This window comes from Nocardia sp. NPDC004860 (assembly GCF_040609015.1).
GTDB lineage: Bacteria > Actinomycetota > Actinomycetes > Mycobacteriales > Mycobacteriaceae > Nocardia.
Window position 1 is genome coordinate 1 of the sequence record NZ_JBEXJI010000045.1, and the last position, 57,671, is coordinate 57,671.

Here is a 57,671-nt window from a genome sequence, read left to right on the forward strand (position 1 = left end):
CGGTCGATGAACTCCGGCTTCGCCGGCATCGACAACCCGCTGTTCTACGCCGACCACACCTCCATGCTCTTCGGCGACGCCAAGAAGTCCGTCGGTGCCGTCACCGAAGAACTCAAGGCGCTGTAGGCCAACGCCTTACGAGGCACAACGGCCCGCGCCCCGGAAAGGGCACGGGCCGTTCACTATTCGCGGACTGATTGCGGTCGGCGGGCCACGCGGGCTCCTTCGCTGGCGCTACCGCCGAGTCCGGTTGCGTTTTGGTCAGTCCTTTTATACATTCATGCCGATGGATACGGATTTCCGCTGCGGCCGCTACGGCGGTCCGCGGCAGCGAGTGGAGGCGAACCGATGACGTGGGACTGGTCACCGCGGACCCTCTCGGCGCTCGAGAGCTTCCTGTTCGAGCGGGGCATCACCGACGGCCCGCTGGCCACGAAGCGCATCGGGGACGGGCACTCCAACCTCACCTTCCTGGTTTCGGACGGGCAACGGCAGGTCATCGTGCGACGACCCCCGCCCCCGCCGGTGCCGACCGGGGCGCACGACATGCTCCGCGAGGCCCGGCTGCTCGAAGCCCTGGCGAACACCGCGGTCCCGGTCCCGCGGGTGCTGGCGACCGGCCATTCGGGCGAGGTCCTCGACGTCGCGTTCTACGTGATGGATCACGTCGCCGGACCGGTGATCACTACCGCCACCCCGGCGGAACTCTCGGCTCCCACCGACCGCCGGGCACTCGGTGAAGCCCTGATCGACACACTCGTCACTCTGCACGCCGTCGACTGGCGCGCCGCGGGATTGGGCGATCTGGGCCGCCCGGAGGGCTTCAACCGCAGACATCTGAACCGGATGACTCGGCTGATCGCCGACGCCGATGGGCAGCCGCCCGCCGAATTCGCCGACATCACCGCCTGGCTGGTGGCCCATGTCCCGCCCGAATCCGGAGCGGCGATAATCCACAACGACTTCCGCATCGGCAATGTCATCGTCGCGCCGGAGCCGCCGGCCCGGATCGCGGCGGTGCTGGATTGGGAACTGGCCACCATCGGCGATCCGCTCTTCGATCTGGGCTACTTCCTGGCCTGCTATCCCGACCCCGGCGAACCGTTCACGCCCACAACGAAAATGGGCACCGCTTGCCTCGAGGACGGCTTCCCGACGCGGGCCGAACTCGCCGCGCGCTACGCGGCGGCGACGGGCCGTAGCCTGTGCGATCTGAACTGGTATGTCGCATTGGCCCAGTGGAAGCTCGCGGTCCTCTACGAGTACGGGCGCAGACGCGCGGCCGACGGTGCGGGCGACCCCTACTACCGGGATGTGACGCTGGTTCAGTCCTTCCTGGACGCCGCACGGCGAGCCGCGGCCCGCACGCCCGCGGCATGACAGTCGAACTCACCGGCCGCAGCGTCGAATTCGTTCTCGATGACCGAATTTCCCCATCCCGGTTACCCTGCTTAATATAGTATGGTCTAACCAAATGACGACGTCGTCGGACCCTCCGGTCGCCGTGCCGTCGTAGGAGCCGACGAGGGAGAATCCGATGCCGACCACCACGCTCGCATTCCATGGCAGCGATGGAACCGATCTCGCGGGTTACCGCTGGGATCCGCCGGGCGAACCGGTCGCCGCGATCATGATCGTGCACGGAATGGGCGAGCACGCCCAGCGCTACGGCGAATTCGCCCAGACGCTGACAGCGCGGGGATTCCTCGCCTACGCCTACGACCACCGCGGCCACGGCGCATCCGCGGCCGGCGACCTCGGCGACCTCGGGACAAACGGCTGGCCTCGGCTGGTCGCCGAGATCGGCATGGTCGCCGACCAGATCCGCGCCGCGCATCCCGGCCTGCCGCTGGGCCTCGTCGCGCACAGCATGGGATCGTTCGCCGCCCAGCAGTTCCTGCTGGGCGGCAGCGGGTCGGTGGACGCGGTGGCACTGACCGGCACCGCAGCGATCGACCTGCTCGAACCGATGCTCGATCTCGACGCACCGCTGGACCTGGCCATGTTCAACGCGCCGTTCCAGCCCGTGCGCACCGACGCCGATTGGATCAGCCGCGACCACGACCAGGTGAACGCCTACGTCGCCGACCCGTGGTGTGGCTTCGGCATCGACCAGGGCTCGGTACGCGCGATGTTCCTCGGCTCGCGCGCGCTGACCGACTCGGACCAGGTCGCGGCCATCCGCTCCGACCTCCCGATCTATCTCGCCGCCGGCGGCGCGGATCCGGTCAATGCCGGGCTGACCCTGCTCACCCCGCTGGCGGACCGGCTGACCACCGCCGGCGGCAAGGACATCACGGTCCGCGTCTACCCCGGCGCCCGGCACGAGATTCTCAACGAGACCAACCGCGCCGAGGTGACCGCCGATCTCGTGGCTTGGCTGAGCAACCGACTCACCTGGTCGAATGGTCCGACCAGCACAGGCACAGATAGGTGAGGACACCTTCATGACCGACCGATTCCACGACGCCCTGACCACCGGGGTCACCGTCGACATGCCGGAACGATTCTTCGACCGGTTCATGTTCAATCTGCATCCGGACACCGGCACCTCGCCCTCGGTGATCCTCGGAGCGGGCGTCTACCCGTCCAGGAATGTCGTGGACGGTTTCGTCGTCGTCACCACCGGTTCCGAACAGCGCAACCTGCGCTTCTCCACCGAACTGGACGCGACCGACGCGGCGTCGGTGGGCCCGCTCCGATGGGAAACGGTCGAGGACAACAAGCTATGGCGCATCGAGTTGGGCCCGAACCGAACCGGGCTCGAGTTGGAAGTGCACTGGCACGCCCGCGCACCCTACTGGCTGGGGTCGGTGAAAGTGGACAACACCGACGGGAACGACACCTCCTTCGATCATCTGTTCCAGCCCGGCCGTTATGAGGGCGCCCTCACCCTGGACGGAACCACCATCGATGTCGCGGGCTGGTACGGGCTGAGGGATCGTTCCCGAGGGGTTCGCACCATGGCCGGAGGACAGGGCCTGCACATCTGGTTTCAAGCACAGTTCCCGGACCGGACGATCGGATTCCTGCTCGTGGAAGACCGGCACGGCGGGCGAATCCTGTTGGAGGGCAGCGTCATGCACGACAACGGCCGGCTCGACGACATCACCGACGTCCGGCACGACCTGGTTTTCACCTCGGGCAACGACCTCGTTGGCGGGGCGGTTCAGGTCACGACTGCAGGCGGGGCGGTCTATCGCGTCGACGCGGACGCCTCGGCCGGTGGCGGCTATATGGCGGGCGGCGGGTACGGCGGGCATCATGGCAAGGCCCAGGGCGCCGACCACGAGGAGTTCGACATCTATCCGCTCGACGGGACAGTGGGACCGACCACGCTCGACTCGGCCCTGACCGATCGATGCTGCGCATTCACCTGGGACGACCGAAGCGGTTACGGGATCTTCGAGTTCGCCTTGTCTCGATCGTCTGCCTACGCCTACCGCCGAACCCTCGCGTAACAGTACGAAACCGCCATCACGCCTATGCCCGCCTGGCGCCGTCTTGCGGAACTCCTCGTGTTCTGCGCTGAACACGAGGACAGCATCACCATTTCGCCTGCTCTTCTCAGTCGTCAGCCCTTGTTCGAGAGCTGTCCGGTCACGCAATCCTCGGGGAAGCGCGCGGGCGTCAGCGCTCCGGAGGCAATGTCGTCTTGAACGCGGAATTTCTGGATCTTCCCGGAAGGGGTCATCGGCAGCGCTTCGGTGAAATACCACAGTGACGGTGTCTTGTGAGCGGCGATTCGTTCCCGGCACCAGGCTTTCAGGGCCGCGATGTCGAGTGGGGTGTCGGGGTGCCGCAATCGCAGCACGGCGCCGATCTGCTCCCCCCACTTCTCGTCCGGCACGCCGATGACGACCGCCTCGGCGACATCGGGATGTGTGAAGAGCAATTCCTCGATCTCGCGCGGGTAGATGTTGAGACCGCCCCGGATGATCATGTCCTTGAGGCGGCCGGTGATGCGCAGGAATCCCCGCTCGTCCATAGTGCCCAGATCGCCCATGTGCAGCCAGCCCTCGGCGTCGATCGCCGCCGCCGTCTCGTCCGGCATGTCGGAGTAGCCGAGCATGTTCTGGTAACCACGACAGCAGATTTCGCCTTGTTCCCCGATCGCCACGATGTCGCCGGACACCGTATCCACGATCTTGACCTCGAGCTCCGGCAGCGGCTGTCCCACCGTGGTCGCCTGATCGGCGGGGTCGTCGGTGATCCGCGTCTGGCTGATCACCCCGTGCATCTCGCTCTGCCCGAACAAGATGGTGAACCGGCAGTCGAGCTGGTCGATGACGCGCTCGACGAGAGTCTGAGGGACCGCCGCAGCCCCGGACATGATGGTGTGCACGCTCGACAGGTCACGGGATTCGCGGTCGGGATGCTCGAGCAAGGCGATGAGCATGGTGGGGACCATCAACGAGTGTGTGCCCCGGTAGGCTTCGAGCATCTCGAGCACGAGCCCGGCCTCGAAACCGGGCAGCACCACATAGGTTCCATGATGTGCGATGGTGCCCAGCTCGGTGACGGCCCCGCCGCCGATGTGATACATGGGCATGGCGTTGACACAGACCACGGAATCGGCCCGTCCGGCGCGCTCGAAAACGAATGTCGCCTCGTTGATGATCCCCTTGTGATGCAGGAGCGCCCCCTTGGGGAATCCCGTTGTCCCCGAGGTGTATTGAATCTGGACCGGATCGGTGGGCGAGACGAGCGGGAATTCCACGTCCGCGCGGCCGGTGGCCAGAAAGTCCTGCCACCGCCCGGTCGGGACGACCTTTCGAAGATCGGGCAGCGCCGATCGGATCTCGTCCAGGACACCGGTCAGGTCCGCGCCGCGATAGTTCTCCCGATAGAAGAGCCCGGCGGCCCGGGACTGGCGCAGGATGTATTCGAGTTCATGCGCCCGGTAGGCCGGATTGACGCCGACCAGCACCATTCCGGACCACGCGATCGCCTGTTGCAGGATCACCCACTCCGCACTATTGGGGGCCCAGACCGCGATCCGGTCGCCGGGCTCGAAATGTGTCAGCAGCGCTCGGGCCACCATTTCGACATCGGCGAGGAGCTCGCGGTATGTCCATTCCTTCCGGTTGGCCGGATCGAGATCTCCCTCGATGAGGGCAAGGCGGTCGGGAACCGCGGCGGCGGCGTCCCGGAGCAGTTCACCGAGGGTGATGTCCCGAACGCCCGAACCGCGGGAGGCCGGCCAGAAGGATTGGGTGAGGGTCATGGTGCGATCCGCCTTCGCTGCGCGGTGTGCTGTGCGATGAATGCCGTGAATCCGCTCGCCACCTGTGTTCCGGCCCTGATGCGAACGGAGTGTTGTGCCGGTCACATCAAATGTAGTACATATTGCGATTTTATGTCTACGATTCTGTCTAACATTTTTGGTCGAATGGTCCGACCCATGTAAGCCTCTAGCCCGCCGAGATACCGCCGTTCGGGCTCACCACTTGACCGGTGATCCGCCGGGCCTGTGGCCCGCACAGGAACAGGATGAGTTCGGCGACATCCACCGGCTCGGCCACGCCCAACGCCGCCAGGCGTGCTGCCTTCTCGAAGAGTTTGGCGCTGAAGGGTTCCGCCATGACGCGGTCGTACGCGCCGGTATCGGTGATCAGCGACGGCGTCACCGCGTTCACCCGCACACCGTCGCGTTTGGCCTCCATGGCCAGCGTCTTGGAGAACATGACGATCGCCGCCATGGCCGCGCCGATGACGCTCTCCCCCGGCGTCGGGTATTTCGCCGCGTCGGAGGCCACATTGACGATCACCCCGCCACGCTGCGAACGCATATCCGGCAGCACCGCCCGGCACATATTGATCGGTCCGAACGCCTGTTGCATCAGGATGGCCGGGACGTCCTCCGGGGGCGTGTCGTGGAACAGCCGGGGGGTGAACACGGCCGCGGTGCTGTTGACCAGGATGTCAGCACCCCCCAGGGCGGCGCGCAATTCCCCTGTCACACGCCCGGCCTCGGCCGGGTCGTTCACATCCCCGGAGACGAAGCAGGACCACACTCCCGGCGCGAGCGATCGAACGTGCGCCGCCGCCTTCTCTCCGCGCTCGGTATTGCGGCCGACCAGACCGATCCGTTGTGTTCCCGCGCGCACGAATCGACGCGCCACCTCGAGCCCGACACCGCTGGTGCCGCCCACGATGTAGACGGTCGATTCGCCGAGGCCCGGCACCCGGATCTCCCTCGTCTCACTGCTCATCCGATATTCCTCCGTAGTTCGAGTGTCACCGCACGGTTCGCCTCCCGGTGCGCGGCGATCGTTCCGTCACACCGGGCGCAGTCCGGAACTCCGGTCGATGTCGTTGTGGCCAAGTGCTTTTCAGCCGCCGCGTCCTGCGTCGCCGAGGACGCGATCGCGCCGAGGTATTCCTCGCGCGCCAGCAGACTCGCCCCGTAGGCTCCGGCGATCTGTGGCTGATCGAGCAGTTCGACCGGTCGCCCCAGCGCCTTCGAGACGAAATGCACTGCGGCAGTGTTGTTGGCCACCCCACCGGTCATCACCACCGGCGACGCCTTCCCCACCTGCGCTACCAGGCCCAACGTGCGTGCGGCAACCGCCTTGTGAACCGATGCCGCGATATCGGCTTTCCCGCATCCCTGGGCCAGTAGTGAGATGACCTCGGTCTCGGCGAAAGTGGCGCACATGCTGCTGACTTCGAGGTTGTCCGAGCCCGCGAGAGCGAGTTCCCCCACCACGCCGATGTCGACTTCCAGGGCACGGGCGAGCACATCGAAGAAGCGCCCGGTGCCGCTGGCGCAGCGGTCGTTCATGGCGAACCGGTCCACCAGACCGTCATCGTCGACAATGATGGCCTTGCTGTCCTGCCCGCCGATGTCGATCACGAGCCGCACGCCCGGGCGCAGCGCAGCCGCGCCGCGGGCATGGCAAGTGATCTCGGTGAAAGTGCGATCCGCACCCGGAACGAGTTTGCGTCCGTACCCCGTGCTGATCGTCCTGCGAATCTGGGCGGCGGTGACTGCGGCGGCATCGCGCGCACCATCCATCGCCAGGGCGACGGCGGCCCGGCTCACCGCTCCCATCTGCACGACCTTCGCCCCGCACAGTGCGCCGTCGCGGTCCACCACCACCGCTTTGGCCGTGGTCGAGCCGAGATCGACGCCCATGACGAACCAGCTACCTGCGGTCATCGCCTACACCTGCGACTTCACGCGCTGCACGTCGATGGCCTCCAGCATGGCCTCGAGACGGCTGTCGAAAAGTTCGTCGTTGTAGAACGAGGCGTCGGCCACGTCGCCCTCGAAGAAGAACGACTTGACCCCGCGCTTCTGCTCGGCGGTGCGGGCCAGCATCGTCTGCGGATTGGTCATCGCCCGGCAGGTGCGGGTCGAGTGGAACGCGATGCCGTCGATGGCGTATTCGTCCAGGCGGCGTAGCAGCAGCTCTTGCAGATTCCTCAGTCCATGATTGAGCGGACACAGCAGGTAGTGCTGCGCCATGCCGAGCAGCGGATTGTCGACATCGATGAGTTGCGGTTCCTGCCAGAAGGATTCGTGCGTGTAGCGGCCCGCGACGACGGCCACGTCGTACTCCGCGAACTTGCGGGTGAGGAATCCGAGCTTGTTCCAGTTCATGATGCCGTCGAAATACACGCGATAGCGCTCGTTCGGCAACGCGCTGACACCACTCGCGATCCGCTGCTCCAGTTCGGCCTTCACTCCGGCGAAGTAGTCGACGAGCGCCTGGTTACCGGGCAGGAAGTTGATCGGCGCGATACTGGCCACCCAGTCCCAGTAGGTGGCCGGCGTGGGCGCCTGCGTGCACAGCGCCATGCCTTCCAAGCGCAGTTCCGAGGCGCGCTTGATATAGAACATGCTCTCGCTGAGAGCATCCCAGTCGAAGGGCCGCCCGGTCTGATGTTCGAGGAAGCCGATCAACTCACGCAATTGCCCCTCGACGTACTTGCTGACCTCGATCCACTCCTCCCCCCGCATGTACCCGGCGTCGGGTTTGTTGCCCCACAGCATGGGCATCGACACGTTGAACAGCGGAAGCTTGCGATCGAAAACCCGGTAGGTCATGGCATCCCATTGCTGGCCGGTACTGCAGCCGGCATAGCCGTTGACGAAAAAATCCGGGGCCGGCAGCTTGCTGGCGAGCTCCTGCTGGTCGACCAGGCCGACCACGCCGGTCTCGCGCTCCGCAACGGTCTTGTGCGTGAGCACCGCGCAGCCGAGATGCGTTCGCGCATACGAGCAGAGCTCACCGATGTAGCCGTATTCGGCCCCGGCCGCCTGGGCGGGTGCTTCCAGATGCTGGGCGGCCAGGCGAGCGGCGAACGCCTCGCCGTGACACCATTCCAGTCCCGCCGCCTGGAACAGCGGGTTCATTGCCGCGCCGTTGTACCAGACGACATGCTTGCCGCGTTCCTTGGCGGTGAAGATGTTCTCCCAGTACTCGGCCACCATGCGCCCGCCCACACGGGTGCTGGACAGGCGGTTGGACTTGCCCTTGCTCGAATTCTCGATAGCCATATCGAATTCCTTTGTGTCCGAGAATGATTCAGGCGAGGGTAAGCACTCGCCGCCGACGGATCCGCTCCACGAACGTCTCCACCCAGGTGCGCAGCGTTTCGACCGGATTGCCTTCGTGCTCGGTTTCCAGCAGCAGCGACGGTATGCCGCGCGCGTCCAGCGCCTTGCGCAGTTCCGGGTAGTAGAGCATGTGGGGTTCACAGAATTTCGCCATCAGCACCACGACACCGTCGGCGTGGCTCTTGTCGAGCGAGTCGAGCAGGTAGGTATCCCAATCGACGCCGATGGTCACCCGGGTGGGGCACGGGGCATTGCGATTGCGATCGAGGTACCACTGCGCCAGTGCGTCCAGCGGATCGCCTGATTCCGGCACATCGGTGGAGATATATCGGAAGCCGGTGTACAGATCGTCGTCGGCGACGAGTACGCCCGATTCCTCGATCACATCCAGGATCTCCGGGCGCGGGGCGTGGCAGAAATGCCCGGACAGGTGCAGCCGCACCAGATCCGCCGGCGTCTCGGCGGCCACGTCGAGCCCGTCGAGCAGACATACCAGGGCCGCGGTGTGCTCCTCGATGTCCATCACCATGCTCGATTTCACCAGCGTCTGCATCTCACTGGCCGTGATCCGCGCCCGGCCCGACCGGCGCAGGTCGTAGAGCTCGCGCAGCAGCCGCCGGTTCCGATTGAACAGTCGAATACTGGTGGCGACCTCCTCGGCCGTCACCGCGCCGCACACCGCCTCGAGCTCGTTCTCGAGCTCGTCGATCCGGCCCGCCACCCGCGGCTTGGTCCACGCATCGTCCATGGCACTGGTGAATTGGGCGAAGTGCAGGGGCTTGTCCGGTCGCGCCCAGCGAATCACGTCCACCGCGCCGAGCAATTGCACACAGTGGTCGGCGGCGACAAAGGCGTCGAAGACATCGAGCCGACCCAGCGCCACCTGGTCGGCAACGCTCCGCGTGTAGCCGCAGTAGAACTCGGCGAGCAGGTTCCTCCCCTCGGTAATCGGGGTGCCACTGTCCTGGATGACGACCGGCAGCGCCCCGGCCGCGTGCACGAGCTCGGCGGGGAAGTTCATCGGAAAGGACCCGACCACCCGCCTGTCGTGCCTCGCTTTCCACGTCTGCGCGTAGCCCACCGGGTCGTCGGCGGCCTCTCTCAGCGCCGACATCAGGTTCGAATCCAGTTCGCTCACATTCAGCCCCTTGGCTCCAGGGATGGCCATGGCGATCGGCATCGATCTCACAGCCCGTACTCAAATGATACGTAATCTGGTAGAAAGTATCCATATTTGTCAAATAAACACGGAGGTTCGGATGGAACGCGTGCTCGAGGGACTGCGAGTGATCGAGCTTGCCGGGATAGGCCCGTCACCGCATGCCGCGATGCTGCTCGCCGATCTCGGCGCCGACGTGGTGCGGGTCGAGCGCCCCGGCGGGGTTTCGCAGTTACTTCCCGTGGACAAGGACGCCGGTCTGCGCAGCCGGCGCTCGGTGAGCGCGAACCTCAAGAACCCCGCCGACCTGGCCAAGATCCTGCGACTGGTCGACAAGGCCGACATCCTGATCGAGAGCTATCGGCCGGGTGTGGCCGAGCGCCTCGGCATTGGCCCCGAGGTATGCCACGAACGAAATCCGGGACTGGTCTACACCCGGGTCACCGGTTGGGGACAGGACGGCCCGCTGGCCTCCTACGCCGGCCACGACATCAACTACCTGGCACTCAGCGGCGCCCTCAACGCCATCGGGCGCAAAGGGGAACGGCCGCTCGCTCCGCTGAACCTGGTCGCCGACCTGGGCGGCGGGTCGATGCTTGCCGTCCTGGGCATACTCGCCGCCCTGTACTCGCGGAATCGGACCGGCGCGGGACGGGTGATCGACGCCGCCATGGTCGATGGCGTCAGCGCGCTGATGTCCATGTTCTGGACGCTGACCGAGAACAACCTCTGGAACGCCGAGCGCGGAACCAACGTCATCGACGGAGCCGCACCCTTCTACGACACCTACGAATGCGCCGACGCCCGCTATATCGCGGTCGGCGCCATCGAGCCGGCCTTCTACACGCAACTGCTCAGAGGTCTCGGTCTCGACCCCGCCGAACTGCCCGACCAGTACGACCACACCACCTGGCCCACCCTCGGCAAGCAGTTCGCGGAGATCTTCCGAACCCGCGACCGCGACGCCTGGGTACAGGCGTTCGCCCGGCTCGACGCCTGTGTGACACCGGTCCTCGCCCTCACCGAAGTCCCGGAACACCCCCATATCGCCGCTCGCGGCACCATCGTCGACGCATTCGGACAGCGCCAACCCGCCGCAGCGCCGCGCTTCACTGACACACCACCCGCGAATTACACAGCGCCCCGCACACCAGGAGCCGATACCGACGCCGTGTTCCGAGACTGGGGCGTCGGCGACGATCACTGAATCCGGTGCCGGGGATTGGCAACTCACCGGTCGAATGCGCCACGATTACGGTATGCCCGAGCCCGACCCGACAGCCGCCCCCAACAAGGATGCGTCAACCGGCAGTGCACCGTCGGTTCTCATCACAGTGCTCGGCGAACTGGTCGAGCCCTACCGGCAGCCGGTCCGGACAACGGCGTTACTTTATGTTCTGCAGGGGTTGGGCATCGGATCGCACGCCGGGCGGCAGGCGATCGCTCGCGCGGGTTCGGCGGGACTGATCTCCGGGGAGCGCGAGGGACGCGAGACCCTGTGGCGCCTCACCGACAAGGCGCACCGACTGTTCGCCGAAGGCGATATGCGAGTGTTCTCCACCGATACCACGCAGTGGAACGGCCAGTGGTTGATCGTGAACGTTCCGATCCCGGAGTCGCACCGCTCGACCCGCAAGAAGCTGTATGCGGCACTGCGTTGGGCCGGCTTCGGCAATCCCGCACCCGGTTTGTGGGTCACACCGCACATCGGCCGTGCGGCCGAGGCCGACAAGGCGATCGAGTCTCTCGGCTTGACCTCCACCACGGTCTCGTTCATCGGAACGACTGCTGCGGCAGGAATTTCCGAGGAAGAGCTCGTCCGCCGTGCATGGGACCTCGACGCAGCCGAGAATGCCTACGCCGAACTTCTCGAACGATTCGACAACCATTCGTTCGAGCCGGGCGACGAGTTGCTGTTCGCGCACCTGGAACTCGCCGACGGGCTGCGACACATGACCTACGTGGACCCACGGCTGCCCGAGGTCCTGCTCCCCGACTGGCCCGGACAACGCGCGGCGAAACGTCTGCAGGACCTGCGCGCCGAATGGACACCCGCGGCACACGCGCACTGGCGCCACATCGCCGGCATCGCGTAACCGATCCGAATCCACCGCCCCACCGTCATCGCCGGACTTATAGTCGAAACATCCTCGACGACAACATCATTCAGATATCGCGACTTCGTCGACAGCCGCACCGGACTCCGATGACACTCAGCTGTCGGGGTGGCTCTGGACAGTCCACTCCGCGGTGATGTCGGCTCGGGCCGGGTAGCCGATCCCCTGCTGTGTCCACTGCGCGCGATACTCGCCGGGGGTTACGCCCACCAGTTGTCTGAAAGCTCGATAGAGCTGCCGTTCGGTGCTGAACCCGGACGCGGCCGCAATCGAGGCGACCGGATGGCCGGTGGAACGCAACAGATGACCGGCGTGGTTGACGCGCATCCTCCGCAGGGTGCCCGCGACACCGCCGGGGGACTCGTCGAACAAGCGATACAGGGTGCTGCGGGAAACCGCGCACCCGAACGCGATCTGTTCGACGGTGAGTGCGGGATCGGTGCGCCGGCTATGCATGTAGTCCAGTACCTGCTTCCTCGCCAGAATCTGGGCAGGCCGACCATCCGGCACCCGGCCCGCCGCGAGCAGCACCGCCGACGCCAGCAAATCGATACCGTGACCGGCCAGCACACTCACCCCCGCCGCATCGGCGCGTTCGAGACCCATCAAGTCCCGGAAGAATCGACTGACCAGCCCGACCGCGCCTGCGGCGGGCATCGCCACACCGGTGGGGATCTGGTGGGCATGCAGTCCCGTCAACTCCTGGATCCGTTTCATCGGCACCTGAATGTCTACTTGTTCCCACGGCGCGTCGAAATACGCGGCCCACGGCCGCGAACAATCCAGCAGGCACATCTGCCCGGCAACCGGGGCGCTGCTGCTCTCGCCTTGTTCGAACCACCGTTGCCCGGTGACGCTGATCGTGGCGATGAGATGCGGCGACTCCGACGCCGCGATGAGCCGCGGGGAGCGGCGAACACGCTGCGCGGTCCCGCGAGTCGTGGTCAACTCCAACTCGCCGAACGCCAGATAGTCGATGCTCCCATGGAATTCCGCAGACTGCCCCTTGGTCCGCACCGGCGTGACGCACAAGGGGACATAGAGTTCGCTTGCCGCGGACTCCCACTGCTCGAACGCCTGAGCTGCGGACACCTGCGCTGAGCTCCGGACATCGATGATCTTCCGCCTGACCAGATCTTCCACGTCGCCAAGTATGGCCCGAGACCCGCGGCGAGACGATCTCCGCTGCTGCGAGTAGGCAAGCGGTTGCAGCGACCGCAGGACCACATGGCCGGCGCCGCGCTCCTGGCAACCGGTTCACTCGGCCATGCATCGCTGCCGATACGCGAGGGTCTGTCAGGGCGAAGACGCCACTGAGCATTTCGCTCGGGCACAGGCCGCGCGCAGCGGATTCAGGGTCGGGCCAGAGCGCGGAACCCGGGCGACATCGGAATGTGCGGCAGCCCCGGTCGCAAGACGACACCGGCATCGGTGGTGTCGACGTTGGCCTGCGGATAGACCACCAGAACCTGCTTGAGCCCAGCGGTGAAATCGCGGCGGAACTGGTGGCGACGGCGACGGTCGGCGGTGTCGGCGGCCGAACCGAACTGAACCATCAGCGATTCCCACGGCACGGTGGTCTCGCGTTTCACCGAGAACATGCGGTAGGTCAGCCAGGCGTAGATGTCCAGCCGCAATGCCGAACCGCCCAGGGCCTTGATGGCGTTCATGTCCAGCGGGACCGGGTGGGCCGTGACCTCGCGGAAGAACTCGTCGCTCAGCCGTACCGTCGAGGAGAACAGCGATGGCTGTTCTTCTTCGTCACTGCCGCACCAGATGTTATAGGCGCTGGCCACATAGAGTTTCGCACCGATGCGGCGGTTCGCGTCGCCCTTGTACTCGATGGTCAAGGTGGCGTTGAACAGTCGATGCGACTGTGTCCGCATCCGCGTCAGCGATCCGTTCTTGCCGCCTGTCGCGGTCAACCCCATCGAGCCCATGAAGTCGGTGAGACTGTCGCCCAGCACGATCTCCTGCGAACCGGTGCGCACGGCCTCGGTCGACAGGAAGGTCAGGATGAGGCGCGGCATCGTCCCGTAGGGGTAACCGATGGATTGTGGTTTGTTGTTCTCGTCGGTGGTCATGCCCGGCTGGACCGTCAGAGATAGGTCACCGTTGCGGCGGCCCCAGGCCGGTACGTCCCCAGGATCCCGATACGGCAGCGACGTCTGGGTGAACACACGAGCCAGGTATCCGACCTCCTGCTCGCCATCCCATACCTCGGCGGCAGCGCGCACGATGTCCAACGGAGTGCGTTTGGGTCGTGGCATGCGCCCTAGCATGGCATGATCACGGCGAATTTCCAGTTCCCGCCTGCCCCGTGTCCGGCTCCGGGGGCCCGTCGCGGTATGCGATCATTGCCTCCCGAGCGCGCATAACTCGCGGACATGCCCAGGTATCCGGCGCGTGACGGCCGACGGTAGTGCGCATATCTTGCGGACGTTGACCCGGTCGAGTCCCGTCAAGACCCCTCGTCCACCCCCTGAGGCACGCATATCCTGCGGACATCGAGCCATCGACCTGGGTCCTCACGCATAACTCGCGGACCGCGACCACGTGTTCGCGCCGACTTCCCGGGGATCCGCGCATATCTGGCGGACATCCGGCCGCCTCAGCGCCGACTCCGAGCGACCGCGCGCCAGCCGGAGACCGCGCATGCCTTGCGGACACGGCCCGCATAACTCGCGGACACCTACGCATACCTTGCGGACGGGGCGCGCATAACTCGCGGACCAGCCGCGCATGCCTTGCGGACACGAGCACGCATAACTCGCGGACCGCGATCCCTCTCCCGCGCATATCTCGCGGACCCGGTCGCCTGTCCGCGCATATCTCGCGGACAGTGGATAACTGCCGTCCGCGAGATATGCGCGGCGGCGACGGTGCCTCCGTCCGCACACCGCAACGTGCCGAGCAGGTACACGGGCATATTTCTCGCGCCGGCGTCCGCGAGTTATGCGCAGGAAACACCGAGTTCGCACGCATAATATGCGGACGTCCGAACGGCACAGTTATCCACGCATATTGTGCGGACGTAATGCACAGAGACTGTGGATAACCGGCCGCATCGACGGCTCGTCCACGCATATCTTGCGGACAGATGGTTCACTGTTCGCCCAGGATGGCGCGCATAACTTGCGGACGGGGTGCGCATAACTTGCGGACACCGGCGCTTCATTTCCGCAGGTGACACACAGAAAATCGCGTCCCCATGTAGTTATTCCCTTAGAAGAGATTCCTGTAGTAGGCTGGCCGCGGCTGTGAACAGAGACCTCGCGCAGTCATTCAATGATCCGGGCATGTGCGCCCAGTGCTTCCAGTGATCTCGCCTGCTCTCGCTGCGCCCGAGGATGCCTTGCGCATCGTCTCGGTGTGTTGCGTAGTCGGCAAGTGAAACCCTGTGCCGCATCCGTGCATTCGCGCGCGCCGGACTGCATCGGCTGAGCGCGTCCCGTCGCCGTCGCGGCACTTGCGTCGAACCTCTTCGCTCCCAGCGATCTTCGGCAGCGCTTTCCCTCTTCCGGCAGTGCGCCTTCCGAATTCGGGCATCGCGCCTCTCACCAGCGTGAATGAAAATCAGGTCCCGAATCGTGGATTCTTGGGGACAAAAACACCGGCGTGTCGTGGCGTGTCAACTCGACGGAGGGGGTCGTCTTGGTGAAAGATCTCCGTTGTTGTCCCCACAAATACGGGGGAACCGGGCAAGGAGGAGCAGATGGCTGAGGGCCAGAAGACCCCGGGCAGAAAGGCTGTCGGCCGCAAGAGCCTGGGGCCACGGAACGAGACGAAACTCCGCTACCCGAAAGAGCTCGACCTGCAGGATCTGGCCAAGGCGAGGGGATACTCGAACGTCAACCAGTTCGTTTCCGACGTCCTGTGCCTTTTGGCCGGCCGTCCCGACCTGGCAACAACCAAGGCGTACCAGGGGACATTGAATTTGAAGGAGCTCGCCCAGGCATCATGAGCCAGCCATAACACCAACTGCATAAAGATGGCCTAGAAGACCGAAAAGCCCTGGCCACCAGGGCCAGAGCTTCACGGTTGGGTCGAAGACCAGGGTTGCCGCCCCGTTCGACCTCCGCCCAGATACGGCCAACCTTCACCCTCTACAGAGTCAGGACCTCCGAGGGTGAAGCTTCGAAACGAGAGGACCGTCTATGGACACGTTCGAGGATACCGCATGTCCTCCCCCCGCACGTACCTCAACGTGTGAGTATTGCTATGCCGCATCGCGGCGTGCCCGCGAAACTCGGCGCGGAAAACGGCGCAGGCCGGATGGGACGGCTGCCTGTGCACGTCGGCGGCCACTCACCTTTTCGCCCGCACCGCCGGCCCTGTCGAGCCACGCCGCTGGTCGATCGGCCCGATTTTTCACCAACGAGTGAAAAATTCTGCGCCACAGCATGATTCGCGCCATCACGGTTTCGATATGCAGTCAATGCCCCGACATCCGCGGCCGGTTGGCCACTTCGGGGTACTGCACGCAGTGCGCTGACGATGGTCGGCACTCCCGAACGACCGCATCATCGGCCCGGTGTCGTAGCCACTTGTGTCTCGTGCCTTGCTGATTCGGCGCGGCATGCCTGTCGCGCCTCAGGTCTTTCCCATCCAGCGTCGCTTCGTGCTGCGCAGACCACCTCAAGGAGGTACCTACCCTCGCACCGATGAGACCTCGTCCATGACAACTGCATACGGGCATCGAGTCATTCGCTCGAAGAACAGACCCCTCCCCTGACGGGGAGGGCTGGTTGGTTCGAAAGGACGGCCGGAGGTGCTGCAACACCTGGGCCGAAGCGAAGCGGAACGAGCTGCAATTCGTATCCGCCGATGCCACCGACTACGTACGGAGGCAGCTTGCAAGGCTTCTCCGAGGGTAGCGCACGCTCTCATGACACTTCCACCTTTGCCGCGCACAACACGCCGATGGCGTTCGTCACGCGGACTGAAATCCCGGGCGGCGCCCGTGCGCATCGAAACGCCGCCCACGCCACATCGTCGTCACCCCACGTCCAGGGCGCGGCCCTGGAAGCGCTCGATGCCGAATTATTCGGTGCGCCTTGGGTCCTCATCGCCGAGGACAACACCTCCCCGGCGCGTGCCCGCAATCTCGCCGGCGCGCGCGCAGCCCTCGCTGAAGGCACAGCGCGATCGATCGCGGGCCGACTGCGTACGGGGGCGTTGGTCGCCGACATCGACCCCGCACAAGGCCACCCGATAGTCGGCGATGCCTGCGCCGAGGCGCTCGTCGCCTGGTGCCTCGACCATGATCTGCCCTATCTGGTCCGTGAATCCGGACGTCCGGGCGGTCGCCATGTCATCACGGTGGCGCGCGCGCCCCGTCACGTCAGGCAATGGCACGCGCTGTGTACACGGTTGTCGCGCCAATACAAGACCGAGGTCGATGATCGCACCGGGAAAACGCTGCGCTTGCTCAGCGCACCTCATCGACGCGGACTGCACTGCCCCGTCATCACCTGCACACTGACACCCGCCGACTTCGCCGAACACCGGAGTCCACATCGGTCCCGGCGACGCTTCCAACAGGGACCGCGGGTGCGGAGCACAGCGACGACCGGACGCGACACGTCACGTTCGGCGCGGGAGTTCGGCAGGGTGTGCGCTATGGCGCGCGCCGGATACACCGCGACCCAGGCATGGCGGACCATCGCGGTACCGGGGTCGAAAGCCATTGCGCGCGGACGTCGCTGGTGGCAGCGCTACCAGTGGCTGCATGCTGTCACCACGGTCGCGGCCGAGCGCGGTATCCCAGAAAACGAAGCGTGGAGGTCGGCGCGGCAAGCCTGCCCTCCGGAGTACGCGCACATCCGCCACGGCTGGTGGCGAGGGCTGTGGCGACGGGCGTGCGCCGAAGCCGCCACCGCCCGTCCACGACGAAAACGCCTCGGCGACACCAGCGTCGGGCATCACGAGGATCACGCTGCAGACATCGCCGAATTGCGTGCGGAATTGACTGCGGCGGCCGCCGCGGTGCTGCCGACGGTTGGTGTCCGGCCACAACGCCTCGCCAGTGCCACAACCACCCTGTTCCATCTGGCGGCGGTGCTGGTCACCCGCAACGGGTCGATCAGTGTGCGGGATCTCGCCGAGCGAACACGCCTGGATCCCAAGACCGTTCGCGCCGCACTGGCGCTGTGCGTGCGCACCGGGCTGGTGGTCACCGCTCGACGGTATGCCGGAGGAGCGAGCGATTCCCATTCGTACGGGGTGGGCCCGCTGGTGCGGGCACGGCGGTGGGGGCCGGGAACTTCCCCCACTAGCTGTAGCACCCCCCGTTACGGCCGCGCCCACCTCCCTCGCCTCCGCGCCCAACACCTCCGCGAACGGCTCCACTGGCGCACCCGCTGTGACGCGCTCGCCCTCCTGGAGCCTGGTGAGCGGCTGGCTACCAGCGCCGGCCGCGTCGCGAGAGTTCTTCGCTCCCTGTATCACCAGCGGCGCTGGGTGGGTGCGCTCGACGCCGTGCAGCTCGAGCACCGGCGTGCGGTCCGTCGCCGGCTGTTGCGCCGGATCGGCAGTGTGCGGCGGTCGGCTTGGCTGGACTGGCTGGCGCAGCGGAATCGGCTGGTCGATGCCGTTGATCGGCTCTACGCGGATAGCTGCCGGGGTGACGACCTGCGTGTCATCGGTGACGCGGCCGATATAGTGCACCGGGGACTACGGGATCGCCGTTGGTGTTCGGAGCCTCACGACGAGACCACCATTGCCGCGTAAGCGGTTGCCCACCACCGCGCGGGTGCGCGAGCCATGAAGTGGTAGTGCTTCGGGGCGTGTGCCGGGCCTCCCCCACGGTCCCTCGTGCGGAGGCCCGGCCGTGGGCCTGAAGCCGGATCAGACGACGGCTTCGGTGTCCTCGGAATCACCGATGTCATCGTCTTCGCCACTGAGACCGGCGATCTCCTCGGCCAGATAGAACTTCAGTGCCTGATCCACGAGCGCGCTGCGACTTCCTGCATGCCATTCCTCGGCAAGCAGGTCGAGAGACTCCACGTCGGTGGCGATGATCCCCGCCAGGGGGATCTTGACCGGCGGTTCGGCGTGTCGTCGTCGGCGTGGCCGGGAGTTATCGACCCGCTGGAACAGCCGGCCCTTCGGTTTGACACTGACCTCACGCGAGAAGTGATCGCGGAGTTCGGTTTCGAACTGCTCGATCGCGTCGAGCACCACCTCACCGTAGCTGCGTCCACGGCCACGGTGCTGTTTCTCGCTGTGTGTCACCTGTCGAAGCGCCTCGGCGACAACGGATGCGACATGCGCTTCCGGCGTCGACTGGGTTGCCCGTGCACGAGCCGGAGTCTGGCGCGGCCGCCTGGCGACGGGTTCAACGGTTGTTGCCGACTTGGCCGAGGACTTCCGAGGCGGCTTGGCGGCCGGAGCGACCGGCCGCGGTGTTTCGACCGTCTGCACGCTATCCGAAACCACCGGCATGGGCGGCGGCGCGGCGGGCGCGGGAGGAGGCGGGGGGAGCAGATCGTCGATGTCATCGAGATCGTCGGCCCTGAAGGCGCCTTTCCTGCTCACTTACACAACCTCCTTAGCGCGTTCGCCGGCAGCGAGGCGAACCAGAATCTCTTTCGTCAGCGCCTGATAGTCGGATGCCAGCGGCTCGGGATCCCGTGACCAGCGCTTGGCGGGCGCATCACCAGGTTCGGCGGTATCACCGGCTTTGGCCGGCGTGAAATCAATGAGCTCCTGCGGAGTGAGATGGAACGCGCGGGCATCCAGAGCCGTCGCCTTGTCCTGCCGGACGAAGTTCCTGAACGGCGCGATCCCGGTGCCCTCCAGCAGGTCCATGATCTTGCCGAGGGTGTCCTCGTTCCGGCGGACAGCTCGAGGATTGCAGTCGAACAGGATCATGCCCATCAATTCGACCAGGGCGCCGTTCTTCCGGGCCCACAGGTAGCGGCGGGCCAGAAGTTCGGCGCCGTCGATGCTGCCGTCGTCCTCCTTGGTCGGAACGACCAGCCAGCTGACCACCTGCAGCAGCAGATCCAGGACGCCACGGTCACCCGGGCCCGAGTCGATCAGCACCAAGTCGTATCGTCCGGTGTCGACGAGCGCCTCCAAGGCGTTGAGCAGATTCTGTCGCGGATCGATCCCGTGCTGCTCGGCATTGGAGACCACGGTTCCGGCCATGGCCAGAAGCTTTCCGCCGCAGACGACATCGAGTCCCGGCCGGACATCGAGCGTCGGTGCGAGAGCGGATCCGTACTGCAGAGTCATCGCCAGGGAGCGGCCCTCGTCGGAGTCCTTCACTCCGAGATCCCGCATCGTGCAGTTGCCCTGTTGATCGGCATCGACGACAAGCACCCGCTTGCCTCGCTTCGCGACCGCCACCGCGATGGCGGCGACGATGGACGACTTACCCACTCCCCCCTTCTGATTGGCCACCAGGATGGTTCGCCTCACGGCGTGGGGAACGGGCAGCAAACGCGTACTTGTCACGCCCGTGACAGTACCCTGGCGATCACCGTGGGGACAACGACCGGAACGGTGTGTGTCGCGGTATGCGTAGGCGTCCGCCCACCAGTCTGGTCCAGCGCCAATTACTCTCCAGTTCAACCGATCTGCTGATCAGCAGTAGGGACAGCCGCTCGATGGGCCGACCTCCCGCGCCGTGCGAATGCACGGCATAGGGTCAATGTATCGACGGTTCGACGGGCGTGGTGAGCGTTCGTCACGGAGGTATGTCGAAAGACGTTTGCATGTGTCGTTGGGGCAGTTGTCGAAACGACCTGTGGCACAGCGGAATGCAGGGTCCACCCACGCGCAGAAACACGTATCGTCTTGGAACCCTTCAATCCTGTACCAGAACGGGGCATAAAAACACTCGGAGTAACGATCCGAACTCTGGTGATGGTGATGGTCCTCGACAGGGATGCTTCACTCGCCGATCGGAATACTTCTGAAAGTGTTGTATCAACGAACATCCCAGCGTCATTCGAGCGGATAGTGAACGCGGGGTGTCGAACGGTATGCCACATCACCGTCTGCCCGGTAGAAAGACGCACCGTGCCGACGATGGATCCAACGACCGGTGAGGATGCCGACACACCTGTATGGCGAACTGCCCGAGTTGAAGACCGTCCAACAGCCATTGAACAGACGGAACATGTGGTGATACGCGAGGCGGGATAGACGTCAAGATGGAAGACCGGACATTCGGCCGGATAGGCCGCTGATGATGTGGACCTTTCGATGCTCGTTCGCGGTGTGATGTAAGAGTCCATATTTGACCCAATACCACCGGCGAGTCGAGCGCCCGTGCACATGGTCGATCGCCTGGTTGTTGCACATGCCGAATACTCGACGATTGCAACAGGCTTGCGAGATGCAGCAGGTTCCGTCCTGCCATGTACGGACCTAAGTGTCATAAACGGATCCAGGCAGACTGCAGCCATTAGGACCGCTGTCGAGATCTCCGAGATCGTCCTGTCAATGCTAGTTCCTCGTGGGTCCCTACAGGGGTCTTCAAGGGTTAGCAGAATGGCAATCTTGATTGCGATCTCAGCGGGTTTCGATGAGGTGAAGTCATGGATCAGCGCAAAGGGTGTTGCGAGGGGCTTTTGCAGGCGATGAGAAACGGCAATCAGTGGTGTCTCTCCCTTGGCGGAAGCTGCTGCAATGAAAGATGCATTACCAGCAACAACTTGGCAGGGCGCCGCTAACGTCGTATCTAACGTCGTATGGTTCGTCTTACGTTGGGTCGTACGTACGACGCTATCTGATGCACACTCTGCTGCGGCTTCTACGGCATGGTTGATGCCATAGGCAGTAACTCGCAGCTCAGGATGCATATTGGACCCTGCCTGGACAGACGATATGAGCGCGTTCGGTTGGCTCGGTTCAGGCTTGGAGACGGGGAGGGAGCGGCTTGGAAATCCCGCGTTGTCGATCGGCTCGAACCCCATATAGCCTCCTCTCCGATGCTCCTGTATGCCTCTGTCCGGCGCTCCCCGGAAGTTTAACCGGAGAGAAGGCATAGATCTCTTCCTCGGCGCATCACGCGCCGCTGGAATCACGATTCGTGTCACCCGGATCCAGTCTCGCCGTCCATCTCTGTGTGCCAATGAACGGCGCCGGCCATCGATATCATCGGTGGTGGGGGATCGACGGATCGCATGCACGGATATGCGGCAATCGATGCTGTCGTGACAATTGGCTTACCTTCGTCCAAAGCGTGATCCGAGGGCCACTTCTCGGATGTGCCCGCAGCGGGGGAGCATGTCAGAACAGGCGCGTTCGCGTGAGCCTTTGCGTCGACGCAATTCGAAAGCCGCACAACCACCGTGGCAGGACATTGCCGCGTCGTGTCCTCATCGCCGTCAACGTGCGTGTACCACTCGGACCGAGTGAGCCTGCGTGCGTCTTCAGCTGCAGTGCATCAGGTGAGTGTGCGACGGACGCGAGCACAACTTGGCCGTGATTGCCGGGGTCGAGTACCAGCCGCATGTCGGTGCGCGCGCCATCGGTGTCGATCCGCGGAAAGCGGCAGGGCGGATTGACACTCCGACTGCGGGTTCGTCTGATGAGCTGCGCGGAGGTCCGTTCGGCTCAGCCTCGGCCGAGACTTCCCCGGGAACGCGTAGAAGTCCGATGACAGCGCTTCGCGACGTTGCCGAACTCATTGCCTTCTGAACGCGATCACATGTACGTGGAGGCCACGAGGAACTCGCGCTTGTGCCGACAGGCCACAACCCGGTGCGCCGATTGAATCCGCACGTGGGGATTCGGTCCGCGTCCCGTGTACCGATGCCGCGTTGGGGTGACCCTGGAAAAGGGACCAGCGATGTAGATGTCGGGATGGGCGGGACTGCGGCGCGAGTCCCGCGCTGAATCTCATTGTCATGCATGATCGTCTCCCGGCTGTTGGTGGGAGTGGGCTCGTCGATCCGCAGATGATCTCGACCATCACCGAGGGGTTCCGGCGGGTCGATCTGGTCCCGGTCCGATCATGCCGGGATGACAGCGCACAAGTCTGTCGGAGTCCTTCTCCCGCCGTTGGTTTCACAGGCCTGGCTGTGCAGTCGTCGACCGCCCGCGCAAATCTGCGGCCGTTTAGAGCCTTGCCCCGGTGCTGCTCCAGGTGCGCTCCCGAGCGGTCCGATTCCACGGTCGGCGCCGCCGGCGGGTGGGTTTGCTGGATGGATGCTGAATTCTGGCAGGGAACGGTACTTTTCTCATCAAATGCCCCTTTCGCCAGGCCTCTGAAATCAAAAGAGCCCTCCAGATTGCCCGCTGAGCGATCGGGGACCCATTCTGGGGGCGATGTGCATATTTGCCAAGAAAGTCGCTCTACGGCCAATTTGGCCGCCTTGGTGCTCTGGCCTGGGGATATTCATGGGGGTCCGCTGGAGGAGGGGGTCCGGTCGTCCGATCGCGGCGACCCTGAGCCTGCAGTCGCGGGACCTAGGGGGTCTGCTGCGTTCGGACACGGGATCTCGAACGAGATTCGGGGAGCCCCGTGGCAACTCGCGTCCCGCTGGCCTTATGGCCACGTCAGCGGGCATGCTGAGGGTGATGGAACTTGTGGGAGTGGATGTCTGCGCTTCGCGGACGGCCTTGCGTTTTCCGGCCGTGGTGAAGCTCCATCGCAGTCGCTTGATCAGCTTTTGTTCCAACGCCCGATAAATGAGTTATCGTGCATCGAAGACTAATCACTGCAGTTCAACGGATGAATCGAACCGGCGCTGTGGGTGTGGACCAGCACCGCGCGACTGCTGACCAGCAGAGGAGGGGGAGGGCAAGCGATGGCGACGGACCCTCGAGTCGTGGAGCCGGCTCTCTCGAATACCCGGAGAAGTTACGACTCGTCGTGGCGGCGGTTCGAAAACTGGTGTGTGGCAGGCGGGCACGTCGCGCTCCCCGCCTCACCGCATACCCTCGCTCGATACTTCACGGTCGCGGCGCGGGAACGTGACGGCGCAGGTTATCGGTACAAGAGCTCCACATTCGGTGTGTGGCTGGCCGCGATCGGAGCGCGGCACGCGGGTGCGGGTCTTCTGCACCCGGGCAAAGATGTGCTGGTCGTCGAAACCTTGCGGGGTATCCGCAATCTCCGTGCCGCCGAAGGGGAGACGGTTCGCGCCGCCGCTCCGTTGCGCACCGATGACCTGCAGACTGTGGTGACGAGCATCGCCGGACAGGCACGCGGCTGGGTGGCGCAGGTGGCCGCCAGACGCGATATCGCGCTGTTGGTCGTCGGATTCAGCGGCGCGCTGCGCCGCAGCGAACTCGCCGCCCTGGAGGTGCGCGATATCGCTCGCGCCGACGACCGCGAGGGGGAATGGCTCGCCGTGCGCCTGCGCGGGACCGGGACCGGGGATGCCGACGAATTCGTGTATCTACCGAAAGGCCGCACCTCGGGCCGCTGGTGTCCCTGCTGTGCCTTTCTGCGGTGGCTGGCGGTCATCGCAGCGTACGACAGCGCCGTTGAGATGAAGGCGGTGCGACCACCTGAGCGTGACGGAGAAGCCGTGGATCGGGATGCGGTGGCGCGCGCCGCCGCCGATGACGGCGCGTTGGCCGTGACCAGGCTCGTTCGCGTCGACGACGGTGACCTCGACGAGCATGTGTGCGCCCGCCCGTGGCCGCGGGTTCCGCAGGCGGACGTGCCGCTGTTCCGGTCGCTGCGCAATGGCACGCCACGCGAAAAACAGGCTCTGACAGGCGGTTCCATCACACGGATGCTGCACCGGCGAGCGGCGCGAGCGGGACTGGACCCGGCCACGGTGGAGCTGTTCAGTGCGCATGCGCTACGTGCCGGCGCGGCGACCGAGGCACTGCAGCGCGGCGCGAGCCTCGACCAGGTGATGAACCTGACCCGCCACAGATCAGCTGCCAGCGTACGGCGTTACGACCGTGATCCGCGGCCCGGGAACCATGCCGCCGAGCAGCTGGGCCTGTGAAACGGTGACCGAGAGCGAACAGGCATCGCTGCCGGACGACCGCTGTCCGCCGCCGGGTCTGGCGTCGCGCTATCACCGCGCATGGACGCTGTTCGCCCGCTGGTGTGCCGCCGCGGACCTGCGCGCACTGCCCGCGACACCACTGACCGTGGCCGCGTTCCTCGATGACCACCCCGGCAGCCTCGCCACCCACCGCACGCGGCTGACCGCGATCAATCAGGCCCATATCGTCGCGGGGTGGTCCGCGCCCGGTCGTTCCGCGTCGTTGCGGGACGCGCTCAGCGAGCACCGGGCCCGGCGTCGGGAGCGGATCGCACGACGAGTGGAAACCGTTGTGCCGCAACTTCCTGCGTGGGGCTGGACCCGCGGCCTGTTCGGCCGCCGCAACGCGGCGCTGCTGGTGCTGGCCGCCGCTGGGTTGACCTACTCGCAGATCGCCGTCCTCACCCAACGGGATCTGCATCTCGGCGGTGATCAGGCGATCATCGGAGACCGGCTCGCCGTCCTCGTCGCGACCGGTGACTCCGAATCCTGCCCGATCGAGGTGCTGTGCCGGTGGACCGATGTGCTGCGCCTGGCGCCGCATCCCGCAGGCCGCGGATTGCTCGAGCACCACCTCGGCGGGCGCAGCCTTCCCGCCGACGGACTCGATCCTGCCCATGCCGACCTGCCGCTGTTCACCAGTTTCGACTCACGCGGCTATACCCCGATGCACGACAACATGATTCAGTGGCTGCAACCGTTGTCTGCCACCGCGATCGCGACCATCGTCGCCGCCCACCTGCAGGGGCCGCTCCCGGTGTATCGCAGCCGCGACGCGGTACCGATCGCGCCCCGGGAACGCGTGAACACGCCCCCGGTCCCCGAACCGATCGAGCTCGAGGACACCTACGCCGCCGGCATCGCCGCGCGGCACCGAGATCATCAGCGCCTCAACGAGGTCGACGCATTGTGGGACGACTTCGACGATCAGGTCGACGAAGTCTCGCGGATGCTCGAGCGCGCCCTCGCCGTCGCGAACGGAAGCCTGCCCGATTCCGCGAAATGACCGGGGAACCTCGGAGTCGGTGGCTGCTGGCGGCATCGGCGCGGAACTGGCCGTCGTAAGCCGTGGCGGGTCTGCACTTCCGCTGTCGGTCACCGCCCGGCCCATTCAGCCCGATGAGCCGTTCCACGAGGCTTGGTGTCCGCGCGCTGAGCGGCCCACCTGTCAGTACAGAGCGGTTTCACCGTCCGACAACGTGTTCCGGAACTCGGGGGAGGTCATGGACCGTGGTACTGACAACCTTCGAGACACCACGCCAACCGCAGGGCAGCACGCAGCTCGCCTGCGCGAGGACTTCGATGCGACCGTCGGCGAAGGTGCGTATCACCTCCGAGGCCTGTGCTGGGTAGCCGCACCGATCACAGGTGTGAAAGTAGTCGAGGACATCGCGCACCATGACGAAGACCGCTTGCGCAGTGTCTTTCGTCCACGCTGTGCAGGCCGATGCAATCCCGTCATAGTCCGTTATCGGTAATTGCATTATTCAGGTGAGATTTGGCTGTTGTCCAGCTGTTCCACTCTTCGCCGAACTCGGTCCCGCCGAGGGTGTCGAAACCGCCTCAGAAAATGGTCCTGAACACGGCTTTGCATGTACTGTGACCTGCTTCATACCCCTTTGGGGATATGAAGATACCTCTTCTGGGATCTCACCGCAGCGAGTCCGCGGTGATTTCATGGATCCGTCAAAGACATCAACCGTTAACCCTGTCGGGATGGAGTCAATCGAAATGGGTTTCTTCAAGAACGCGGACGAGCTCGATACCTATATCGGCGCCGTTTTCCGCGACGCCGGCGAGCATCCCGAATCGGGTCCGAAACTGCGGGCCGCGAACATCGTCATGCGCGTGGTCTACACCGATCCCGATTGTGAGGTCACGATCGCTTTCCGCGATGACTACCAGGTGGTTACCGGGCCGACCGATATCAAGCCCGACATCACCCTGATGATGCGTGCCGACACCGCCGATCAGTTCTGGCGCGGCGACTACAACCTGGCCGTCGGTTTGGCGAAGGGGCAGGTCAAGGCCAAGGGGCCGGTCAACAAGATCCTGCGGCTGGTGCCGCTCACCAAGCCGCTTTTTCCGATGTACCGGGAAAAGGTCGCGGCCAAGGATGCCGAGGTCGCGTGACAATGGCGGAAACCATGAAGGCGGCGGTGCTCAAGGCGCCGCACCACGTCGAGGTCGAGGAAGTGCCGATCCCGGTCATCAGCGCGCCCACCGACATCCTGTTACGAGTCGAACGAACTGCTATCTGTGGCACGGACCTGCACCCGTATGAGGGTCGGCTGGAGCTCGAGTCCGACATCATCCTCGGGCACGAGTTTCTCGGCACGATCGAGGCGGTCGGAGCGGCGGTGACGCATTTCGCTGAAGGCGACCGCGCGGTTGCTTCGTGCGTGGTCAACTGCGGCTCCTGTTACCAGTGCCGACGGCACCAGCCGGGCAATTGTGCGGGAGGCCGGATCTTCGGACTCGGTTTGGCGCTGGGTGATCTGGCCGGTGGGCAGGCGGAATACATCATTGTGCCGAATGCCGACATCACCGCCCGGGCCGTCCCCAACGGCGGGCAGGCGTCCGACGACGACATCCTCTTCGCAGGCGACATCATGACAACCGGCTACGAGGCGGTCGCCCGGGCGATGCGGCCGGGTGACAGTGTCGCCGTTGTCGGCGCTGGCCCCGTCGGTCTGTGCGCGGCCATGGCCGCCGTCGCCCTCGGCGCCGGGCAGGTCATCGTCGTCGACCGGGTCAAGGACCGGCTGAAGGAAGCCGAACGCTACGGCGCGATCGGTGTCGACGCAGCGGAAAACGATGCCACCGATGCCGTCCTCGACCTGACGGATTGGCGTGGTGCGGACCTCGTTGTCGACGCGGTCGGTCACGAGTCCGCGCTCGTGAGCGCGATCTCCATGGTGCGCGCGGGCGGAACACTGTCCATTCCCGGCGTGTACACCGAGGAGAGCCTCACGCTCCCCTTCTCCGAGCTGTACCTCAAAGGCGTGAAGGTCGAGATGGGCGTCTCGCACATCACGGAGTACATGGACGAGGTCATCGCGCTGATGGGGGCGGGCAAGATCTCGCCGAGCGGGATCATCTCCCACCGTATGGGTCTCAGCGAGGCCGCCGAGGCGTATCGCATCTTCGAAGCCCGGGAAGCTACCAAAATCGTTCTCGATCCCAGGAGTTGACAGCAATGACCGCTGTTGAGGTGACCCACTATCCGATGCGGATCGGCGGGCAGGACGTCGACACCACCATGTGGCGCGAAATCATCGATCCCGCAGACGAATCGGTCGTCGCCACCGTCGCGATGGGCACAGCAGCGCACATCGACGAGGCGGTTGCCGCGGCGAAGGCGACGTTCGACGCCGGCGTCTGGTCCGGGAAGCCGCCCGCCGAGCGCGCGGCGATCATGCACCGGATCGCGGCCGCAGCCAACGACGCCATCGAAAGTCTGGTCGAGCTGGAAATGGAAGCGAATGGTGCGACCGTGCGTCAGGCCACCGGTTTCCATGTCGGATACGCGCTGTCGCACTTCACCTACTTCGCCGATCTCGCGGAATCGTATGCGTGGCAACGTCCCGCTGCCCGCACGACCTTTCCGGCCCTGGCTCAGTTCACGATTCAGCGTGAGCCGATCGGCGTGGTCGGAGCCATCGCGCCGTGGAACTTCCCACTGCTCTTGACGTTGTGGAAGGTCGGCCCGGCCCTGGCCGCCGGCAACAGTGTCGTCGTCAAACCCGATGAGCACACTCCGCTGTCGATCCTGGCCTTCGCCCGGATCGCCGAGGAAAACGGACTTCCGCCCGGCGTGCTCAATATCGTCCCCGGTGAGGGTCGTGACGCTGGTGCCCGGCTTGCTTCGCACCCCGATGTCGGCAAGATCGCCTTCACCGGATCGACCGAAGTCGGCCGCGAGATCATGCGTTTGGCGTCGGGCTCGGTCAAGAAGATCACGCTCGAACTCGGCGGTAAAGGTCCATCGGTCGTGCTCGACGATGCTGACCTCGACATGGCCGTCGACGGAGTGCTGTACGGGTGCTTCGTCTACTCCGGCCAAGTGTGCGAATCGGGGACCCGTGCGATCGTCCCGCGGTCGTTGTACGACGAGTTCGTCGAGCGCCTCGTCGAACGTGCGAAGACGATCGTGGTCGGACCCACCCGTGACTGGGATACCGACATGGGCCCCGTGATCGACGCCGAGCAACGAGACCGGATTCTCGAGTACGTCGCTGGAGCCGAAGCTGAGGGCGCGACCATCGCACTCGGTGGAAAGGCCGTCACCGGAGCGGGTTTCGAGAAGGGGTTCTGGGTCGAGCCGACCATCTTGACCGGCGTCCGCAATGACATGCGGATCGCGCAGGAGGAGGTGTTCGGCCCCGTTCTCTCGATCGTCGCCTACGACGGTGACGACGAGGCCGTCGCCATCGCCAATGACAGTCCGTACGGGCTGGCCGCCAGTGTCTGGAGCACCGACAACGAGCGTGCCCTCGCCATCGCCGATCGTATTCGTGCGGGCAGCGTGTGGATCAACGATGCGCATCAGATCAACTGTCAGGTGCCGTTCGGCGGCTACAAGCAGAGCGGATTGGGGCGCGAGCTCGGTCCGGACGCACTGGATGAATACACCGAGACCAAGACGGTTCACCTCGACCTTTCAGGTGGACGCGAGCGCAAACCCTACGACATCCTGCTCAGCCACGCCGGCGACTGACGCCACTGGACACATACCGGAGAACCACTGTGACAACCACATTCGACGATGCCGATCTCGACTTCGACGACGACCTTCCGCCGACCAATGACGTCGCGGCCACCAGGGTCTATGACGAGCTCAATGTCTCGAGCGACGACTTCTGGTCCAAGGACGCACCAGAGCGGGAACTCGTTTTCCGTGAACTGCGCAACCGCCGACCCGTCAGTTGGCAGCCGCCGATCGAGTCCGCGGTCGTGCCCGATCCCGACGATCCCGGCTTCTGGGCAGTCGTCCGGCACGAGCACATCGTAGAGGTCAGCCAGCGCAACGACGTGTTCGTCTCCCGCTACGGCGTCATGTTCGACCTGCTGCCGCCGATGTTCCTCGAGATGGCGATGTCCTTTCTCGCGCAGGACAATCCGAAGCACGACAAGGTCCGCAAACTTGTCAGCGCCGCGTTCACGCCCAAACAGATCCGCAAGATCGACGACGACATCGCGGCACGCGCGAAACGGATCGTCGCCGCAGCCGCGGAAAAGGACGAAGTCGACTTCGTCGCAGACATCGCGAAGCACCTGCCGATCGAGATGTTCGGCGACATGTTCGGTGTCCCGGACGAATTGCGGGCGACCGTCGCCCACGCGGCCGATGAGATCGTCGCCTGGGCCGACCCGGTGCTGCTGGCCGGCCGAGATGCGGCAGAGGTACAGGTCGAAGCCTCGCTCGTCATTCACGACATCGCCGAGCGACTGATCGCGGAGCGGCGAGCCAACCCGCAGAACGATCTGCTGACCAACCTCGTACAGGCCGAAGTCGACGGCGAACAGCTCACCGATTTCGAGATCGGCGCGGTCATGACGCTGATGTCTGTCGCCGCGACCGATACGACCCGTCACACGGCGAGCTTCACCGTCAAGAATCTCACCGACCACCCCGAACAGCGGGCATGGTTGTGGGCAGATTTCGACGCCCGCATCGGAACCGCGCTCGAGGAGTTCCTGCGGCACGCTTCGGTGGTGCTGAACTTCCGGCGCACCGCCGTACAGGAATACGACCTCGGTGGCCGGCGGATCCTGCCGGGCGACAAGGTCGTGATGATGTACGGATCGGGCAACCGCGATCCGGAGGTCTTCGCCGACGCCGATGCGTTCGATCTGCAGCGCAGTCCGAACCCACACGTCGCCTTCGGTGGCGGCGGCATCCATTTCTGCCTCGGTAATCAGCTCGCCAAGTCCATGCTGCGCTCGCTGTTCCGTGAATTGCACCGGCAGATGCCTGATTTCGAGGCCGGCGACCCACTGCTGATGAAGACCAACTTCATGCGCGGTGTGGTCAGCATGCCGTTCACCACGAACGTCAGGAGGGGATGATGACCGCACCGACCAGCCACTGCCGGGTCGTCGTCGACATGGGCAAATGCTCGGGTCTCGGGATGTGCGAGGCTGTCGCGCCCGATGTGTTCGAGATCGCGGACGACGGTTCGCTCCAGGTCCTGAAAACGGTCGCGGACATCTCCGAGCGGAATCTGCTCGAGGAGGCAGCCGCGGCGTGTCCGACACAGGCGATCGAGATAAGGATCGCTCGGTAGTCATGACCGACACCACGACACTGGTCGTAGCCGGGGCGGGTCTCGCGGGTGTTCGCGCCTGTGAGGCCGCCCGCCGCAAAGGATTCGAAGGGGCGATCGTTCTGATCGGCGAGGAACCCGCGCTGCCCTACGACCGGCCCCCGCTGTCCAAGCAGATGCTCACCGCGCCGCCCGGCTCGGTGGAGGTGCAGCTGCGGCCGCGTTCGGTGCTCGAGGACGAGCTGAACATCCAGGTGCGCACCGGGGTCCGGGCTATCGGGTTGGATACCGGCAGCCGCGTCCTGCAAACCAGCGAGGGAGAAGTCGAGTACGACGAGTTGATCATCGCGACCGGTGCGGCCGCGCGGAAACTACCCGAAGCGCGGGAATTCTCGGGCGTGCTCGCACTGCGCACCATCGAGGACGCACGCCGGTTGCGTGGCCATCTCGTCGAGGACACCCGTGTCGTGGTGGTCGGTGCCGGGTTTATCGGATCGGAAATTGCCTCCGCGGCATCGAAACTCGGCCTTCGAGTGACGATCGTCGAAGCCGCGTCTGCCCCGTTGGTGCGCTCCCTGGGCGCCGAGGTGGGCGCGCTGTGTACTGCTCTGCATCGAGCACACGGGACCGACCTGCGCCTCGGCACCACCATCACCGCCGTGCGCGCTCGCCTGGGTGCGGAACCGGATGGCCTCGGCCGCTATCCCGTTGCCGCAGTGGAGTTGTCGGACGGCTCGCTAGTGGAGGCCGATGTCATCGTCGCGGGTATCGGCGCGGTACCGGCCACCGAGTGGCTACAGACTGCCGGGGTGCGGCTGCACGAACACGACGGCGGCATCCTGTGTGACGCGAACCTTGCCGCGCTCGGGCACAACGGCAGACCGATCCCTCACGTCTGGGCGGCCGGCGATGTCGTCCACTGGCCGAACCCGTTGTTCGAGCGCACCATGCGGCTCGAACACTGGACCAGTGCAGCCGAGCAGGGGGCTGCGGCGGCCGCCAACGCGCTCGTGCAGCCCGCCGATCGTCGTCCATACTCGACGGTTCCCTATTTCTGGTCGGATTGGTACGACACGAGGATCCAATTCGTCGGAGTGCCCCAGGCCGAAGAAGTAGTGGTGCAACACCTTCTGGATGAACGCGGAGGAATGGTGGCGCTGTACCGGGCCGGCGAGCGGCTAGTCGGCGCACTGACCATCGGCCGACCGGATCTGATCATGAAATACCGACGCCTGGTCGCCTCGGCCGCGTCGTTCGCCGAAGGGGTCGATCTCCATGCTGGCGCGGTCGCGTAGTGCGCGTCGTACCGGCGAACATTCACCCTTCGCCGGTGTCGTAGAGGCGCATCACCGCTTCGGCGCGGTTCGCCGCGCCAAGTTTGCGCAGGATGTGCTTCACATGCTGTTTGGCAGTCCCCTCGGAGATGATCAGCTCGGCAGCGATCGCCGCGTTGGTTCGCCCCTGTGCCATCAGCTCGAGTACCTGAACTTCGCGGGCGGTGAGCCGCTCGCGCACCGCGACAGCCATGCGAGGTGTACTGCGCGGGTGCGATTCGGCTTGGCCGTGCCCGGTGCCCGAGCCGGTGGACAGGTTCAGATGCACCTCGTGCAGGCCGGCGATGGCGCGAGCCGATTCTGCGGCGGCCAGTCGCAGGGTGGCCGCGGCGGAATCGAGTTGCTCAGCGAGCTGAGCTCGGCTCAACGCCAACCGCAGCGCCTCGGCGAAGGTGCGCAACGTTTCGCGGTCGGTCCGGTCGGTGTCGACACCCTGCAGGTACCGGTCACCGTGGATCAATCCGACAACGCGGCCGTTGGACAGAATCGGCGCAGCCACGTAGGACCGCGACAGCGACTCCTTGGCGATGCGCGCATGCACCCGTGGTACCAGCTGCGCGTCGCTGACCAGAATCGGCTGCCGACGGCGCACGATCTCGGTTTCGAAGAGCTTCGGGCCCAGCGGTTGTGGTTCTTCTTGCCCGACTCGGTTGATGGTCTCGGCCCAGACCGGGTCGTCGGCGACGAAGACCTGCTGCGTGATCCACAATCCGTCGGCGATGCGAGAGATGATCGCCCGGTCGAATCCGAGATCACCGATGAGACGTGGTGCGGTGGAAACCAGTTCGGCGACCGAGCATGGCGTCATTTCCAACCTCGCCAGTACATCGCCGAGCCTGCGTGCGATATCGGCGTGCACAGACCCTTGATGGTGCAGCAGCAACTCGTCGATGCGCCGCAGTTGCTGGAGTGTACGAACGATCTCTTCCGATCCGCTCTCAGGACAGGTCAGTGCTTCGGTCAGCGCGTCCCAGCCATCTCGAACGATCGCCCTGGCCTCTGCGGTGGCCAATTCGGAGATCGGGCGATCGCCCGTGAGCAGCGTCCGCAGGGCCGTGAGTGCATTACGAACCCGGTCCTCTGCGACGACATCGTCACCCATGGCACCACCTTCAACACTGTGATCCAGCTAACAACTGGTCTCTAGGTCTATTACATCACTCGGCCACAGCACGCTGATGGCTGAAAGGAGCAGACGATGTATCCCGCAGTCCATGCCGCGACGCATCCCGGCAAGGTCGCGGTTCGCGTCGCCGAGACAGACGAGAACCTCACCTACGCGGAGCTCGAGGAGCGGTCGTCCCGCCTGGCGAATGCGCTGCGTGCCGCAGGGCTGCGCCGTGGTGATGTGGTCGCCCTGGTGAGCACCAACGACGTCCGGGTTTTCGAGGTCTACTGGGCGTGCCTGCGTTCGGGTTTGTACCTGACGCCGGTCAACTTCCACCTGTCGGCAGCCGAAGTGGAGTACATCGTAAACGACTGTGGGGCACGTGCTCTCGTTGTTTCGGCGACCTTGTCCGAACTGGCGGGCAATGTCTGCGAGAGCATCCCGAATGCCGGCGTTCGCTTGGCCTATGGCGGCCCGGTCGCCGGGTTCACCGACTATGACGAATTCGTGTCCGTGGCGTCCGCCACGCGGGCTACCGACCAACCTCGCGGTGCGGACATGCTCTACAGCTCCGGCACGACAGGCCGGCCGAAGGGCGTGAAACCGCCACTGCCCAATCGGCAGGTCGGCGACCCGGGCGACCCCTATGTCGCCGTCTTCGGCGGCGCTTACCGCATCGGGCCGGACACGGTGTACTTCTCTCCGGCGCCGCTCTACCACGCTGCGCCGTTGCGATTCGGCATGGTCACTCAGGCGCTCGGTGGCACCGTGGTGACCACCGCCAAGTTCGACGCCGAACAGTGCCTGCGCGTGATCGATCAAGACAAGGTCACCCATTCTCAGTGGGTGCCAACACATTTCGTGCGAATGCTGCGATTGCCCGAGGATGTGCGAGCCGCCTATGACCTTTCCTCGCAAACCCATGCCGTGCATGCGGCCGCGCCGTGTCCGGTCGAGGTCAAGCAGCAGATGCTGGACTGGTTCGGGCCGATCCTGCATGAGTACTACGCCTCCACCGAGGCCAACGGCATCACCATGATCGGGCCGGCGGAGTGGGCCCGGAAACCGGGTTCGGTGGGGACCGCCGAACTCGGTGTCATCCATATCTGCGACGAAGCCGGCACCGAACAGCAGGTCGGGGCCACCGGAATCGTCTACTTCGAACGCGAGGCGAGGCCGTTCGAGTACCACGGCGATCCGGACAAGACGGCCGGTGCTCAGCACCCGGTGCACGAGAACTGGTCCACCTGCGGCGATATCGGATATGTGGATCACGAGGGCTATCTCTATCTGCGCGACCGTCAGTCGTTCACGATCATCTCGGGGGGTGTCAACATCTATCCGCAGGAGATCGAGGACTGCCTCGTGTTGCATCCGGACGTCCACGACGTGGCGGTGATCGGGGTTCCCGATGACGAATTCGGCGAAAAGGTAGTTGCCGCAGTTCAATTGACCGTCGGCGTCGACGCTGAGGATGAGACGGCCCGACGGCTGGCCGACCACGTTCGGGCTCGCATAGCGGGCTACAAGGTTCCCCGCCGCATCGAGTTCGTCGACAACCTGCCGCGTACTCCGACTGGCAAGCTCGTCAAGCGCGTCCTTCGCGACCGGTTCATCGAGCAACAAGCGGCCATCCGGTCCACCGCTGATTGAGCGGTGTGTCACGCAGCGAGGAAGCGTCGCGGTCACGGATCAACTCGGCCCGATCAGCAATCCGACGGCCAGGTCCGTCCATTCCGTCAGGTGCGGATCGCGTACCGCATCGCGCCTGTCGAAGGCATAGGTCAGCGCCACGCCACGCATGCTCGTGTTCAGTATCTCGCGGACGCGTGGGTATGCGGGCCGCAGAATGAGAGATGGCCCGAACATGGTGTCGATCGAGTCCCGGATTTTGCGTTGAAGTGCACGTTCTTCGCCGACTAGGGCCGTCCGCAGCTCATCGTTGTGGCGGGCGGCCAGCCACAGCTCGGACGCCGCCCAGAAGTAGTCCTGGTGATAGGTCGACCACATGGTGCGGACCGCTTCCGGGATGCGTTGCACCGGATCCTCGGGCCATTGCTTGTCGCTGTTCAGCGCATCGAACCGCGCTGCGGCCAAATGCTGCACTGCTGCGACGAGAAGTGCGTCGCGAGAAGGGAACTGGTGCAGCAAGCTGCCGCGGCTGACCCCGGCCAGCTGTTGGATCCGCAGGGTGGACGCACCGGAGTAGCCGTGCTCGACCAGAGCGCGCACGGCGGCGTCGAGTATCCGAGCCTGGGTCTCCAACCCGCGGGGCTGCATGTGTCGGGAATGCGTCATGACGGCTTGTTCATCTCCATTCGCCGCAGATGTAGTCAGCATTGACTAGAAATTTATGAGGTAATGACGGACTGCGTCAATTGCTCGCCGCCGACGGGCTCAGCGTCACTGTGAAGCCCCTTCCCGGGCTGGTCAAGGCCATGCGACGGGAAAACTAGTCAGCATTGACTAGAAATGAGAACTCGCCTAGGCTGCCCCCGGTGGTGCAGGTAGCCGTCGTCATCGCGCAGACCGCCCACTGCCGCCGCCCAAGCCCGAGGAATTTCCGCAATGACGAAAGCGCCCGACCCGATGACGGATCACGAACCGGTCCTGCTCGAAATCACAGATTTCGTCGCGACCATCACGCTCAACCGCCCGGATCGGTCGAATGCCATCGACCTGTCGACAGCGCGCAGGCTCGCCGATGTGATCGCGGAGATCGAACGCTCGCATGCCCGTGTGGTACTGCTGCGCGCGAAAGGCGACACCTTCTGTGTCGGCGGTGATCTCACGGTGATGGCCGCGGCACCGGATACCGGCTCCTTCCTCGCCGAACTGGCGACGGAAATGCATCGCGCGGTGCTCCGCTTGCATCGGCTCGACATTCCTGTGGTGGCCGCGGTCCAAGGCGCTGTCGCGGGTGCTGGACTGGGGTTGGTGCTCGCGGCCGATCTGGTGGTCGCGGCGGACTCCTCCCGATTCCGCACCGCGTATTCCGGTGTCGGGTTGACCCCGGATTGCGGTGTGACGTACTGGTTGCCGCGCGCGATCGGATCCCAGCGTGCCCTGGCGATGTTGATGTTCAACCGTGTCATCGACGCCGAGACGGCACGGGAATGGGGATTGGTCGGTCACGTCGTGCCCGCCGGGGAACTCGAGGAGCAGGCCACCGCGATGGCCGAAGGCATCGCGGCTGGCCCCTTCCAGGCCCTCGGGCAGTCACGCCGGCTGGTGCGCGATTCGGTTACACGCTCATTGACCGAACAGCTCGACGTGGAGGCCGAAGCGATCGCTCGGGCCGCCGCTGGTGCGGACGCGCAGGGGCGCATCGCGGCGTTCATCGGACGCCACTGATCTGGGCGGGCTACTCGAAGGAGAGGGAAAGTCATGTCAGAAAACATCTTTGCCGGACGCACCATGGTGATGTCCGGCGGAAGCCGGGGCATCGGATTCGAGATCGCATCGGCATTCGCTGGTCTCGGTGGCAATGTCGTGCTCCTCGCCAAGACCGATACACCGCATCCGCGTCTGCCCGGCACGGTCCACTCCGCCGTCGCGGAGATTGCCGCCGCGGGTGGACGGGCCGTGGCGGTCGTCGGCGACGTGCGCAACGACGCCGACGTGGAACGTGCTGCCACCACCGCGGTGAGGGAATTCGGCGGTATCGACCTCTGCGTCAACAACGCCAGCGTGCTGGACCTGTCCACCACCGAAAACTTGGCGATGAAGAAGTTCGACCTCATGCAGGAGGTGAATGTGCGCGGGACGTTCAGCCTGACCCAGGCCTGTCTGCCGGAGCTTCGGAAGTCGCCGCACGCGCAAATACTGACGCTTTCGCCCCCGATGAACATGTCGCAGCACTGGCTCGGGAAGCACCCGGGCTACATGCTCGCCAAATATGGAATGACCTTGCTCGCCATGGGATTCGCGGCCGAATTCGCCGATGTCCCGATCGCGAGCACCTGCCTGTGGCCCGAGACGACCATCGCCACGTCCGCGGTGATCAACCTGCTCGGCGGAGCCGAGGCCGCCGCGCATGCGCGGCGGCCGAAGATCATGTCGGACGCCGCGATGGCCATCGTCGCCAACCCACGGGAATACACGGGCCGCTGCGTGATCGACGTCGACGTGCTCGCCGCCGCCGGTATCACCGATCTCAGCGGCTACGGCGGGCAAGCTCCGTTCGACTACGACATTTTCGTGGACCCCCGCTGATCAACAGTCCTATTCGAAGAAGGAACCCACCAATGACCGAATCCGTGGCGCGGACCAGCGACCGCATCTGGCACGACATTTTCCTACCCGAGGACGTGAGCCACGTTCGTGAGATGGCCCGTGACGCCGTGGCAACCCATCTCGCGCCGGTGGCGCGTGAGATCGCGCAGCGCGAGGAATCGGTGGAGGCCTTCCCCTGGGGCGCCTTCAAGGGCCTGGCGAGCGCGGGATGTTTCGCGGTGCCCTTCGAGAAGCCATTCGGCGCAGGCCTCGCCCACCCCATGCTCGCGACCTGTCTCGTCACCGAGGAAATCGCCTACGAGAGTTCCAGTTTGGCCGGCGTGTACGACGGACAGTGCATTCTCAACGCGCGCACGCTGTCGTTCGCCCAACCGCATGTGCGTGAGATGGTCCTACCGGGATTGATCTCGGGCGATTTGGTTTTCGCTTTCGCGACGACCGAACCGGACGCCTCCAGCGATCTCACACCGACCGCACTGAAAACTGTCGCAACCCGCACCGAGGACGGATTCATCGTGCGAGGACGGAAGCGGTGGATCACCAATTCCGTTGTCGCCGACTGGGTCTGCGTCCTGTGCCGCGACGGTGACACCAACGACGCCACAATGCTGCTGGTCGATATGCACGCCCCGGGTGTCAGCGTCGGCGCGCCGGACCTGAAAATGGGACACCGGGGCCAGATCACGGCGGATATCGTCTTCGACGACGTGTTCGTGCCCGCCGATCATTCGCTCGGCGCGCCTGGCAGCGGGTTGAGGACGGCGTTGACGGCGCTGGCAGCAGGCCGGGTGGGCATCGCTGCGGCGGGAGTCGGGGTGGCGCAAGCGGCCCTGGATCTCGCCGTCGACCGGCTACGTACCCGATCACTGTTCGGCCGCAAGCTCGGCGAGATGCAGTACTGGCAGTACAAACTGGCCGAGCGTGCCACCGAGCTCGAAGCGGCGCGGGCGATGTACCAGAAGGCTGCCGTCCGCATGGACCGCGGCGACCGCTCGGCCGAGCCGGAGGCCTCGATGGCCAAGTCGTTCGCGACCCGGCTCGCCAACGACATGGCGCGCGACGCCCTGCAGATCCACGGCGGTTACGGTTTCGCCCGGCAGGTGTCGGCGACGGGGGAGACCTATCGTCTCGAGGAGATCTATCGAGACGCCAAGATCCTGGAGATCTTCGAGGGTGCCAACGAGGTACTGCAATGGGTCATCGCCCGCCAGCTGATCGGCCGTGACATCACCGGCTGACGAATGAAAACGACGCGCACCCTCGCTCGTCGTCAGCGTGCCCTGAACTCGATTCATCACCTACTGTTCGAAATCAAGGAAAACCATGTATATCGATGGCGCGGTCGCGATCGTGACCGGTGGCGCGTCCGGATTGGGCTTCGCCACCGCCCAGGCTCTTACCGACCGGGGTGCCCAGGTCGTTCTGGTCGACCTCTCACCCTCGCTCCGCGAGGCCGCAGAGAAGTTGGGAAGTCGGGTGCGGTACATCCCCGCTGATGTCACCAGCCCCGATCAAATCGTGGAGGCGGTCGAGTTCGCCGCGGACCTGGGAGATTTGCGCATCGTCGTGAACTGTGCCGGTGTCGCCACACCGGGAAAGGTCCTCGGCCGTGACGGCGCCCTGCCGCTCGCCGATTTCGAACGGGTGGTTCGTATCAACCTTTTCGGGACGTTCAACGTGATCCGGCTCGCGGCTGCGAAGATCGCCGCGACCGACCCGGTCGGCGAAGAACGCGGCGTCATCATCAACACCGCATCCGTCGCGGCCTTCGACGGCCAGATCGGTCAGCCCGCCTACGCGGCATCGAAGGGCGCGGTAGCGGCAATGGGCTTGCCGATCGCTCGCGAGCTTGCCCGCCACCAGATCCGGGTCGTCACAGTCGCACCGGGGATATTCGAGACGCCGATGCTGAGCGGCCTGCCGGCCGATGCCCAGCAATCCCTGGGACAGCAGGTACCGCATCCTGCTCGGCTCGGGAAAGCGACCGAATACGCCGCTCTGGCCACACACATTATCGAGAATCCGATGCTCAACGGTGAAACGATCCGTCTCGACGGCGCCATCCGGATGGCGCCCAAGTAGCTGGGCACAGGCCGCCTTGTCGAAGCCGGCGAAGCTGGTGGCATCGATCCCGGAACTGTGAATTCGGTTCGGGTTCGGGTGCTTTCGGTGGTGATCTCCGATCGTGAACGCGGCCGGGCGAGATACTTACGCGCTGAGGCCCGCAGTGAGCAGGGCGGCGAGCTGAAGGCGTACCCGAACGTCGGGCGCGCCCGTCCCGTGGGTGGAGCCGGAGGGCATCAGCAATGCGGTGCTGTTCCTGGCGTCCGACGAGTCCCGTTACGTTACCGGCGTCCTGCTGCCGAGCGATGCCGACAGTATGCTGAAATAGCAAGCGGCACAGTCTTTTCCGGGCGTCGCCGAGCGGCCCGGTCCGGATTTGCCGTCGCCGCCGCTCGATGCGTTGGCACGCAGTATCACATTCGTGCGTGGGCCCGGCGACGCAGCGGCATCGCGATGCACGAGATCCCCGATATGGGACACGACCTCCTGCACGAGCCCGGTCGTGGGCTCGTCACATCGCATCCTCGGTCCGCGGGAGCGGGACGCCGTGTCAGCTGTTCGGGACGAAGCGACAGTGCGAGCCTGCGCCGCGAGGTCCACAGTGAATGGACGCCGGTCGCCCGAGCAGCCGGCGTCCTCGCCGGTTGCCGTCGGCGAGACGAATCGGTCCGGTCGTCGGGTATCCCACACTGACGACCGGACCGCCGCATTTTGCCTGCGGTGGTTAGTGGCGCGCTTCGGTCCGGTGGGAGCGGGCGTGTCGACGCTTGCCGCGCATCGAGGACGGCTGGACAGCCGAGAGGAAATGACACGTGGATACAGCGGTCCGGTCACGATGGGCCCGGTGGAACTCCTTTCGGCGAATCAGGGCACACGTTTACGGCCTTCGTCCCCGGATCATCGCCATCGCCCTGGTGCCGAGCACGGCGCTGTTGCTGGTCGGCGCATTGGCGACCGGGTATCTGGTGAAGGGTGCCAACGAGGCCCAGAACTGGGCGTCGGCGTTCGACCGGGACAGCGCGCCACTGATCGACTTCGCCCTGCAAATGCAGCAGGAGCGACGTCTGACTCTGATGAAAATGGCTGGTGACGACCAGGTTTCGGGAGAGCTGACCACGCAGCGGACACGTGCCGACCAGTCCGCCGCGACGGTTCAAGCCGTCGCCGACCGGTTCGTCGCCCTCGATCCCGGGGGGCTCGGCAGGGAGGTGACGGCGGGAAAGACCATGCTCACCGAGGTGGCGCTGCTGCGGCAGCGGGTGGACTCCCGTGTGGCTTCCGCAGATGATGTCTACTCCTTTTTCGCCCGCATGCTCGACATCCTCGTCGACGCGACGGATCGATTGGCTTTCAACGCCCCCGCATCCAAGACGGCCGCGGACGAAGCCGTCGCGGCACGCCTGCTGCGCGTGGCCGAAGCACAGTCTCGCGCTAACGCACTGGCGGTCTCGGCGCTGATCGGGGGCGGACTGTCGGAGGACCAGCGGCGCGAATTCGGCCGTCAGGTGGGATTCTGGCGCGCCGAAATCGATTCGCTGCGACCGCGTGTGACGACCTCGGAAAGCGCGCAGCTGGATGCGTTGGCCGGGAGTGCGGCGTGGCAGCGACTGCGGACGATGGAAGACGCCCTGATCGAACCCGTCACGGCTGCCCCGGAGAACGCGTCGGCGGGATCGAGAAAGACCGTGGCCGACAGCACTCGCAGCGCGCAGCTTCCCATGGGTATTGCCGAATGGCAGGACGCCGCGGTCACAGTCAGCAGCGCCCTGCTGGACATCTGGCGAGCGCACTACCGATATGCGATCACGTGGTCCGTGGACGATGGCGCGCGGGTCAGGCGCGACTCACTACTCGGCGGCGCCATCGTGCTGGTGATCTCGCTCGGGGCGCTTCTGACAGGTCTGCAGCTCTCGCGCAGGCTCTTCCGGCGGCTGGCGCGGCTGCACAGTGAAACGCTCGACCTCGCCGATGAGCAGCTTCCTCGGATCACCGCCCGGCTCCGCGAAGGCCATTCGGTCGACCTGGAAACCGACGTTGCCCGGCTGGATTTCGGCCGTGACGAGATCGGCCAGGTAGCAGACGCGTTCAATCGCGCTCAGACAGCGGCGGTCTCGGCAGCCGTGGGCGAGGCCGCGACCCGCGCCGGTGTCAATGCACTGTTTCTGAACATCGCATACCGCATTCAGATGGTGCTGCGCAAACAACTGGAGCTGCTGGATCAGGCGGAGCGCGAACAAGAGGATCCGAAACAGCTCGAAATGCTGTTCCGCGTCGACCATCTGGCCACTCGATTGCGCCGCAACGCCGAGAACCTGACCATTCTCGGTGGCGGGCGCCCCGGACGGCAGTGGCGTCGCCCGGTGCTGTTGTTCGATCTGCTGCGAAGTGCGGTCGGGGAGAGCACCCACTACACGCGGGTTCGGGTCGCGAAACAGCCGCAGCTGTTCATTACCGGTGCGGCGGTCGCGGACCTCATCCACATGTTCGCAGAGCTGCTGGACAATGCGACCAGCTTCTCACCGCCCGACACCGAGGTGGAGATCGTCGGCATGGAGGTGGGCAAGGGCATCGCCGTCGAGATCGCCGATCAGGGGCTCGGCATGACCGCCGCCGATATGCGGCTGGCGAACGAGACCTTGCGCAACCCACCCGATTTCAGTGTCGCCCAGCTGTCGAGCGACTCCCGCCTGGGATTGTTCGTGGTCGCCCAGCTCGCCCGCCGGCAGCAAGTGAAGGTCCGGCTCTCCGAATCGGTATACGGCGGGGTACGCGCGGTCGTGGTACTGCCCACCGCGCTGATCGGGGAGCCGATCCCGGCCGATGGCCATGACATGTCGCCACCCGAATCGGATTCCGGCGGACCGGCCACGGCGTCACCGCGGGGCGAACGACCGTCATTGCCGCGGCGGGAGCGGTCGGCGAGTCTGTCGCCGCACCTGGTCGACGATCCTGCGGATGAGCCGGATTCCGGCGTTGGCGCCCGGTACCCGGCTCCCGGACGCTCCGCTGATCAGGCGCGCGATCTCATGTCGGCCATCGAAACCGGGAGCCGGCAGGGACGCCAGCGGTCGGCCGCATCGGACGTCGACCAATACGACCCCTACGACGGTGAGGAACGACCGTGACCTCCACGACCACCCGAAACCTCGACTGGCTGCTCGACGATCTGCTGGATCGCCTGCCCGATGTCCGCTACGCCGTCGTGCTTTCCGCCGACGGGCTGCCACTCGGCCGCTCCACCGCCCTGACCGAAGAACAGGCTGAGCACTTCTCGGCATGGTCGTCCGCGGTGCACAGCCTCGCTCGGGCCGTCGGGCAGCGATTCGACGGCGGCGGTGTCCGCCAAGCCGTCATCGAACTGGACGACCTCGTCGCCTTCGTCACCGATGCCGGGGCGAACGCCTGCTTGGCCCTGATCGCGGACGCCGTCGCGAATATGGGTCTGGTCGCCTACGAGATGAATCAGACCGTGCAACGGGTCGGCGCGTTCCTCGCCGCCGAGCCACGGCGCACGGCGTCCGATCCAGGCGGCGGACGCTCGTCATGAGCGATTGGCACCGGCCGCAATTCGACGACGACGGGGGTCCCCTTGTTCGGCTGTTCGCCGTGGCCGGTGGCCGGACCAGTGATGCGGACGGGCCCCGGCTGGACATCATCACGCTGGTCGTCGCCGCACGCGGCCGAGCCCACCTGCTACGCCGTGCCGAACCCGAATACGCCGAGATCATGCACGCCTGCCGGACACCGCAATCGGTCGCCGAAGTGGCTGCCGCGGTGGGACTTCCCCTGTCGGTGACCAAAGTCCTGATCAGCGACCTGCTCGCCGACGAACTGGTGATCAGGAGCGCGCCATCCGAATCGGCGGCGAACAGCGCCGCGGATGTCGAACTGCTGCGGCGATTGCGGAGGGGAATTCGCGCGCTCTGACCTCGGTCATAGTTTGCGGATGCCATCGAGTACCGCGCGCAGCAACTCGAGCCTGCCGGATCCGGCGGCGGATCCGATCGGTCCCCGGTGATCGAGCAGGCCATCGGAAATGAGAGGGCCGACGAGAATCTTGCTCACCGCCAACGGTATTCGCAGTACGGCAAGATACCTCGGCGACCGACAGCGGAAGGCGGCACAACCGCACGACTTCGGCCTATTCCGGCTCGACACCGCGCAACGGTGGAGCGGCGGAGGCGACCACCACCACGGTCAGCAGGCCCAGATCGTGCCCGGCGCCGGTGGTTCGGCCGCCGGTCCGAGCGTAGGGGCACACGAGCGCACCGGCGCCGCCGTCGAACCACAGCTCCTCCGGCCGTGGCGTCATGGCCGACGGCTTGGCGTACCCGGCCGGCGTCGAAGCGACTGCCCGCGCTGCGCGCCACCCCGCGTAGCGGGCCGACGATATGGCGCTGAGTGTTCGGCGTCTTCGCGGCGCGTGGCCGAGCCGTGCCCCAAGCAGTCTGTCGGTGGAGTGGACCACAGTGTGATGGACGCCCGGGAGGCGATCCACCAGATTGTCGAGTAGCCAATTGAGATCACGAACATGGTGCTTGTGAGTTCGGCCAGGGTGAGATGGATAACCAGTGCAAGATCGGCACGTGCCCGCATCATGGTCGACCGCGTGCAGCGCTTGTGTTCACGAACCAATTAGTCACGGCCCATAGGAAATTTTTTCGTGACTAATCGAGTGTCCCGGCCAGCATGTCACCTACCGATGGCATCCTCGAAACTTGAAAAGCATCGGAGGTGAAGAGGCATGGACGAAGTCGAAGACACGTTCCCAGAGGCGGCCGCCCTGACCGGGGTCACCGAATCGACAGATGCCTATGTCCTCGATCGGCGGTTCACCCTGTGGTTGGCGGCTCGCCCTGGTCGCCCTCTCGTCCCGCGCACGCGAGGCGAGTACTCGCAACGTGTTGCGTTGTTCCTCTGCTGGTTGCGGGGCGTTCGTGTCGATCATCCGGCGGCCCTCGTCACCGCTGAGGGGAGGGACGCCGCCGTTGCCGCCTTCCTTGCGCACCTGAAGTCGCTGGGCCGTGGATACAGCACGTGGAACGTGACCCTCGCGGCTCTCAACGCTTACTACGACTTCCTCGACCTCGAACCGTCCCGGGTGCCTCCGGCTCCGATCGAGCGGGTGATCACCCGGCCACTGACCGTGTCCGAGCAGTCGGATCTCATTGCGGTGGCGCAGGCGCGGCCGGCGCATACCCGCTTGTTCCGGATCCGGAGGAGCCGGAATCTCGCGCTGGTCGTATTGCTGCTGTACAGCGGTTTGAGAGAGTCGGAGGTTTCCGGCCTCGACGACGAGGATGTGGTGTTGACCGGGGCCCAGAGTTTCGTACGCGCCCCGCGCCGTCTGATCCATCTACCCGGGCGTGCGCATTACGCACTGGCGGAATGGCGCGCCGAGCGGGCCGCCCTGGTCGGGGATCAGCGGATCAAGGCCTTCTTCCTCGCCGGAGACCACGACGGGGACGGCGGGCGCATGCGGCGGCTGTCGCGCCGCCAGATCGAAGACATCGTCCGGGAGCTCGGCCGCGAAACCGGGCTCCGCGACGGCTCGGGTATCGCCCCGGGCGTGCTGCGTGCCACCTACGCCTGCCGTTTGGCCGCCGAGCAGCCGGACCAGGTGGTGGCCCGGCAGTTGGGTCAGGTCAAACCTGATGTGCCCCAACTCGATACCTTGCGTGCGACGGCGCCGACTCGGCATCCGGGTCGATTCCCAGAAGCTGATCCGCCCGGGGATTCACAGCTGTCACTCGACTTCTGAACGAGTAACGTCGCATGGTTCGTCGTAGGGAAGGTCGTACGTAAGACCTTAACGACGGATCCTGGCCCGCTTCGGCGGTCTGGATTCTGGGAACCGCCGCCAGGCAAGCGGTTTCCGGTGGGCCCGGAGAATGACTCCTCGATCGGCTATCGAACGCTGGTCATTCGGTGCCCGCCGGTCTAATCCAAATTTTCGGGAAAATCTGCTCGGGAAAACTCTGGAAATTGCCGAGTTCCCATCGTTGCGGCTTCCCGAAATCGGATGAATGCAATTGCCTTCGAGGTAGTGTGGGCAGGTGCGACGGGTCTGCGGTGCGGCGGCCGTCACGGTGTTCATCGGAGCCGTGGTCGGGGGATTGGCGTTGATCACGCCGATCTCCTCCGTCTGGCGTAGCGACCCCTTGGTGTTGGAGTCGGAACTGCTGGCTTTCAACCAGCCCCGTGCCACCGCGGTCGGGGCGCTGGTTTCCGTGGTCTCGGCGGCGTGGGCGGACACCGTGCGAACCGCGACCGTGGCCTGGCTGATCGCATTGTGCGGAGCGGTGGCTCTCCTGGTCAATCACTCGTTGTTCGAATCGATGTCGGTTGCCTCGTTGTCGACGTGGAATTACATCGACGCGGTGGCGGCCGGGGCATTGCTGGGCGGGTTGGCCGCAGTCGCGGTGTATCGAGCGTCGGTGACGGCCGCCTACGTGCTGGGCGTGCTCGCCGCCGTGCTGATCGGGGATTTTGCTCAGGGGCCAGGCTCTGGTAGCAGCGGCCAGTTGCGGTCTCCGGTGGTGCTGCCGATCGGTGAGTCACCGCCGCTGTGGCTGATCTGGCCGGCCGTGGTGCTCGTCGCCTTCGGCGTGTTCCGTGATCGCGGACGGCGGATCGCCGAATTCGAGTCGGGGGAGGTCCCGTTGGGGCCGATCTCGGCGGCAGTGGTGGTGGTCGGTGTCACGTTGCTCGATTCGGAATGGGTGGCTCGTCACGGTGACACCGCGATTCGTATCGTGGTGGCTGTCGCGGTCACGGTGGCGGGCGCGGTGGCGGCCGCGTTCCTGCTTCCCGGCAGGGACGGGACGCTGGTGCTGCTGGCGGTCGCGTTCGTGTCGGCAGGCGGCACGATCGTCGCCGTATCGCTGCCCCGCTGGATGGTGCCGGTGCTGTTCGTGTGTGTCGCAGCTGGTTTCACGCTGGGCCGAGTCCGCCCCGCGCCGTTGGCCGGAATGGCGGCGACGCTGCTGATCGCACTGTTCGCGGTGCTCACGGCAGGTCGGCTCGAACACGTCACCGTGATTCCTACTGTCGGCACCGCCGCGGTCTCCACCATCGCCGGATACTGCTACGGCTCCGCGTTGCCACGCACCGCGCCCAGTGTGATGGCGGGGCTGGCGGTCTTGTTCGTGCCTCCGGCGGGCGTGGCCATGCGAGTGCGGGATTTCAGCCATCTGTCGCATTCCCCGCAGTGGTCAGGCGACCATGCTGTCGTCTCCAATGCTGCGCCGGGGTGGGGGGCGGCGGCGGTGACGCTCGGGTGTGGCGCCGGCGTACTCGTGCTGCGCCGCTTTCGCGGAGATGACGCTGCTGCAGAGCCGTGAACCTGACCGTTCGTGCCTGCTACACGTGCGCCTGGAACACCGCCGACAAGCACCTGCCGCCGAACTGTATGTCACAGTGACGAAATGGAGTGATGGGTCGCCCGGTTGCAATTGGAGGTCCATGGAGCCTGGGCACGTTCTGGAGCCCTTCACTCTTGTCGGTGAAAGTTGCTGAAACACTGTCGATTTCGGGCACTTGGCTACGATTTCTCGCAATCCGAGTGCCCAAAACGTCTCATTCAACATGCGGCCAGGTCGGTCGGCCAGGGTCCGCTCGATCCGATACTCCTCGATCGCGAAGCCCCCGAGCTGTCGCAGGAGCCGCTCCAAGGCGCTCGCGCCGACCAGGCGTTCAGGGGCCGCGAGGCACTCGCCGCGTTGTTCGAGCAGGACTCGGCCTCCCTCATGAGCGAGGAGCCGTTCCATGAAGGAGGTGCTGGTACAGCCCAATTCGGGTGCGTTGAGCACGATCGTGGCGCCGGTAGGAGTCACGATGGTTCGTGAGACGAAACCGGTGCGCAGGTCGATCCCGCGGTCTGGGTTGCCGGTGAGTTCGGTGACGGTGTCCGCGAACTCGTCGCTCACGACAACGCTCCGACCACGCCCAGACCGAGCGCGGCAGCGGCGAGATGACTCATGGGCAGACCAGCCCCATCGGCTTCGTAACTCATGGCGGTGTCCTTGATCAGACCACGGTCACGCCCAACAAGCCCCCCGACGGATCAGCCTCGCTTGCGCGCTCGAGCCGGATGATCCAGATGGAAGCCGACGATCTGAGCGGTTCCATCAAGGACTGTCCCGCGGTCCCACCAGAGACTCCGTCCGACGAGGCGGCGGGTGTTCTCTGCGGAATTTCTCCCGAATCCCCGGGGTCTACCCGGCGATCGCCTCCAGCATAGAGCTGGTCGGTGACGTCGCGTCCCAGTGCGAGAGCGGGCAAGAGCAGGGGCCACGCGCGGCGATTCTGCCGATATTCGGCGTGTCGCATAGTCAATCCCGGTGGTAGTCTCGAACTGTCCAGGGGTAGTCTCGACCGGGTGCCCGTAAAACTCTATTACGCGTTGGCCCAGTTGATGGCGTCTGCCGGCGTCGATCTCACGCCGGACCAAGTCGCTCGACTGATCCGACGATGGTTGGCCGGGCAGCGTCGGGCCTGGGGCGAGCCCGCCTATGACCCCGCCACCGGCTGGCTGATGCATCAACTGGTACCGACGAAGGTCAGGCCGTCCAGATCACCGGCCGGATCGCCCCGCCGGACTTCTACATCATCGATGTCCGCCCGTTGACCGCCGACGAAGCAGCCGAATTTACCCAGTGGGAGGCCCGCAATGATTGATAACACCACCCACACCAATGACGTCGCCCCGGAGGAGATGGCGCAGATCCTTGCGCGTGTGCAGCGCGGCAGTGAGCCCTTGGCACCGGAGGGTGAGACCGAGGCCACCACAGGCACTGGCATGAAGGCGCGGTCGGTGAAAATGCCCAAGGACCTTGATCAGCGTGTCGAGATCCGCGCCGGTGAACTCGGCATGTCCAAGAGCGCCTACCTCCGTTGGCTGGCCGAGAAGGATCTGGAACGCGCGTACGGCGACGAGCCAGAAATGGTTCCACTGGACCAGGTCCGAAAGATCGCAACCAGCGCCGTCGACGACGCGCTGGCTCGGCTGTCACATCGGCCCGGTCACGCCGCCTGACCACAACGCCGTTCGTGCCATCACATGGACAACCGTGGTCCCGGACGTACGGCCGGGTCCACGGCATATGGCGGGGGAAGAGTTCAGGGGAGTTCGGATTCGGGGTCGAGTGCTGTTGGCCTGAACCACGAAAAGGGCAGGTCGCGGAGTAGGGATCGAACTAACAGCTTGGGCAGGTCGGCGATTAGACCCCGGGCAGTGGAAGATCCCACGCATTTGTCCGTGCCGCAGCGCACCCTGCTGCTGCTGGTGATCGCCGCCCCAACGAGGGCGCTGACGTGGCCGCCTCGTTGCAGGCCGTCGTGAGGAGGCCGTCGTCGCGGGCAACGATCGATGCGCTGATACAGCTCCTCGATTCCGACGCGGTGGCGTACCACAGCCCGGTGAATCCGCGGCCGGGTTTGGGATCTCGTGACGGGGTCGGTCGTGTCGGTCGTGGATTGTCCGACGCCGTGTTGGCGGTTCATGGTGACCTCGCCCGGTGGCGGGATCGTCGTGGGTCTGGACAACGACATCGCCGTCCTCGAACCTCACCTCGGTAGGTGAACCTGACCGGCACCGGGCATGGAACCCGCTCGTCGGCGCCCCGGACGAGCGGGGCGAGCATCGGGCGACCCGGACTCGCCACACCTGTGGGGAACCGCGGCCGTGCTCCTGGCCTGGGTTGTCGGCGGGTTCCCCTACCTGTCCGGGTGCGTGCCGTCAAGCGAGCCCTGGTCACGCGCGGTCCGAACATTCGTGCCACCGTCACTGGACAACTGTCCCTCCATACCCGACCTGCTGTTTACGGCTCGCGCTCTCGCGGGTGCGTACTCGGTCGGGTGGTCTTGTTCGGGCCGTCGATAATGCTCCCTTATCGACGGCCCGAACACCGAAAAACCATGTCACATGCCGATTCCGTGTGGTGCCGACGCGGTGTGGCGGCCGGGTTCCGGGTATCGGCGCCGGTAGGCTCACCGAACGTGACCCCCGCACAGGCGAATTCGGCCCCGTCTCCGCACTCCCGCCCGGACTCCGGCCGCGCGGACGGGGCCGGGCACCCGGGCGGGCCGGACGTGGTGGGGGAGCGGGGTGCCGCGACCGCACCCGGTGGCCGACCACGGTGGGGGCGGTGGGCGCGCCGGTGTTCAGCGCCGCCGACGGACCGGCCGCTGTCACGTGACGCCACGATCCGCAGGTCCGCCGGCGTACCGGCGGGGGCGCGGATCGCGCTGCTGGCCGCCGCCGACGCCCCGCCGAGCGGCGCCCCCACGTCGACGCCGCCGACTGCGACCGGGTCGCGGCCCGGCGGACCGTCGCGCGGGTGCGGACACGGGGAATCCGGTTGTGTTCGACCGCGGTGACGATGCCGGAGGGAATCGGGCTGCTATCTGCCCATCAGCCAGTTGAGCGGGTGACCTTCGGGGCGGGCAGTCTGTGCCTCGACAACTCGTTCGGCCCACCGGGTCGTCGGTCTGCGAAACAGGTGGAACATGAAGCTGAGCACCACCGCGGCCGCACCCCAGACGGGAGCCTCCCAGAGGCTGTCAGCGGGAACGAAGAAGAGGGCGACCACGCTCACGACAATCCCTGCGAACCAGCAGAGCAACGTTTCGAACGCTTCAGCCAGATAAGCGGTCCGGCCCTTCAGTTTCGCCAGGTCGTCGAAGTAGGCCGTGAACTTCAGCTCCGCTGCTGACGACTGTCTGATGGATGACGGTGGGGCTGGCGCGCCGGCCAGCTTGTCGTCTCGACGGACGTCAGCCAACGCGGCTTCGATCGCCTGATGTAGCGTATCGATGCCTGGTGGCGGGTTCTCCTGGGGCCACTTGTCGATTACCTCAACGAGGAGCTTCAGCTTCTCGTGGGAAGTAAGTTCCTTCGGCCGCTTGGCATTCCACCAGCCGAACACACCCCCAAGGCCGGCGGTGACGAGCGCGCCGAGAACGACGCCGGTGGGCACAGCCCACCACTTGTCGGACTGCGCAGCTTGCTCAGCGAGAAACGCGACCACAGGGAGATCCTCTCAGCTTCCTCATTTGACCACAGGGCATTCCGGGAGGCTGGGAATCCGGGGGCCTCAACCCGCAGGTGTGGGAGCAAAGACGGCGGCTGCGACGATGTTGGAGGGTGGCATCGTCACCAGCCGGCGCGCGACCTTCTGGCTTCTCCCTTATCGACGCCCCGATCACTGAAAACCCATGTCACACACCGGTTTTGTGTGGTGCTGACGCGGCGTGGCGGCCGGTTCCCCGGTATCGGAGCCGGTAGGCTGGCCGACCGTGACTCCCGCACAAGCGAATTCGGCCCCGATCCTCGACTCCGGCCCGGAGTCCGGCTACCCGGGCGGCGACGGCGCCGGGCACCCAGGCGGGCCCGGGCGCGACATCTCGGTGGGGGAGCACGGTGCCGGACAAGTTCCGGGTGCGGCTGCGGCCGCAGTGGGGGAGCAGGGCACCGCCACCGCGCCCGGGAACGGGATCGCGGTGGTCGCGGCGAGGGCGCCGGTGCTCACCGCCGCCGACGCCGACCGGCTGGCGTCACGTGACGTCGAAGTCCGCGGGTCCCGGCGCACTCCCAGCGGGGCGCGGATCGCGCTGCTGACCGGCGACGCCGCCCCGCCGCCGGGCGGCGCGCCCCGTGTCGACGCCGCCGACCGCGACCGGGTCGCGGCCCGGCGCGCGCAGGCGAAGGCCACCAACACCGTGACCGGCTACGCGACCTCCTGGCGGCGCTGGACGCGGTGGTGCGCCGAGCGCGGAGCGGACCCACTGCCCGCCCACGCCGGTCTGCTCGGCGACTACGCCGAGGCCGTGGCCGCCTACCTGGCCGAGGCCGACGCCGCCCCCGCCGCAGACGGCACCCCGGCCTACGCGGTCGCGACGCTGGAAGCGTGGGGCGCGGCCATCACCCACTTCTACACCGCCGCCGGTCTGGCCAGCCCGGTCCGGGCCCGCGTCGTCGCCGAGACCATGACCGGAATCCGCAAGCGCCGCACCAAGGCCGGGATGGGCCCGGACAAGGCCGCCCCGCTGCTGGCACACACCCTGACCACGATCGTGACCGCGATCGACGCGGATGCGCAGGGCTGGAAGGCCCGGGTCGCCGCCCGCCGCGACACCTGCGCGCTGGTGGTCCAGTTCGCCGCCGGGCTGCGACGCGCGGAACTGGTGCCGTTGTGGATCTCCGACATCACCCGCGCCGGCGACCCCGACGACCGCTACCTGCTGGTGCGGATCCGGGGCAGCAAGCGGTCCCCGACCGCCATGGAATACGTCGCGATGGCCCGCGGCGAGCACGCGATCACCTGCCCGTGGTGCGCGGTGGCACGGTGGCAGGCCGTGGTGGCCGCCTTCGACCGCGCCGTCGCCACCGCCGAGAAGCGCGGCGACCCCGATCCTGCCGCCGCGGGCCAGGCGGCTGTCCAGCGGGTGCTGCGCCGCGACACCACCCCGGCCGACGTGCACGTCTGCGACCGGAACTGGCCCAGCTTCCAGGCGGTCGATGTTCCGCTGTTGCGGCCGCTGGATGCCGACGGCCTGCCCCACGCCCGGGCGATCACCCGCCCCGCCACGGTGCCCGACATCCTCAAACGCCGTGCGGCCCAGGCCGGTCTCGACCCGGCCGTGATCGAGAAGCTGCGCGGGCACTCCGCACGCGGGGGCGCCGCCACCGAAGCCCTCTCTGGAGGGGTCGACCTCCACACCGTCGCCAAACATCTGCGCCACAAGGACATTCGCAGCACGCGCGGCTACGACCAGAGCCAACCCTGGGCCGGGAACACCGCCGCCGACCACCTGGGCCTGTGACCACCGTGACCGACTACATCGACGGCGATCTCGACCCGGATGACGAATTCGCCTGCGCACCAACGCCACCCGGACTGGTCGTGCGCTATCACCCCGGCTGGCGGGCGTATGCGATCTGGTGCGCGGCCGCCGAGCGGCGGGCGCTGCCGACCGCGCCGCTGACCCTGCTGGAGTTCCTCGCCGAGCACCCCGGCGCGGTCGCGACCCAGGCCGGGCGGATCACCGCGGTCAACGCCGCCCACCGCGCGGCCGGACTGCCCGCCCCGGGCCGCGCCGAAGCCCTGCGCCAGGCCCTCGACGACGACCGCGCCCAGCGCGCCGCCCGGATCCGGGCCGTCGTCGAAGCGCTGTTGCCGCAGATCCCGCGCTGGGGCTGGCCCGCCGGACTGGCCGGCCGCCGCAACGCCGCCCTGCTCACCCTCGCCGCCACGGGCTTGCCGCGCGCCGCCATCGCCGCCCTCACCGTCGGCGACGTCCTCGACGGCGGCCTCGTCGGCGGCCGCGAGGTCATCCACCTCGGCACCGCCCCCTGGGCGACGCTCAGCGCCGGCGACGATCCGGACCGCTGCCCGGTCGCCGCGCTGCGCGGCTGGCTCGACGTCCGTGGCGCGCTGCAACGCTACAGCGGCCATGCGCTGCTCGCCCACGCCCTCGAAAACCACGCCCTCCCACCGATTCCGCTGCATTCGGTGGACGCCGGGCAGCCGCTGTTCGTGGCGCTCGACCGCCACGGGTACGCACCCACCCCGCACACCGACACCCCCGGTGCCGCGCCGACGCTGCCCGCGCTCGGTGTCGATTCGCTCGCCGCGGTTCTCACCCGGCATCTGTCCGGGCAGCCGGTGCGGTACCGGGCCCGCACCCGCCCACCGATTTCCGGAGATCCCGCGCCCATATCGGAGCCGGAACCGATCGTCGAGATCGAACTCGGCAACGACTACTACGAGCGCGGCACCGCCGCCCGCCGCCGCGACGCCGAACTGCTTGCCGACGTCGACGACCGCCTCGACGCCGTCCTGGCCCAGATGGACGACTGGCTGACCCGCACCGACGCCCTCATCAACGACACCATCGGCGGCGCGCCGCTGTGACCCGCCGCTTCCGCCTCGAAGACTCCTCACCGACACCGACTCCAGTGCGGCCGCCGCCGACGACGCTGAGGACAGCGGGGTGGAAGTGTTTGTGCCGCAGCAGTTCCCCGCCCGATACGCGGCGCAACCGTTGTTGTGCGGTTCGACACACGCGGGCTGGCGCGCGGCTACATCGACGAACTCGAGCCGCTGCGCCCCGATTCCGTCGCCGAGATCGCCATCGCCCACCGCTGGCCCCACCCGCGCTGGGCGCGGGCCCGAACCTCGACACCGGCTGGCACGAGCGGGGGATTGCCGCCCGCTGAAGGATGAAGCACGTCAACGACGAACTCGACGATCTGCTCGACCGCGTCGACGCCATCGCCACCCGCTACGGCATCTAACGGCGCACGGCCCGCGACTTTGCCCGCACCAGCCTCAAAGGCGGTGTCCGTCTCACGAATGACATATCGTGCCATGATCAAATCCCTACTATGGGGCGAAACCCGGCGGCTCGTAACATCTTTCGAAGCCGCATTTCGGTGGGCGGTTGCGGATGCCTGCGCACAGCGCATGGCTGGTGACAGGGAGCGGCGTTGTATTTGTCGTGCGTGCGTGCTGAAAACTTCCGGATCTTCGGAACGGGCCCAGGGGAACACGGTGTCGAAGACAGTCGCCTGAATCTGGAGCTCGATCGGGGAACGAACGTCCTGGTGGGCGAGAACGACAGTGGTAAGTCCGCGATTATCGATGCGATCCGGATCTGCCTGCTCACCACCGCCGCGGACTATTACCGGGTCACCCGGGATGACTTTCACGTCGGCCCGAAAGGCAGGGCGAAAGTCTTCACCATTACCTGCGGCTTCACCGACCTCAGTGTGGAGGAGCAGGCCACCTTTCTCGAGTTCGTCACGACCGACCGCAAGGGCACGGCCAGCCTTTTTGTCACAGTCCACGCCGAAGCAATGGACCCGACGCGGCCACAGCGCATCTCGGTCACTACCCGGACCGGATCCGACGGCAGCGGTCCGGCACTCGACGGCGCGGCACGGGAGTTGCTCAAGGCGACTTACCTACGTCCGCTGCGGGATGCGGAGGCCGAATTGCGTTCGGGCCGAGGATCACGGCTCTCTCAAATCCTCGCCGGCTACCCGGCCATGATCGCCGAGGAGGTGAACGACTTCGATGAAGAGGCCGATACCGCGAGCACTCTGGTAGGGATCCTCCGTCGTGCCGAGCACCATCTGGCCAGGAACAGTTCGGTGGCGACGGCACTCGACGACATCAACACCGATTATCTGAGCGAATTCGCGATCGGCTCGGATAACTTGCGGGGCCAGGTCACGGTGTCCGGGGACGCCACTCTGGCCCGGGCTCTGGAGCGGTTGGAATTGGCGTTGGCCCCGGAAACAGGTGAGTGGACTCGGCGAGGACTGGGGTACAACAATGCCCTGTTCATGGCCGCCGAGCTGCTGTTGCTCGGCAACAGCGACATCGCCCCCTTGCTGCTGATCGAGGAGCCCGAAGCACATCTGCACCCGCAACTGCAGGCCCGGATCATGGACCTGTTGCGCAAGCGCGCCCAAATCGACAAGGGCAGCAAGCGCTCGACCGCTCCGGTTCAGGTTCTCCTGACCACCCATAGCCCGAACCTGGCCTCTGCGATCCCGGTGGAGCATCTGACCCTCGTGGCCAAGGGGCACACCTTCCGGCTCGCCCCGGACCTGACCCGCCTGGACGCCGGCGATTACGAGTTTCTGACCCGTTTCCTCGATGTCACCAAGGCAGGCCTGTTCTTCGCCCGCGCTGTTGCGATCGTGGAGGGTGACGCCGAGGCGATTCTTCTACCCGCATTGGCTGAGGCGACGGGGGCTTCGTTCAGTGAGTGCGGCGTCACCGTCGTGAACGTCGGGACGGTGGGCTTGTTCCGCTACAGCCGCATCTTTCAACGCGACGGCAAGCAGATCCCCGTGGCAGTCGCCTGTATCCGTGACCGTGATCTCGTGCCTGAGGGGACACCCGACGACATGCGGGGCAAGTTGAAATGCGTACAAGAGATGCAATCGGAGGAGATCATCCGGCATGTCGAGAACCTGACCGCTGACGACCGCGGCAACGTAAAAACCTTCGTCTCCGACCACTGGACCCTCGAATACGATCTCGCCGCCGCATCCTGGGAAATGGCGACACTGATGCATCAAGCGGTGCAGGCGGCGATCGCATCGAAGTCGGCCTGGCCCGGCGAGGACGCCCTCGCGCAGTCCGACACGGCCGCGGCCAAGGAAGTTACGCAGTGGCGCGACGACGGGAAACCGTTGGAGACCGCCGCGATCGACATCTACAGGCCGCTGCGCATGAAGAATGCGAGCAAGCCGATCGCCGCACAGCACGCCGCACGTCTGCTCGGGACCACTCCCATCACGCAGGAACAGCTGCCCGACTACCTGGTCCAGGCCTTCGCCCACCTGCGCGCGGGGGCCCTGCGTTGACGACCCCCGACCACACCGATGCCCTCACCCATGATCGCATTCGAGCACGCGCCTCCGAACTGAAACTTCAGCTCTCGGACCGGCAGCAATGGGACTTTCTCCAGAGTGTCGACACGCTCGACTTGCAGGCCGCACCGGGCTCGGGGAAGACCAGCCTGGTTGGTCTCAAACTCCTGATGCTCGCCGAACACTGGACGAGCACGACCCGCGGTATTTGCGTGCTCTCGCACACCAATACCGCCAAGGACGAGATCATCGCCCGGATCAGTAGTTCCCCCGCCGGCGCTCGGCTGCAGCGCTACCCCCATTTCATCGGCACGATCCAGTCGTTCACCAGCACATTCCTCGCGTTGCCGCACCTGCGCGGGATTGACATCCAGGTCCAGACCGTCGACAACGATGTGTACGCGGACCGGGCCAAACGCGTCCTCGCTAGCGATCAGCAATTCGGAGCGTTGAAGAGCTATCTCGGCCGACAGAGATTCGGTGACGACGTGGTCGGCGCGGCCGAGTTCAGTTTCGAGTCGGGGCAGCTGGAAGTCCGGTCCTTGCGGGAGCTGCCCTTCGGGCCTGACACCAAGAGTTACGAGCAGTTCACGAAGCTGAAGCGTCTCATGGCACGCCAGGGTATCTTCCGCTATGCGGACATGTTCGCGCTGGCCGAACTCCACCTCTCCCGGTGCCCGGCCCTGGGCCGGGCAGTCGCACACCGCTTCCCCTTCGTCCTGATCGATGAAATGCAGGACACCAGCGCGCTACAACAAAGACTGCTGGACCAGGTCTTCGGCGACCCATCGACCATCGTGCAACGCGTCGGCGACATCAATCAGCGAATCTTCACCGACGCCACCACCACTACCTCGTCCTCGTTCCCGCGCCCGGACTCCCTGGAACTACCCGTCAGCCGCCGCTTCGGCAGCTCCATCGCTGAATTCGCCAGCTCACTGACAGTCCACCGCCCCCAACACATCCGCGGCGCGGGTCCCGCCGGAACGATCGCGGTCCTGCTCTACGACGAAAACTCGGTGACCCAGGTCGTGGCCGCCTTCGAACGGATCGCAGCAGAGGTCGTCCCGCTCCCTCTGCTCCAGCAGCATCCGCCACGAGTCCTCGCCGCGCGCGTGCGACCCGGCACGTCGAAGGCGTTCCCGCAGTCCCTTGCCTGCTACGTACCGGGATACGCCGCGACCATCCCAGACGGTCGACAAGCCTCACTGCTCATCACCGCGCGCGCAGCACGGGAACAATGGCGATCCGGTGCAAGCCACACCGCAGTCGACCTCCTGTGGGAGGCGGTGAGAACAGCCACCAAGTCCGCCACGAATGAAGCCCTGCCGACACTGCGTTCCCTGAGCAGAAGCCCCGGGACTCCGGGCGCCCGCGCGAGGGCACTGCTCCTGGACGTCCTGACCGACCCGAACGACGACGAAGTCAGCTGGGACCGTCTGATGAAGCGCATGACC

The 57,671-nt window shown here is 65.8% G+C and carries 46 protein-coding genes and 1 pseudogene (1 of these 47 running past the window's edge); 32 read left to right on the forward strand and 15 right to left on the reverse strand.

Features of this window, described 5'->3' with window-relative positions; translation table 11 throughout:
* The 4 genes from ABZV44_RS42965 to ABZV44_RS42980 form a co-directional block, all read left to right on the forward strand.
* A partial coding sequence (locus tag ABZV44_RS42965; RefSeq protein ID WP_354850447.1) for an NAD(P)(+) transhydrogenase (Re/Si-specific) subunit beta occupies positions 1 to 126 on the forward strand: 126 nt, incomplete at its 5' end.
* Between the two features lie 222 nt (positions 127 to 348).
* Positions 349 to 1,380 (forward strand): phosphotransferase family protein, encoded by a 1,032-nt coding sequence (locus tag ABZV44_RS42970; RefSeq protein ID WP_354850325.1) that lies wholly within the window; start codon positions 349 to 351, stop codon positions 1,378 to 1,380.
* Between the two features lie 157 nt (positions 1,381 to 1,537).
* Entirely contained in the window at positions 1,538 to 2,437 is a 900-nt protein-coding gene (locus tag ABZV44_RS42975; protein ID WP_354850327.1) for an alpha/beta hydrolase, read from the forward strand.
* Between the two features lie 10 nt (positions 2,438 to 2,447).
* Positions 2,448 to 3,461, forward strand: a complete 1,014-nt coding sequence (locus tag ABZV44_RS42980) for a hypothetical protein (protein ID WP_354850330.1) — start codon at positions 2,448 to 2,450, stop codon at positions 3,459 to 3,461.
* Between the two features lie 113 nt (positions 3,462 to 3,574).
* Here the strand turns inward: ABZV44_RS42980 and ABZV44_RS42985 are convergent, their stop codons facing one another.
* From ABZV44_RS42985 to ABZV44_RS43005, 5 genes are all read right to left on the reverse strand, one after another.
* A complete protein-coding gene (locus ABZV44_RS42985; protein WP_354850333.1) occupies positions 3,575 to 5,227 on the reverse strand; it encodes an AMP-binding protein in 1,653 nt (550 codons plus the stop codon).
* Positions 5,228 to 5,414: 187 nt separating this feature from the next.
* Positions 5,415 to 6,215 (reverse strand): SDR family oxidoreductase, encoded by an 801-nt coding sequence (locus tag ABZV44_RS42990; RefSeq protein WP_354850335.1) that lies wholly within the window; start codon positions 6,213 to 6,215, stop codon positions 5,415 to 5,417.
* A complete protein-coding gene (locus ABZV44_RS42995; RefSeq protein WP_354850338.1) occupies positions 6,212 to 7,165 on the reverse strand; it encodes an acyl-CoA dehydratase activase in 954 nt (317 codons plus the stop codon). The genes ABZV44_RS42990 and ABZV44_RS42995 overlap by 4 nt, the downstream gene beginning before the upstream one ends.
* A gap of 3 nt (positions 7,166 to 7,168) precedes the next feature.
* Positions 7,169 to 8,509 carry a 2-hydroxyacyl-CoA dehydratase family protein gene (locus ABZV44_RS43000; RefSeq protein WP_354850341.1) on the reverse strand — a complete coding sequence of 447 codons (1,341 nt, stop codon included), beginning with the start codon at positions 8,507 to 8,509 and terminating at the stop codon, positions 7,169 to 7,171.
* A 28-nt stretch (positions 8,510 to 8,537) separates the two neighbouring features.
* Positions 8,538 to 9,707: a 2-hydroxyacyl-CoA dehydratase family protein gene (locus ABZV44_RS43005; protein WP_354850450.1), complete on the reverse strand. Its 1,170-nt coding sequence runs from the start codon at positions 9,705 to 9,707 to the stop codon at positions 8,538 to 8,540.
* Between the two features lie 121 nt (positions 9,708 to 9,828).
* Here ABZV44_RS43005 and ABZV44_RS43010 point away from each other — a divergent pair, with 121 nt between their 5' ends.
* Both ABZV44_RS43010 and ABZV44_RS43015 read left to right on the forward strand, forming a co-directional pair.
* Complete coding sequence (locus tag ABZV44_RS43010; protein ID WP_354850344.1) at positions 9,829 to 10,935, forward strand: CaiB/BaiF CoA-transferase family protein; 1,107 nt, start codon at positions 9,829 to 9,831, stop codon at positions 10,933 to 10,935.
* Positions 10,936 to 10,987: 52 nt separating this feature from the next.
* Complete coding sequence (locus ABZV44_RS43015) at positions 10,988 to 11,824, forward strand: PaaX family transcriptional regulator C-terminal domain-containing protein (RefSeq protein WP_354850346.1); 837 nt, start codon at positions 10,988 to 10,990, stop codon at positions 11,822 to 11,824.
* Between the two features lie 117 nt (positions 11,825 to 11,941).
* Here the strand turns inward: ABZV44_RS43015 and ABZV44_RS43020 are convergent, their stop codons facing one another.
* Both ABZV44_RS43020 and ABZV44_RS43025 read right to left on the reverse strand, forming a co-directional pair.
* Positions 11,942 to 12,988, reverse strand: coding sequence for a helix-turn-helix domain-containing protein (locus ABZV44_RS43020; RefSeq protein ID WP_354850349.1), 1,047 nt, complete (start codon positions 12,986 to 12,988; stop codon positions 11,942 to 11,944).
* A 209-nt stretch (positions 12,989 to 13,197) separates the two neighbouring features.
* On the reverse strand, positions 13,198 to 14,115 hold the full coding sequence (locus ABZV44_RS43025; protein ID WP_354850351.1) for a replication protein RepA: 918 nt from the start codon (positions 14,113 to 14,115) through the stop codon (positions 13,198 to 13,200).
* Between the two features lie 1,445 nt (positions 14,116 to 15,560).
* Between ABZV44_RS43025 and ABZV44_RS43030 the strand changes: the two genes are divergently transcribed.
* Positions 15,561 to 15,809: a hypothetical protein gene (locus ABZV44_RS43030; RefSeq protein ID WP_354850354.1), complete on the forward strand. Its 249-nt coding sequence runs from the start codon at positions 15,561 to 15,563 to the stop codon at positions 15,807 to 15,809.
* 959 nt (positions 15,810 to 16,768) lie between these two features.
* Entirely contained in the window at positions 16,769 to 18,577 is a 1,809-nt protein-coding gene (locus ABZV44_RS43035; protein ID WP_354850357.1) for a winged helix-turn-helix domain-containing protein, read from the forward strand.
* A 117-nt stretch (positions 18,578 to 18,694) separates the two neighbouring features.
* Here the strand turns inward: ABZV44_RS43035 and ABZV44_RS43040 are convergent, their stop codons facing one another.
* Together ABZV44_RS43040 and ABZV44_RS43045 are read right to left on the reverse strand one after the other, a co-directional pair.
* A complete protein-coding gene (locus ABZV44_RS43040) occupies positions 18,695 to 19,384 on the reverse strand; it encodes a hypothetical protein (protein WP_354850360.1) in 690 nt (229 codons plus the stop codon).
* Entirely contained in the window at positions 19,385 to 20,308 is a 924-nt protein-coding gene (locus ABZV44_RS43045; protein ID WP_354850363.1) for a ParA family protein, read from the reverse strand.
* 3,395 nt (positions 20,309 to 23,703) lie between these two features.
* On the opposite strand from ABZV44_RS43045, the gene ABZV44_RS43050 reads away from it, so the two are divergent.
* The 8 genes from ABZV44_RS43050 to ABZV44_RS43085 all read left to right on the forward strand — a co-directional run bounded on the left by ABZV44_RS43050 (position 23,704) and on the right by ABZV44_RS43085 (position 32,377).
* Complete coding sequence (locus ABZV44_RS43050) at positions 23,704 to 24,771, forward strand: hypothetical protein (protein ID WP_354850366.1); 1,068 nt, start codon at positions 23,704 to 23,706, stop codon at positions 24,769 to 24,771.
* Between the two features lie 4 nt (positions 24,772 to 24,775).
* Complete coding sequence (locus ABZV44_RS43055; RefSeq protein ID WP_354850368.1) at positions 24,776 to 25,819, forward strand: hypothetical protein; 1,044 nt, start codon at positions 24,776 to 24,778, stop codon at positions 25,817 to 25,819.
* A gap of 725 nt (positions 25,820 to 26,544) precedes the next feature.
* A complete protein-coding gene (locus tag ABZV44_RS43060) occupies positions 26,545 to 26,946 on the forward strand; it encodes an SCP2 sterol-binding domain-containing protein (protein ID WP_354850453.1) in 402 nt (133 codons plus the stop codon).
* A gap of 2 nt (positions 26,947 to 26,948) precedes the next feature.
* Positions 26,949 to 28,007 (forward strand): alcohol dehydrogenase catalytic domain-containing protein, encoded by a 1,059-nt coding sequence (locus tag ABZV44_RS43065; RefSeq protein ID WP_354850456.1) that lies wholly within the window; start codon positions 26,949 to 26,951, stop codon positions 28,005 to 28,007.
* A 5-nt stretch (positions 28,008 to 28,012) separates the two neighbouring features.
* Entirely contained in the window at positions 28,013 to 29,533 is a 1,521-nt protein-coding gene (locus ABZV44_RS43070; RefSeq protein ID WP_354850371.1) for an aldehyde dehydrogenase family protein, read from the forward strand.
* A 29-nt stretch (positions 29,534 to 29,562) separates the two neighbouring features.
* The gene (locus tag ABZV44_RS43075; protein WP_354850374.1) at positions 29,563 to 30,885 is read left to right on the forward strand and encodes a cytochrome P450; all 1,323 of its coding nucleotides are present in this window, start codon (positions 29,563 to 29,565) and stop codon (positions 30,883 to 30,885) included.
* Positions 30,885 to 31,103 carry a ferredoxin gene (locus ABZV44_RS43080; RefSeq protein WP_354850377.1) on the forward strand — a complete coding sequence of 73 codons (219 nt, stop codon included), beginning with the start codon at positions 30,885 to 30,887 and terminating at the stop codon, positions 31,101 to 31,103. Before ABZV44_RS43075 ends, ABZV44_RS43080 begins: the two co-directional genes overlap by 1 nt.
* A 2-nt stretch (positions 31,104 to 31,105) precedes the next feature.
* Entirely contained in the window at positions 31,106 to 32,377 is a 1,272-nt protein-coding gene (locus tag ABZV44_RS43085; RefSeq protein WP_354850380.1) for an FAD-dependent oxidoreductase, read from the forward strand.
* A 22-nt stretch (positions 32,378 to 32,399) separates the two neighbouring features.
* On the opposite strand, the gene ABZV44_RS43090 is transcribed toward ABZV44_RS43085, so the two are convergent.
* Positions 32,400 to 33,518: a LuxR C-terminal-related transcriptional regulator gene (locus ABZV44_RS43090; protein ID WP_354850383.1), complete on the reverse strand. Its 1,119-nt coding sequence runs from the start codon at positions 33,516 to 33,518 to the stop codon at positions 32,400 to 32,402.
* Between the two features lie 96 nt (positions 33,519 to 33,614).
* On the opposite strand from ABZV44_RS43090, the gene ABZV44_RS43095 reads away from it, so the two are divergent.
* Complete coding sequence (locus ABZV44_RS43095) at positions 33,615 to 35,177, forward strand: acyl-CoA synthetase (RefSeq protein WP_354850386.1); 1,563 nt, start codon at positions 33,615 to 33,617, stop codon at positions 35,175 to 35,177.
* A 39-nt stretch (positions 35,178 to 35,216) separates the two neighbouring features.
* Here ABZV44_RS43095 and ABZV44_RS43100 read toward each other — a convergent pair whose 3' ends face one another.
* Positions 35,217 to 35,822 carry a TetR/AcrR family transcriptional regulator gene (locus ABZV44_RS43100; RefSeq protein ID WP_354850389.1) on the reverse strand — a complete coding sequence of 202 codons (606 nt, stop codon included), beginning with the start codon at positions 35,820 to 35,822 and terminating at the stop codon, positions 35,217 to 35,219.
* Positions 35,823 to 36,092: 270 nt separating this feature from the next.
* Between ABZV44_RS43100 and ABZV44_RS43105 the strand changes: the two genes are divergently transcribed.
* The 8 genes and pseudogenes from ABZV44_RS43105 (at position 36,093) to ABZV44_RS43140 (ending at position 43,751) form a co-directional block, all read left to right on the forward strand.
* On the forward strand, positions 36,093 to 36,878 hold the full coding sequence (locus ABZV44_RS43105) for an enoyl-CoA hydratase/isomerase family protein (protein WP_354850391.1): 786 nt from the start codon (positions 36,093 to 36,095) through the stop codon (positions 36,876 to 36,878).
* A 33-nt stretch (positions 36,879 to 36,911) separates the two neighbouring features.
* Entirely contained in the window at positions 36,912 to 37,739 is an 828-nt protein-coding gene (locus ABZV44_RS43110) for an SDR family oxidoreductase (protein ID WP_354850393.1), read from the forward strand.
* A 32-nt stretch (positions 37,740 to 37,771) separates the two neighbouring features.
* Positions 37,772 to 38,998, forward strand: a complete 1,227-nt coding sequence (locus tag ABZV44_RS43115; protein ID WP_354850395.1) for an acyl-CoA dehydrogenase family protein — start codon at positions 37,772 to 37,774, stop codon at positions 38,996 to 38,998.
* 85 nt (positions 38,999 to 39,083) lie between these two features.
* Positions 39,084 to 39,842, forward strand: a complete 759-nt coding sequence (locus tag ABZV44_RS43120; RefSeq protein ID WP_354850398.1) for an SDR family NAD(P)-dependent oxidoreductase — start codon at positions 39,084 to 39,086, stop codon at positions 39,840 to 39,842.
* Between the two features lie 190 nt (positions 39,843 to 40,032).
* A pseudogene (locus ABZV44_RS43125) lies at positions 40,033 to 40,152 on the forward strand (SDR family mycofactocin-dependent oxidoreductase); the annotation flags it as partial.
* Between the two features lie 586 nt (positions 40,153 to 40,738).
* Positions 40,739 to 42,949 carry a nitrate- and nitrite sensing domain-containing protein gene (locus ABZV44_RS43130; protein ID WP_354850401.1) on the forward strand — a complete coding sequence of 737 codons (2,211 nt, stop codon included), beginning with the start codon at positions 40,739 to 40,741 and terminating at the stop codon, positions 42,947 to 42,949.
* Positions 42,946 to 43,371: a roadblock/LC7 domain-containing protein gene (locus tag ABZV44_RS43135; RefSeq protein WP_354850404.1), complete on the forward strand. Its 426-nt coding sequence runs from the start codon at positions 42,946 to 42,948 to the stop codon at positions 43,369 to 43,371. Before ABZV44_RS43130 ends, ABZV44_RS43135 begins: the two co-directional genes overlap by 4 nt.
* On the forward strand, positions 43,368 to 43,751 hold the full coding sequence (locus ABZV44_RS43140) for a DUF742 domain-containing protein (protein ID WP_354850407.1): 384 nt from the start codon (positions 43,368 to 43,370) through the stop codon (positions 43,749 to 43,751). The genes ABZV44_RS43135 and ABZV44_RS43140 overlap by 4 nt, the downstream gene beginning before the upstream one ends.
* Before the next feature lie 6 nt (positions 43,752 to 43,757).
* Here ABZV44_RS43140 and ABZV44_RS43145 read toward each other — a convergent pair whose 3' ends face one another.
* Entirely contained in the window at positions 43,758 to 43,982 is a 225-nt protein-coding gene (locus tag ABZV44_RS43145; protein ID WP_354850410.1) for a DUF742 domain-containing protein, read from the reverse strand.
* On the reverse strand, positions 43,966 to 44,136 hold the full coding sequence (locus ABZV44_RS43150) for a hypothetical protein (RefSeq protein ID WP_354850413.1): 171 nt from the start codon (positions 44,134 to 44,136) through the stop codon (positions 43,966 to 43,968). The genes ABZV44_RS43145 and ABZV44_RS43150 overlap by 17 nt, the downstream gene beginning before the upstream one ends.
* Positions 44,137 to 44,568: 432 nt before the next feature.
* Here ABZV44_RS43150 and ABZV44_RS43155 point away from each other — a divergent pair, with 432 nt between their 5' ends.
* From ABZV44_RS43155 to ABZV44_RS43165, 3 genes are all read left to right on the forward strand, one after another.
* The gene (locus ABZV44_RS43155) at positions 44,569 to 45,585 is read left to right on the forward strand and encodes a tyrosine-type recombinase/integrase (RefSeq protein ID WP_354850416.1); all 1,017 of its coding nucleotides are present in this window, start codon (positions 44,569 to 44,571) and stop codon (positions 45,583 to 45,585) included.
* A 295-nt stretch (positions 45,586 to 45,880) separates the two neighbouring features.
* Positions 45,881 to 47,167 carry a hypothetical protein gene (locus tag ABZV44_RS43160; RefSeq protein WP_354850419.1) on the forward strand — a complete coding sequence of 429 codons (1,287 nt, stop codon included), beginning with the start codon at positions 45,881 to 45,883 and terminating at the stop codon, positions 47,165 to 47,167.
* 1,328 nt (positions 47,168 to 48,495) lie between these two features.
* A complete protein-coding gene (locus ABZV44_RS43165) occupies positions 48,496 to 48,861 on the forward strand; it encodes a hypothetical protein (protein WP_354850422.1) in 366 nt (121 codons plus the stop codon).
* Between the two features lie 1,366 nt (positions 48,862 to 50,227).
* Here the strand turns inward: ABZV44_RS43165 and ABZV44_RS43170 are convergent.
* Positions 50,228 to 50,854, reverse strand: a complete 627-nt coding sequence (locus ABZV44_RS43170; RefSeq protein WP_354850425.1) for a hypothetical protein — start codon at positions 50,852 to 50,854, stop codon at positions 50,228 to 50,230.
* 268 nt (positions 50,855 to 51,122) lie between these two features.
* On the opposite strand from ABZV44_RS43170, the gene ABZV44_RS43175 reads away from it, so the two are divergent.
* Entirely contained in the window at positions 51,123 to 52,649 is a 1,527-nt protein-coding gene (locus ABZV44_RS43175) for a tyrosine-type recombinase/integrase (RefSeq protein ID WP_354850428.1), read from the forward strand.
* Positions 52,646 to 53,740 carry a hypothetical protein gene (locus ABZV44_RS43180; protein ID WP_354850430.1) on the forward strand — a complete coding sequence of 365 codons (1,095 nt, stop codon included), beginning with the start codon at positions 52,646 to 52,648 and terminating at the stop codon, positions 53,738 to 53,740. Before ABZV44_RS43175 ends, ABZV44_RS43180 begins: the two co-directional genes overlap by 4 nt.
* A 167-nt stretch (positions 53,741 to 53,907) precedes the next feature.
* Here the strand turns inward: ABZV44_RS43180 and ABZV44_RS43185 are convergent, their stop codons facing one another.
* On the reverse strand, positions 53,908 to 54,198 hold the full coding sequence (locus ABZV44_RS43185) for a hypothetical protein (protein WP_354850432.1): 291 nt from the start codon (positions 54,196 to 54,198) through the stop codon (positions 53,908 to 53,910).
* 132 nt (positions 54,199 to 54,330) lie between these two features.
* Between ABZV44_RS43185 and ABZV44_RS43190 the strand changes: the two genes are divergently transcribed.
* Together ABZV44_RS43190 and ABZV44_RS43195 are read left to right on the forward strand one after the other, a co-directional pair.
* Positions 54,331 to 56,208: an AAA family ATPase gene (locus ABZV44_RS43190; RefSeq protein WP_354850435.1), complete on the forward strand. Its 1,878-nt coding sequence runs from the start codon at positions 54,331 to 54,333 to the stop codon at positions 56,206 to 56,208.
* A protein-coding gene (locus ABZV44_RS43195) for a UvrD-helicase domain-containing protein (RefSeq protein ID WP_354850438.1) crosses the window boundary here: on the forward strand, positions 56,205 to 57,671 show its 5' portion. 480 nt of this gene lie beyond the right edge of the window; the window shows 1,467 of its 1,947 coding nt (coding positions 1-1,467); the start codon lies at positions 56,205 to 56,207; its stop codon lies beyond the right edge, outside the window. The genes ABZV44_RS43190 and ABZV44_RS43195 overlap by 4 nt, the downstream gene beginning before the upstream one ends.

Coding starts and splice junctions, on each gene's coding strand:
- ABZV44_RS42970 (WP_354850325.1), top strand. CDS start 349: ATGACGTGGGACTGGTCACCGCGGACCCTCTCGGCGCTCGAGAGCTTC.
- ABZV44_RS42975 (WP_354850327.1), top strand. CDS start 1,538: ATGCCGACCACCACGCTCGCATTCCATGGCAGCGATGGAACCGATCTC.
- ABZV44_RS42980 (WP_354850330.1), top strand. CDS start 2,448: ATGACCGACCGATTCCACGACGCCCTGACCACCGGGGTCACCGTCGAC.
- ABZV44_RS42985 (WP_354850333.1), bottom strand. CDS start 5,227: ATGACCCTCACCCAATCCTTCTGGCCGGCCTCCCGCGGTTCGGGCGTT.
- ABZV44_RS42990 (WP_354850335.1), bottom strand. CDS start 6,215: ATGAGCAGTGAGACGAGGGAGATCCGGGTGCCGGGCCTCGGCGAATCG.
- ABZV44_RS42995 (WP_354850338.1), bottom strand. CDS start 7,165: ATGACCGCAGGTAGCTGGTTCGTCATGGGCGTCGATCTCGGCTCGACC.
- ABZV44_RS43000 (WP_354850341.1), bottom strand. CDS start 8,509: ATGGCTATCGAGAATTCGAGCAAGGGCAAGTCCAACCGCCTGTCCAGC.
- ABZV44_RS43010 (WP_354850344.1), top strand. CDS start 9,829: ATGGAACGCGTGCTCGAGGGACTGCGAGTGATCGAGCTTGCCGGGATA.
- ABZV44_RS43015 (WP_354850346.1), top strand. CDS start 10,988: ATGCCCGAGCCCGACCCGACAGCCGCCCCCAACAAGGATGCGTCAACC.
- ABZV44_RS43025 (WP_354850351.1), bottom strand. CDS start 14,115: ATGCCACGACCCAAACGCACTCCGTTGGACATCGTGCGCGCTGCCGCC.
- ABZV44_RS43030 (WP_354850354.1), top strand. CDS start 15,561: ATGGCTGAGGGCCAGAAGACCCCGGGCAGAAAGGCTGTCGGCCGCAAG.
- ABZV44_RS43035 (WP_354850357.1), top strand. CDS start 16,769: ATGGCGTTCGTCACGCGGACTGAAATCCCGGGCGGCGCCCGTGCGCAT.
- ABZV44_RS43060 (WP_354850453.1), top strand. CDS start 26,545: ATGGGTTTCTTCAAGAACGCGGACGAGCTCGATACCTATATCGGCGCC.
- ABZV44_RS43065 (WP_354850456.1), top strand. CDS start 26,949: ATGGCGGAAACCATGAAGGCGGCGGTGCTCAAGGCGCCGCACCACGTC.
- ABZV44_RS43070 (WP_354850371.1), top strand. CDS start 28,013: ATGACCGCTGTTGAGGTGACCCACTATCCGATGCGGATCGGCGGGCAG.
- ABZV44_RS43080 (WP_354850377.1), top strand. CDS start 30,885: ATGACCGCACCGACCAGCCACTGCCGGGTCGTCGTCGACATGGGCAAA.
- ABZV44_RS43085 (WP_354850380.1), top strand. CDS start 31,106: ATGACCGACACCACGACACTGGTCGTAGCCGGGGCGGGTCTCGCGGGT.
- ABZV44_RS43090 (WP_354850383.1), bottom strand. CDS start 33,518: ATGGGTGACGATGTCGTCGCAGAGGACCGGGTTCGTAATGCACTCACG.
- ABZV44_RS43095 (WP_354850386.1), top strand. CDS start 33,615: ATGTATCCCGCAGTCCATGCCGCGACGCATCCCGGCAAGGTCGCGGTT.
- ABZV44_RS43100 (WP_354850389.1), bottom strand. CDS start 35,822: ATGACGCATTCCCGACACATGCAGCCCCGCGGGTTGGAGACCCAGGCT.
- ABZV44_RS43105 (WP_354850391.1), top strand. CDS start 36,093: ATGACGAAAGCGCCCGACCCGATGACGGATCACGAACCGGTCCTGCTC.
- ABZV44_RS43110 (WP_354850393.1), top strand. CDS start 36,912: ATGTCAGAAAACATCTTTGCCGGACGCACCATGGTGATGTCCGGCGGA.
- ABZV44_RS43115 (WP_354850395.1), top strand. CDS start 37,772: ATGACCGAATCCGTGGCGCGGACCAGCGACCGCATCTGGCACGACATT.
- ABZV44_RS43120 (WP_354850398.1), top strand. CDS start 39,084: ATGTATATCGATGGCGCGGTCGCGATCGTGACCGGTGGCGCGTCCGGA.
- ABZV44_RS43140 (WP_354850407.1), top strand. CDS start 43,368: ATGAGCGATTGGCACCGGCCGCAATTCGACGACGACGGGGGTCCCCTT.
- ABZV44_RS43150 (WP_354850413.1), bottom strand. CDS start 44,136: ATGACGCCACGGCCGGAGGAGCTGTGGTTCGACGGCGGCGCCGGTGCG.
- ABZV44_RS43155 (WP_354850416.1), top strand. CDS start 44,569: ATGGACGAAGTCGAAGACACGTTCCCAGAGGCGGCCGCCCTGACCGGG.
- ABZV44_RS43165 (WP_354850422.1), top strand. CDS start 48,496: ATGATTGATAACACCACCCACACCAATGACGTCGCCCCGGAGGAGATG.
- ABZV44_RS43185 (WP_354850432.1), bottom strand. CDS start 54,198: ATGGCACGATATGTCATTCGTGAGACGGACACCGCCTTTGAGGCTGGT.